53 protein-coding genes and 1 riboswitch (1 of these 54 running past the window's edge) are annotated in these 57197 nt (G+C 55.7%); of the genes, 27 read left to right on the top strand and 26 right to left on the bottom strand.

Annotated features, from left to right (window positions below):
* Positions 1-107: 107 nt before the first annotated feature.
* Together murI and btuB are read right to left on the bottom strand one after the other, a co-directional pair.
* Positions 108-989, bottom strand: coding sequence for a glutamate racemase (murI, locus tag AAE045_RS20180; RefSeq protein WP_455549234.1), 882 nt, complete (start codon positions 987-989; stop codon positions 108-110).
* Positions 934-2805 (bottom strand): TonB-dependent vitamin B12 receptor BtuB, encoded by a 1872-nt coding sequence (btuB, locus tag AAE045_RS20185; protein WP_455549319.1) that lies wholly within the window; start codon positions 2803-2805, stop codon positions 934-936. The genes murI and btuB overlap by 56 nt, the downstream gene beginning before the upstream one ends.
* A gap of 68 nt (positions 2806-2873) precedes the next feature.
* A riboswitch (cobalamin riboswitch) is annotated at positions 2874-3058 on the bottom strand.
* Positions 3059-3176: 118 nt separating this feature from the next.
* Here btuB and trmA point away from each other — a divergent pair.
* Positions 3177-4277, top strand: a complete 1101-nt coding sequence (gene trmA / locus AAE045_RS20190) for a tRNA (uridine(54)-C5)-methyltransferase TrmA (RefSeq protein WP_455549235.1) — start codon at positions 3177-3179, stop codon at positions 4275-4277.
* Positions 4278-4319: 42 nt separating this feature from the next.
* On the opposite strand, the gene AAE045_RS20195 is transcribed toward trmA, so the two are convergent.
* Complete coding sequence (locus tag AAE045_RS20195; RefSeq protein ID WP_455549236.1) at positions 4320-4676, bottom strand: YijD family membrane protein; 357 nt, start codon at positions 4674-4676, stop codon at positions 4320-4322.
* Positions 4677-4686: 10 nt separating this feature from the next.
* Positions 4687-5328: an HTH-type transcriptional repressor FabR gene (gene fabR / locus AAE045_RS20200; protein ID WP_455549320.1), complete on the bottom strand. Its 642-nt coding sequence runs from the start codon at positions 5326-5328 to the stop codon at positions 4687-4689.
* Positions 5329-5524: 196 nt separating this feature from the next.
* Between fabR and sthA the strand changes: the two genes are divergently transcribed.
* A complete protein-coding gene (gene sthA / locus AAE045_RS20205; RefSeq protein ID WP_455549237.1) occupies positions 5525-6925 on the top strand; it encodes a Si-specific NAD(P)(+) transhydrogenase in 1401 nt (466 codons plus the stop codon).
* Here sthA and oxyR read toward each other — a convergent pair.
* The 5 genes from oxyR to argC all read right to left on the bottom strand — a co-directional run bounded on the left by oxyR (position 6908) and on the right by argC (position 12623).
* A complete protein-coding gene (gene oxyR / locus AAE045_RS20210) occupies positions 6908-7825 on the bottom strand; it encodes a DNA-binding transcriptional regulator OxyR (RefSeq protein ID WP_202307913.1) in 918 nt (305 codons plus the stop codon). The genes sthA and oxyR overlap by 18 nt on opposite strands.
* Positions 7826-8105: 280 nt before the next feature.
* Positions 8106-9479, bottom strand: coding sequence for an argininosuccinate lyase (gene argH, locus AAE045_RS20215; protein ID WP_455549238.1), 1374 nt, complete (start codon positions 9477-9479; stop codon positions 8106-8108).
* 94 nt (positions 9480-9573) lie between these two features.
* Positions 9574-10791, bottom strand: a complete 1218-nt coding sequence (locus AAE045_RS20220) for an argininosuccinate synthase (RefSeq protein WP_271129746.1) — start codon at positions 10789-10791, stop codon at positions 9574-9576.
* Positions 10792-10825: 34 nt separating this feature from the next.
* On the bottom strand, positions 10826-11599 hold the full coding sequence (gene argB / locus AAE045_RS20225) for an acetylglutamate kinase (RefSeq protein WP_455549239.1): 774 nt from the start codon (positions 11597-11599) through the stop codon (positions 10826-10828).
* Between the two features lie 19 nt (positions 11600-11618).
* Positions 11619-12623 carry an N-acetyl-gamma-glutamyl-phosphate reductase gene (gene argC, locus AAE045_RS20230; protein ID WP_202307928.1) on the bottom strand — a complete coding sequence of 335 codons (1005 nt, stop codon included), beginning with the start codon at positions 12621-12623 and terminating at the stop codon, positions 11619-11621.
* 137 nt (positions 12624-12760) lie between these two features.
* On the opposite strand from argC, the gene argE reads away from it, so the two are divergent.
* Both argE and ppc read left to right on the top strand, forming a co-directional pair.
* Positions 12761-13912 (top strand): acetylornithine deacetylase, encoded by a 1152-nt coding sequence (gene argE, locus AAE045_RS20235; protein ID WP_455549240.1) that lies wholly within the window; start codon positions 12761-12763, stop codon positions 13910-13912.
* Positions 13913-14148: 236 nt separating this feature from the next.
* Positions 14149-16800 (top strand): phosphoenolpyruvate carboxylase, encoded by a 2652-nt coding sequence (ppc, locus tag AAE045_RS20240; RefSeq protein WP_455549241.1) that lies wholly within the window; start codon positions 14149-14151, stop codon positions 16798-16800.
* Between the two features lie 112 nt (positions 16801-16912).
* On the opposite strand, the gene metF is transcribed toward ppc, so the two are convergent.
* From metF to metB, 3 genes are all read right to left on the bottom strand, one after another.
* Entirely contained in the window at positions 16913-17803 is an 891-nt protein-coding gene (gene metF / locus AAE045_RS20245; RefSeq protein WP_455426233.1) for a methylenetetrahydrofolate reductase, read from the bottom strand.
* A gap of 270 nt (positions 17804-18073) precedes the next feature.
* A complete protein-coding gene (locus AAE045_RS20250; RefSeq protein WP_455549242.1) occupies positions 18074-20506 on the bottom strand; it encodes a bifunctional aspartate kinase/homoserine dehydrogenase II in 2433 nt (810 codons plus the stop codon).
* Between the two features lie 2 nt (positions 20507-20508).
* Positions 20509-21669, bottom strand: coding sequence for a cystathionine gamma-synthase (gene metB / locus AAE045_RS20255; RefSeq protein ID WP_202305699.1), 1161 nt, complete (start codon positions 21667-21669; stop codon positions 20509-20511).
* Between the two features lie 262 nt (positions 21670-21931).
* On the opposite strand from metB, the gene metJ reads away from it, so the two are divergent.
* The gene (metJ, locus tag AAE045_RS20260) at positions 21932-22249 is read left to right on the top strand and encodes a met regulon transcriptional regulator MetJ (protein WP_015960995.1); all 318 of its coding nucleotides are present in this window, start codon (positions 21932-21934) and stop codon (positions 22247-22249) included.
* A 70-nt stretch (positions 22250-22319) separates the two neighbouring features.
* Here metJ and rpmE read toward each other — a convergent pair whose 3' ends face one another.
* The gene (rpmE, locus tag AAE045_RS20265) at positions 22320-22532 is read right to left on the bottom strand and encodes a 50S ribosomal protein L31 (protein WP_121266173.1); all 213 of its coding nucleotides are present in this window, start codon (positions 22530-22532) and stop codon (positions 22320-22322) included.
* A 209-nt stretch (positions 22533-22741) separates the two neighbouring features.
* Between rpmE and priA the strand changes: the two genes are divergently transcribed.
* From priA to rraA, 7 genes are all read left to right on the top strand, one after another.
* Positions 22742-24937 (top strand): primosomal protein N', encoded by a 2196-nt coding sequence (priA, locus tag AAE045_RS20270; protein WP_455549243.1) that lies wholly within the window; start codon positions 22742-22744, stop codon positions 24935-24937.
* A 164-nt stretch (positions 24938-25101) separates the two neighbouring features.
* Positions 25102-26136 carry a DNA-binding transcriptional regulator CytR gene (cytR, locus tag AAE045_RS20275; protein WP_455549244.1) on the top strand — a complete coding sequence of 345 codons (1035 nt, stop codon included), beginning with the start codon at positions 25102-25104 and terminating at the stop codon, positions 26134-26136.
* An 88-nt stretch (positions 26137-26224) separates the two neighbouring features.
* Positions 26225-27244 (top strand): cell division protein FtsN, encoded by a 1020-nt coding sequence (gene ftsN / locus AAE045_RS20280; protein WP_455549245.1) that lies wholly within the window; start codon positions 26225-26227, stop codon positions 27242-27244.
* A 90-nt stretch (positions 27245-27334) separates the two neighbouring features.
* On the top strand, positions 27335-27865 hold the full coding sequence (hslV, locus tag AAE045_RS20285) for an ATP-dependent protease subunit HslV (protein ID WP_455426239.1): 531 nt from the start codon (positions 27335-27337) through the stop codon (positions 27863-27865).
* 9 nt (positions 27866-27874) lie between these two features.
* Complete coding sequence (gene hslU / locus AAE045_RS20290; protein ID WP_455426240.1) at positions 27875-29209, top strand: ATP-dependent protease ATPase subunit HslU; 1335 nt, start codon at positions 27875-27877, stop codon at positions 29207-29209.
* Between the two features lie 75 nt (positions 29210-29284).
* Entirely contained in the window at positions 29285-30214 is a 930-nt protein-coding gene (gene menA, locus AAE045_RS20295) for a 1,4-dihydroxy-2-naphthoate polyprenyltransferase (protein WP_455549246.1), read from the top strand.
* A gap of 92 nt (positions 30215-30306) precedes the next feature.
* Positions 30307-30792, top strand: coding sequence for a ribonuclease E activity regulator RraA (rraA, locus tag AAE045_RS20300; RefSeq protein ID WP_455549247.1), 486 nt, complete (start codon positions 30307-30309; stop codon positions 30790-30792).
* 59 nt (positions 30793-30851) lie between these two features.
* On the opposite strand, the gene zapB is transcribed toward rraA, so the two are convergent.
* On the bottom strand, positions 30852-31091 hold the full coding sequence (gene zapB, locus AAE045_RS20305; RefSeq protein WP_455426243.1) for a septal ring assembly protein ZapB: 240 nt from the start codon (positions 31089-31091) through the stop codon (positions 30852-30854).
* Positions 31092-31530: 439 nt separating this feature from the next.
* Between zapB and AAE045_RS20310 the strand changes: the two genes are divergently transcribed.
* From AAE045_RS20310 to fpr, 4 genes are all read left to right on the top strand, one after another.
* Complete coding sequence (locus AAE045_RS20310) at positions 31531-32382, top strand: MIP/aquaporin family protein (RefSeq protein ID WP_455549248.1); 852 nt, start codon at positions 31531-31533, stop codon at positions 32380-32382.
* A gap of 25 nt (positions 32383-32407) precedes the next feature.
* Complete coding sequence (gene glpK / locus AAE045_RS20315) at positions 32408-33922, top strand: glycerol kinase GlpK (RefSeq protein ID WP_455549249.1); 1515 nt, start codon at positions 32408-32410, stop codon at positions 33920-33922.
* Between the two features lie 99 nt (positions 33923-34021).
* A complete protein-coding gene (gene glpX / locus AAE045_RS20320; protein WP_455549250.1) occupies positions 34022-35032 on the top strand; it encodes a class II fructose-bisphosphatase in 1011 nt (336 codons plus the stop codon).
* Between the two features lie 98 nt (positions 35033-35130).
* On the top strand, positions 35131-35877 hold the full coding sequence (gene fpr, locus AAE045_RS20325; RefSeq protein ID WP_455549251.1) for a ferredoxin--NADP(+) reductase: 747 nt from the start codon (positions 35131-35133) through the stop codon (positions 35875-35877).
* Here the strand turns inward: fpr and AAE045_RS20330 are convergent, their stop codons facing one another.
* Positions 35878-36297, bottom strand: a complete 420-nt coding sequence (locus AAE045_RS20330; protein ID WP_455549252.1) for a DUF805 domain-containing protein — start codon at positions 36295-36297, stop codon at positions 35878-35880.
* Positions 36298-36409: 112 nt separating this feature from the next.
* Between AAE045_RS20330 and AAE045_RS20335 the strand changes: the two genes are divergently transcribed.
* Positions 36410-37009 carry a YiiQ family protein gene (locus tag AAE045_RS20335; protein WP_455549253.1) on the top strand — a complete coding sequence of 200 codons (600 nt, stop codon included), beginning with the start codon at positions 36410-36412 and terminating at the stop codon, positions 37007-37009.
* A gap of 109 nt (positions 37010-37118) precedes the next feature.
* Positions 37119-37886, top strand: coding sequence for a triose-phosphate isomerase (tpiA, locus tag AAE045_RS20340; protein ID WP_455549254.1), 768 nt, complete (start codon positions 37119-37121; stop codon positions 37884-37886).
* A 60-nt stretch (positions 37887-37946) separates the two neighbouring features.
* Here the strand turns inward: tpiA and sbp are convergent, their stop codons facing one another.
* The 4 genes from sbp to cpxP form a co-directional block, all read right to left on the bottom strand.
* On the bottom strand, positions 37947-38936 hold the full coding sequence (gene sbp / locus AAE045_RS20345; RefSeq protein ID WP_202305768.1) for a sulfate/thiosulfate ABC transporter substrate-binding protein Sbp: 990 nt from the start codon (positions 38934-38936) through the stop codon (positions 37947-37949).
* Between the two features lie 147 nt (positions 38937-39083).
* Positions 39084-40046 (bottom strand): 6-phosphofructokinase, encoded by a 963-nt coding sequence (pfkA, locus tag AAE045_RS20350; RefSeq protein ID WP_202305770.1) that lies wholly within the window; start codon positions 40044-40046, stop codon positions 39084-39086.
* A gap of 186 nt (positions 40047-40232) precedes the next feature.
* A complete protein-coding gene (gene fieF / locus AAE045_RS20355) occupies positions 40233-41135 on the bottom strand; it encodes a CDF family cation-efflux transporter FieF (RefSeq protein WP_455549255.1) in 903 nt (300 codons plus the stop codon).
* 123 nt (positions 41136-41258) lie between these two features.
* Positions 41259-41771 (bottom strand): cell-envelope stress modulator CpxP, encoded by a 513-nt coding sequence (gene cpxP / locus AAE045_RS20360; RefSeq protein WP_455549256.1) that lies wholly within the window; start codon positions 41769-41771, stop codon positions 41259-41261.
* Positions 41772-41921: 150 nt separating this feature from the next.
* On the opposite strand from cpxP, the gene cpxR reads away from it, so the two are divergent.
* From cpxR to trmL, 3 genes are all read left to right on the top strand, one after another.
* Positions 41922-42620, top strand: coding sequence for a response regulator transcription factor CpxR (cpxR, locus tag AAE045_RS20365; protein WP_455426254.1), 699 nt, complete (start codon positions 41922-41924; stop codon positions 42618-42620).
* Positions 42617-43993 carry a two-component system sensor histidine kinase CpxA gene (cpxA, locus tag AAE045_RS20370; protein WP_455426255.1) on the top strand — a complete coding sequence of 459 codons (1377 nt, stop codon included), beginning with the start codon at positions 42617-42619 and terminating at the stop codon, positions 43991-43993. The genes cpxR and cpxA overlap by 4 nt, the downstream gene beginning before the upstream one ends.
* A 79-nt stretch (positions 43994-44072) precedes the next feature.
* Positions 44073-44546 carry a tRNA (uridine(34)/cytosine(34)/5-carboxymethylaminomethyluridine(34)-2'-O)-methyltransferase TrmL gene (gene trmL / locus AAE045_RS20375; RefSeq protein ID WP_455549257.1) on the top strand — a complete coding sequence of 158 codons (474 nt, stop codon included), beginning with the start codon at positions 44073-44075 and terminating at the stop codon, positions 44544-44546.
* On the opposite strand, the gene cysE is transcribed toward trmL, so the two are convergent.
* The 5 genes from cysE to AAE045_RS20400 all read right to left on the bottom strand — a co-directional run bounded on the left by cysE (position 44543) and on the right by AAE045_RS20400 (position 47719).
* Entirely contained in the window at positions 44543-45364 is an 822-nt protein-coding gene (gene cysE / locus AAE045_RS20380; protein ID WP_202305787.1) for a serine O-acetyltransferase, read from the bottom strand. The genes trmL and cysE overlap by 4 nt on opposite strands.
* 90 nt (positions 45365-45454) lie before the next feature.
* Positions 45455-46474: an NAD(P)H-dependent glycerol-3-phosphate dehydrogenase gene (gene gpsA, locus AAE045_RS20385; RefSeq protein WP_455426258.1), complete on the bottom strand. Its 1020-nt coding sequence runs from the start codon at positions 46472-46474 to the stop codon at positions 45455-45457.
* A complete protein-coding gene (secB, locus tag AAE045_RS20390; RefSeq protein ID WP_455549258.1) occupies positions 46474-46950 on the bottom strand; it encodes a protein-export chaperone SecB in 477 nt (158 codons plus the stop codon). Before secB ends, gpsA begins: the two co-directional genes overlap by 1 nt.
* A 61-nt stretch (positions 46951-47011) precedes the next feature.
* Entirely contained in the window at positions 47012-47263 is a 252-nt protein-coding gene (grxC, locus tag AAE045_RS20395) for a glutaredoxin 3 (protein WP_202305791.1), read from the bottom strand.
* 24 nt (positions 47264-47287) lie between these two features.
* Complete coding sequence (locus AAE045_RS20400) at positions 47288-47719, bottom strand: rhodanese-like domain-containing protein (RefSeq protein ID WP_455426259.1); 432 nt, start codon at positions 47717-47719, stop codon at positions 47288-47290.
* A gap of 250 nt (positions 47720-47969) precedes the next feature.
* Here AAE045_RS20400 and gpmM point away from each other — a divergent pair, with 250 nt between their 5' ends.
* The 5 genes from gpmM to AAE045_RS20425 all read left to right on the top strand — a co-directional run bounded on the left by gpmM (position 47970) and on the right by AAE045_RS20425 (position 53979).
* On the top strand, positions 47970-49517 hold the full coding sequence (gene gpmM / locus AAE045_RS20405) for a 2,3-bisphosphoglycerate-independent phosphoglycerate mutase (RefSeq protein ID WP_455549259.1): 1548 nt from the start codon (positions 47970-47972) through the stop codon (positions 49515-49517).
* A 33-nt stretch (positions 49518-49550) separates the two neighbouring features.
* Positions 49551-50810, top strand: a complete 1260-nt coding sequence (envC, locus tag AAE045_RS20410; RefSeq protein ID WP_455549260.1) for a murein hydrolase activator EnvC — start codon at positions 49551-49553, stop codon at positions 50808-50810.
* 3 nt (positions 50811-50813) lie between these two features.
* Positions 50814-51761, top strand: coding sequence for a divergent polysaccharide deacetylase family protein (locus AAE045_RS20415; protein ID WP_455549261.1), 948 nt, complete (start codon positions 50814-50816; stop codon positions 51759-51761).
* Between the two features lie 72 nt (positions 51762-51833).
* Positions 51834-53066, top strand: coding sequence for a glycosyltransferase (locus AAE045_RS20420; RefSeq protein ID WP_455549262.1), 1233 nt, complete (start codon positions 51834-51836; stop codon positions 53064-53066).
* Positions 53059-53979, top strand: coding sequence for a hypothetical protein (locus tag AAE045_RS20425; RefSeq protein ID WP_455426264.1), 921 nt, complete (start codon positions 53059-53061; stop codon positions 53977-53979). The genes AAE045_RS20420 and AAE045_RS20425 overlap by 8 nt, the downstream gene beginning before the upstream one ends.
* A 59-nt stretch (positions 53980-54038) precedes the next feature.
* Here the strand turns inward: AAE045_RS20425 and tdh are convergent, their stop codons facing one another.
* Together tdh and kbl are read right to left on the bottom strand one after the other, a co-directional pair.
* Entirely contained in the window at positions 54039-55064 is a 1026-nt protein-coding gene (tdh, locus tag AAE045_RS20430) for an L-threonine 3-dehydrogenase (RefSeq protein WP_455549263.1), read from the bottom strand.
* A gap of 10 nt (positions 55065-55074) precedes the next feature.
* Positions 55075-56271: a glycine C-acetyltransferase gene (kbl, locus tag AAE045_RS20435; protein WP_455549264.1), complete on the bottom strand. Its 1197-nt coding sequence runs from the start codon at positions 56269-56271 to the stop codon at positions 55075-55077.
* Positions 56272-56488: 217 nt separating this feature from the next.
* Between kbl and rfaD the strand changes: the two genes are divergently transcribed.
* Positions 56489-57197 carry the 5' portion of an ADP-glyceromanno-heptose 6-epimerase gene (gene rfaD / locus AAE045_RS20440; protein ID WP_455426267.1) on the top strand. Its footprint extends 224 nt past the window's final position, so only the first 709 of its 933 coding nucleotides appear in the window; the start codon lies at positions 56489-56491; its stop codon lies off the right edge, out of view.

A 57197-nucleotide genomic window follows, 5' to 3' on the forward strand; every position in this document is an offset into this window, starting at 1 on the left:
GCTTTCGTCTGACTGACGGGCCGGTTTGTAAGCCGTTGTGCCGTGTCAGTGGAGGCGCAGTATAGGGATTTTTCGGAAGCTGACAACCCCTATTTTGCAATTTTTTATCAAGCGTCGTTTTTTTGTGCTAAACCGCTGCAAACCGCCAGTTTTTCGAGCGTTGTGAAGCCATAGCGCTGCAGTACAGGCATTAACTGTGCGGTTTCTGGCGTAAACGCCATGCAAAAGGCAATGTTCTCATCCTTTGATAAAGCTTCCGGAGCTTCGTGCTCTAACAGCCATGCTGTACGGCGTGCGATAGCTGCGCCGGAATCAATCAGGCGCGTGCCTTCCGGAAGCACTTCAAGCAGTTCTTCCTGTAATAGAGGGAAGTGAGTGCAGCCCAGCACAACCGTATCCGGCGGCTCCTTCATGCGTAACCACGGACGGAGGATTTTGCGTAGTTCCTCAAGGGATACCGGTTCACCGTGCAGTTTCGCTTCGGCCAGCTCTACAAGCTCAGCCGAACCCAGCATTTCAATTTTGCACTCAGTAGCGAAGCGAGCCACCAGCTCATGGGTATAAGGACGGCGAACCGTGCCTCGCGTAGCAAGCAGACCAACAATGCCATTAGCCGTCATGCGGGCGGCTGGTTTGATGGCTGGAACAACGCCTACAACGGGGAAGGCAAATTTTTCACGGAGAGCAGGAAGGGAAACCGTACTTGCGGTGTTGCACGCAATAATAGCAAGCGCGAGCGGATAGCGTTCCTGAACGGCGGTGACAATGTCGACCACTCGCTCAACGATGAACTCTTCGCTTTTTTCGCCGTAGGGAAACGCTACGTTATCGAAGGCGTAGATGTAATGCAGGTCCGGCAGGAGCTGCCGAACCTCGTTATACACTGAAAGCCCCCCGACACCGGAATCAAAGACCAGTACCGTGGGGCGTGCATCAGAAGGTATAGCTGCCAGTGAGGTAGTATTCCCGTCCTGGGGTTTGATAGCCATAAACCGTCTCGTAATCTTTATCGAACAGGTTGGCGATTCTACCACGAACGGTTAGCTGAGAGGTGACTGGATATGAAGCAGAGACGTCAACTGTGCGGTAGCTCGGCAAAATAGTCTGCGTAGAGCTGTAAGCAGAAGTGTTGTTGTCATAGCGCTTGCCGTAGTACTGCCAGGCCACGTCCATATCGACGTTAAACATCGTCCAGTCGAGCTGGTATTTCGCCTGACGCTTCGCACGTCGCGCTAGCACTTCGTCATTCTGGTCATTACGCGGATCCATATATTGCAGCGTAACTTTATGGGTAAAGATGCCGGTATCAATGCTGCCCGTCCACTCCACACCTTTAATTGTTGCTGAGTCGATGTTGTCGTAAGAGCCGGCATAGGTCACAGGATCGGAATAATAGGTGATCAGATTCTGGATTTCGTAACGGTACGCCGACAGACGCCAGTCCAGAGGGCCGGTCAGACCTTCAAGGCCAGCCTCCCACTGTTTAGACTCTTCAGGTTTAAGGTTCGGGTTGGAGTCAATGCCAAATCGGGTTGAGCCAAACTGCTGACCAAGGGATGGTGCAAGGAATCCGGTTCCGTAAGAAACGGTCGCACGATACCCCTCAACAAACTCCCAGCCCGCTGCGGTTTGCCAGGTGCCGTGCCAGCCAAACTGCTCGTCATGATCTTCACGGCCGGATGCTTCCAGTGTCACATCGCCATACTGCTGCTGGCCGCTCAGGTAAACCCCGGTGTTGTCACGCTTGTAGGTGTCGGAAAGCACGGTGTCAGAAGAGGTAAGGCGCTGCTGCTGCCAGTCCACCCCAGCACTGATCGAGCCGTTGCCAACGACAAAGTTATTGCCCCACTGAAGATTACGCTGAGACATGTTGTCGAGCGTAGTACCGTCGTTATAGCGGCCGTACTCGCTGCTGTAGTTGTAATCCTTCACTTTCTGGTAGCTGGCAATCAGCTGTGAAGAGTAGATCCCGGAGTTAAAGCGCAGGCCAGCGTCGTAGCCCTGGTTATAGAGCTGTTCTTCATTCGCGCTATAAGAGGGAGAGAACGGTGGGCTACCTAAATCGTAGTCGTTGTTATTGGTATAGCTGTGGCCACGGAAGAAACCGTCGAACTCTTCGTTGAATTTATGCTCTACGCTGCCCCAGAACGTTTTATTCCGGGAGCCGTCGCGGTCGTTGTCGCCGCTGTAAGTAGAATTCGGCTGAGCGTTAAAACCTTTCGTGGAGTCGTACGAACCGGCGATGGTCGCCATGGTATTGCCAAAGCGATGACGCAGGGTTCCGTCGTACTGCTGGTAGCCCTTCGACCCCATGCCCGCGGTGATTTGCGATTTCTCTTCGTCGGAGTGGGTGATCACGTTGATGACGCCGCCAATCGCACCGGAGCCATAAACAGCAGAGCGAGGCCCGCGAATATACTCAACGCGCTGGACCAGCGAAATTGGAATTTGGTTGAAGTCGGCAGTATTAGAGATACCGGTGCGCGCAACGGGAACACCGTCAATCAGCACCAGAACGTGGCTTGGATTAGTACCGCGAATGAACATGGAGGACGCCTGCCCCATGCCACCGTACTGCGCGATATCCACGCCCGGCAAACGACGCATTACGTCGTTAAGAGATTTTGCCTGCCACTTGTCGATATCCTGACGGGTAATAATATCCGTCGGCGCAAGCACGGTATTCACCGGCTGCTGGAATCGACTGGCGGTAACCATCAGAGTATCGTCAGAATTGCTGTCTTGCGCCCAGCCAGAAAACGCCGTTACGGATAACGCCGTAAGCAGCGAAACTTTTTTTATCATCATTTATTTAAGCATCCACTTCTAATAAGGATGCCGCAGGCATAACAGATAGCACGCGATAGTTATGCAGATTGCGACGTTAACCGGCAGGTCTTCGGGCTTGGAGGTGTTTTATAGATGAGGACTTCCCACTTATTAATAAGCAGTGTCTGCATTTGCGTTCATCCCACTCTTCCTTACCGCTGCGCGTCAGCCCCAGAATTGCACTGGGTTCCCTTTTAACTCTCAGGAGGCCGGAGAGCGCATGCTACCTGCACCACCGTATAGATGTCCAGACTTCCAGTTATCCCAATGCTGACAAAGAGACTGGACATCCCGGGGCTATTCCCTAAAATCGCCGCGTAGTTTGACTTCATTAACAGGTAGCCGCCATGACACCCGAACATCTCCCGACAGACCAATACGACGCGCAGCTGGCAGAAAAAGTTGCCCGCCTGCAAAGCTTGATGGTGCCTTTTGCCGCACCCGCGCCGGAGGTGTTCCGCTCGCCCGTCAGCCACTACCGTATGCGCGCTGAGTTCCGCATCTGGCATGATGAAGACGATCTCTACCATATTATGTTCGACCAGCAGACCAAACAGCGCATCCGGGTCAACAGCTTCCCGGCGGCAAGCTCGCTGATTAATGAATTGATGCCAGCCATGTTAGACGGCGTGCGGGATATTCCCTCTCTGCGCCACAAGCTTTTCCAGATCGATTACCTGACCACGCTCAGCAACCAGGCCGTGGTATCAATGCTTTATCACCGCAAGCTGGACGATGAATGGCGTACTCATGCCGAAGCGCTGCGTGATTCCCTGCGCGCACGCGGTTTCAACGTTCACCTGATTGGCCGGGCGACAAAGACCAAAATCGAGCTGGATCAGGATTACATCGACGAACGTCTGCCGGTAGCGGGCAAAGAGATGATCTACCGCCAGGTGGAAAACAGCTTCACCCAGCCGAACGCGGCGATGAATATTCAGATGCTGGAGTGGGCGCTGGACGCGACGAAAAACGCCAGCGGCGATCTGCTGGAGCTGTACTGCGGTAACGGTAACTTTTCTCTGGCGCTGGCGCGCAACTTCAACCGCGTGCTGGCTACTGAAATCGCGAAGCCTTCTGTTGCTGCCGCGCAATACAATATCGCAGCCAACGAAATTGAAAACGTGCAGATTATCCGCATGGCCGCGGAAGAGTTTACTCAGGCGATGAACGGCGTGCGTGAGTTCAATCGTTTGAAGGGTATAGATCTGAAGAGCTATCAGTGCGAAACAATTTTTGTCGATCCACCGCGCAGCGGGCTGGATGCCGACACGGTGAAGATGGTGCAGGCTTACCCACAAATTCTTTATATATCCTGCAACCCGCAAACCCTGTGTGAAAACCTGGAAACGCTGAGTGAAACGCATGTTGTTTCACGCCTCGCCCTCTTTGACCAGTTCCCCTATACCCACCATATGGAGTGTGGCGTGTGGCTGACGCGCAAATAGCAAAACGGACGCCTCGGCGTCCGTTTTTATTTGTAGCTGAGCTTACTCAGTCATCTGCGCTTTCCGGGCGCGGATCTTCAGGCCAATCCAGAACAGGAGTGCTACGGAGAGCACGGCTGGCACGAAGTTAGAGCCAATCGCCGGATATTCTGCCCGCACTACTGCGCTATACAGCAGGACGCCGAGGATAAAACAGGCCGCGGCTAAGCCCGGCAGGCCCACGGGCATGGTGCGGTTCTGGTAGCGTTGATGCAGACAGTAAACCGTCAGCACCAGAGCAATAAGCGGGAATATAGTAAACGGCACTACCGAACTAAACAGCGCGGCACAGGTTCCGTTAATCGACAAGCCAGCAACAAATGCCAGCACCAGGGTACCTTTCTCTTGTAACTGTTTCATTACTCGTCCTTCACTCTTCGGCTATTTGCATCAGCGACATTTTCTCTTGTTCCCGGCGATACCAGTAATACGCGCCTTTGGAGATCATGCGCAGCTGTAACACCAGGCGCTCTTCGAGCTGACGCCGCTGGTCGATATCAACGTCCAGCGCCTCGGCACCGGCACTAAATACAATCGTCACCATCGCTTCCGCCTGCGCTTCAGTAAAGCTGCGCGGCATGCGATTTTCGAGTTCTAAATAGTCGGCAAGTTCCGCAATAAAGTGCTGTATTTCCCGCGCCACGGCGGCACGAAAAGCTGCGGAGGTCCCGGAACGCTCACGCAGCAGCAGGCGGAATGCGTTAGGGTTATTGCCGATAAACTCCATGAACGTGGAAACGGAAGTGCGGATCACACTGCCGCCTTTGGCAATTCGTTGTCGGGCCTGGCGCATCAGCTGGCGCAGCATCAGGCCGCTTTCATCTACCATGGTCAGGCCAAGTTCATCCACGTCGCGAAAATGGCGATAAAACGACGTGGGTGCGATCCCTGCCTCGCGGGCAACTTCACGCAGGCTGAGGCTTGCGAAGCTGCGTTCCGCGCTTAACTGACTAAATGCGGCTTCAATCAGAGAACGTCTGGTTCGTTCTTTTTGTTGTGCTCTTACACCCATCACGTTGCCTGATTCCTTCAAACCGAAATGGCACTATACCAGATACTAACGCTACCGCTTTTAAACAGGATTGTGAATGATTGTTTACGCGAGCGACTTCGCGTTACAAATGAAAAAGCACAGGGATAATTGGGTTATACCGCTGATGATGTTACCATCATGTTGCTTTTATGTATAAGAACAGGTAAGCCTTACCATGCCACACACCTACGATTATGATGCAGTAGTAATTGGTTCCGGCCCGGGCGGCGAAGGCGCTGCTATGGGGCTGGTGAAGCTTGGCGCCAGGGTAGCCGTTATCGAGCGCTACCATAACGTCGGCGGCGGTTGCACCCACTGGGGCACCATCCCGTCAAAAGCCCTTCGCCACGCCGTCAGCCGTATTATCGAATTCAACCAAAACCCGTTATACAGCGACCACACCCACCTCCTCCGCTCCTCTTTCGCCGACATTCTTAACCATGCAGACAGCGTGATTAACCAGCAAACCCGCATGCGCCAGAGCTTCTATGAGCGCAACCGCTGCGAGATGCTGCAGGGTGACGCAAGATTTGTGGATGAGCACACCATTGCGCTGGAATGCCACGACGGCTCGGTAGAGATGATTACCGCAGAGAAGTTCGTGATTGCCTGCGGCTCCAGGCCTTATCGCCCGCCGGAGGTGGATTTCACCCATCCACGCGTTTACGACAGCGACTCTATTCTTAATCTGCACCACGAGCCGCGCCACGTCATTATTTATGGCGCAGGGGTCATCGGCTGCGAATACGCGTCGATCTTCCGCGGCATGAATGTGAAAGTAGATTTAATTAACACGCGCGATCGCCTGTTGGCCTTCCTGGATCAGGAAATGTCAGACTCACTTTCTTACCACTTCTGGAACAGCGGCGTTGTTATCCGCCATAACGAAGAGTTTGAAAGTATCGAAGGCGTGGAAGACGGCGTGATTGTTTCGCTGAAATCCGGCAAGAAGGTCAAAGCCGATTGCCTGCTGTATGCCAATGGCCGTACGGGCAACACGGATTCGCTCTCGCTTGAAAATGTTGGTCTGGAAGCAGACAGCCGTGGCCTGCTGAAGGTCAACAGCATGTACCAGACTGCCCTGCCGCATATCTACGCGGTAGGCGATGTGATTGGTTATCCGAGCCTGGCTTCGGCAGCCTACGATCAGGGCCGTATTGCAGCGCAGGCGCTCGTTAAAGGCGAAGCGACGGCGCATCTGATTGAGGATATCCCGACCGGGATTTACACCATTCCTGAAATCAGCTCAGTCGGTAAAACCGAGCAGCAGCTGACCGCCATGAAAGTGCCTTATGAAGTGGGTCGCGCCCAATTTAAACACCTGGCGCGCGCGCAAATCGTGGGTATGAACGTGGGAACGCTGAAAATTCTCTTCCATCGCGAGACGAAAGAGATTCTGGGGATCCACTGTTTCGGGGAGCGCGCGGCGGAAATTATCCACATCGGCCAGGCGATAATGGAGCAGAAAGGTGGCGGTAACACCATCGAGTACTTCGTTAACACCACCTTTAACTACCCGACGATGGCGGAAGCCTATCGGGTAGCGGCGCTTAACGGCTTAAACCGCCTCTTTTAACGCCGAGTCGAAATGGCCGTCCATCTGCGTACGGACGGCCTCTGCCAGCTGCTCATAGCGGCTGCGCAGCGGCGACCCCGGACGATAAACCAGGCCTACCGTACGGCGCGGCTCTGGTTTATAACATGGCAGATAAACCACCCCGTCGCGCTCCCGCTCGTTCGGTACGGCCAGAGCCGGAAGCAGAGTAATCCCGCTGCCCGCAGCGACCATGTTACGTAACGTCTCCAGGCTGGTTGCCCGGAAATGCGTGTCTTCTTCAGCGCCCGCCTCAAAGCAGAAGCCCAGCGCCTGATCGCGCAGGCAGTGCCCGTCTTCCAGCATCAGCAGCTTTTCGCCCGCCAGGTCTGACAGCGGCACGCGGTCGCGGTTCGCCCACGGGTGGTCCTGATAAATCGCCAGCACCATCGGCTCGTCAAACAGCGGCACCTCAATAAAAGCTTCGCTCTCTTTAACCAGCGCCAGAATGGCACAGTCGAGTTTCCCGCTGTCCAGCTGCGCTAACAGCTGATGGGTCTGCGCTTCGTGCAGATACATTTCCAGTTTCGGGAAGGTTTTGTGCAGCATCGGGATGATCTGCGGCAGCAGATAGGGCCCGACGGTTGGGATCAGACCGATATGCAACGGCCCGGACATCGCCTCGCCCTGCTGGCTGGCCATCTCTTTCAGTACTTTGACTTCGCGCAGCACGGTACGTGCCTGATCGACCAGCAGCAGGCCCGCCTGCGTGAATAAAACTTTGCGGCTGGTACGCTCCAGCAGCATGACGCCCAGCTCATCTTCCAGCTTACGGATTTGGCCGCTAAGGGTTGGCTGGCTGACATGGCAGGCATCCGCTGCCCGACGAAAATGGCGATGTTCTGCTAACGCCACCAGGTATTCAAGATCTCGAATATTCATTGTCCATCCTCCGGCGCCATGATAGCCCATGGCGATAGATAGCATAGCAACGAACGATTATCCCTATCAAGCGTGAATATGAATAATACAAACCAACAGCACGAACGGCTTCACTTACCCATGAAGCGAACGTTCGGCTGAGGAGAAACTCTCTGTTCTCTGACCTTGAAAGCCAACGTGAATTTTTAGCGGACGTGATGTCCGCTTTTTTTTGACTGAAGCTGGCAGGAAGGGAGAGATAGAGGGTGGAGAAGCGCAAGCGCCTTCCACCATAACAAGCTTAAACCAGACGCTGTTTCGCATCCGCAATAGCTTGTGCAACCTGAGCTGGCGACACGCCGCCTTTGGCAGCACGTTTATCCAGGCAGGACTGCAGCGAGAGGATTGGGTAGACGTCATCGCCGATGGTCGCGCTGAACTTTTGCAGATCCGTAAGGGAGAGCGCCTCCAGGGCCTTACCCTGACGAATTGCCTCAACCACGGCTTCACCGACAATGTGGTGCGCTTCGCGGAACGGCACGCCTTTGGCGACCAGATAGTCCGCCAGTTCGGTAGCGTTCGCATAACCTTGTTCAGCGGCTTCTTTACAGCGCGGACGCTTCACCTGAATCCCATCCAGTACCAGCACGGACATGTGCAGACAGTCGAGCCAGGTATCCAGCGCGTCGAACAGCCCTTCTTTATCTTCCTGCATGTCTTTGTTGTAGGCCAGCGGTAAACCTTTCAGCGTCATCATCATGCCGGTCAGCGCGCCCTGTACACGACCACACTTGCCGCGAATCAGCTCCAGCGCGTCCGGGTTTTTCTTCTGCGGCATCAGGGAAGAGCCGGAAGTCACGCGGTCGGACAGCTCAACAAAACCAGCTTCACCGGTATTAAAGAAGATCAGGTCTTCTGCAAAGCGGGAGAGGTGAACCATGCCGATAGAGGCATCGGAAAGCAGCTCGAGAACATGGTCACGGTCGGAGACGCTGTCCAGGCTGTTGCGGGTCGCCGAGGCAAAGCCCAACCAGTCGGCCAGCTGTTCACGGTCGATTTCATAAGCGGTACCGGCCAACGCCCCGCAGCCCAGCGGGCTGACGTCCAGACGCTCCAGCGTGCTTTGCAGGCGGCTTTCATCACGCGCCAGCATCTCAACGTACGCCAGACACCAGTGAGCAAAAGTGACCGGCTGTGCGCGCTGCAGATGGGTATAACCCGGCATGACGGCATCCTGGTTATTTTCTGCGGTTTCCACCAGCGCCTGCTGCAGCTGGCGGGTTGCCATCAGCAGTTCGCCGATCTGCATTTTGCACCACAGCTTCAGGTCAGTCGCGACCTGGTCGTTACGGCTACGGCCAGTGTGGAGCTTTTTACCCAGCGCGCCCACCTTGTCGATGAGCTTGCCTTCCACCCAGCTGTGAATATCTTCCGCATCGCTGGCCAGAATGGCCTGCGGATCAGCCTGCACTTCTTCGAGCAGCACGTTCAGCGCCTGCTCAAGCTCAACCTGCTCGGCCTGAGTCAGCACGCCAACGGTGACCAGCGCTTTGGACCAGGCGACAGAGCCAACAATGTCCTGTTCAGCCAGGCGGTAATCAAAGCGCAATGAGTCATTGAACTGTTTGAACCGCTGGTCTGCTGCCTGTGTAAAACGTCCACCCCAAAGTGCCATAGTGATGCTCCATTAAATATTGATGTTCATTTGCCCCTCACCCCAACCCTCTCCCCGGAGGGGCGAGGGAGAAATCCAGGAATGAGGGTAAAAATTACTTCTTCAGCTCGTTCAGCGCACGGATACGTGATGACAGTGAGAACAGACGGATAAAGCCGCCCGCGTGGCTGTGGTCATACACTTCGTCTTCGCCAAACGTTGCAAACTCTTCGCTGTACAGGCTGTTCGGGGATTTCTTCTGCTGCGCGGTAACCTGGCCTTTGTACAGCTCAAGCACCACTTCGCCGTTCACTTCTTCCGCCAGGGACTCCGCGGACGCCTGCAGAGATTTACGCAGCGGCGCGAACCAGCGACCGTCGTAAACAACGTAGGACATTTCCAGGCCCAGCTGCTCACGCCATTTGAAGCTATCGCGATCCAGCACCAGCTGCTCAACGCCACGCAGGGCCGCCATCATGATGGTGCCTCCTGGGGTTTCGTAGCAGCCACGGGACTTGATACCCACCAGACGGTTTTCAACGATATCAATACGACCGATGCCGTGCTTAGAACCAATGGCGTTCAGGGTTTCCAGACATTTGAACGGGCTCATCGTTTCGCCGTTCACCGCAACCACTTTGCCCTGCTTAACGGTAACAGTTACCTGCTCCGCCTGGTCCGGCGCTTCTTTAGGATCGACGGTCCACACCCAGCAATCTTTATTCGGTGCGTTCCACGGGCTTTCCAGCACGCCGCCTTCGGTAGAAATGTGCCAGGCGTTCTCGTCACGGCTGTAAATTTTTTCCAGCGATGCGGTAGTCGGAATATCACGCTCTTTCAGGTAATCCAGCAGCGCTTCACGGGAACGCAGGTTCCACTCACGCCATGGCGCAACGACTTTCAGGTGCGGAGCCAGGGCAGCCCAGGTCGATTCGAAACGCACCTGGTCGTTACCTTTACCGGTCGCGCCGTGGCACAGCGCATCCGCGCCCACTTTATTCGCCACATCCACCAGCGCCTTAGCAATCAGCGGACGGGCCATAGAGGTGCCCAGCAGATAGCTGCCTTCATACAGCGCGCCAGTTTGCAGCACCGGGTAAACATAGTCGCTGATGAACTCTTCACGTGCATCCACTACGTAGCATTCCGTTGCGCCTGAGCGCAGTGCTTTTTGCTCAACGCCTTTCAGATCGTCACGATCCTGGCCGATATCCACCACGCAGGCGACCACTTCGCAGCCGCCGTAGTTTTCTTTCAGCCATGGAATGATCGCTGAGGTGTCGAGGCCGCCGGAGTAGGCGAGAACAATTTTTTTGATGCCGTGATTTTGCATTGTCTTATCCTTCAAATTCAAAATGATGCGCTAACTAGGCCAGAATCCGGGTGCCAATGGCGACGCCGTTAAACAAAGAGGGGAGCTGATCCGCATGGCGCCATGAGGCGATATCCACGGGGCGACCCAGCGTGCGTGCTGCATCCAGCGCCGCGTTAACTTTTACTATCATGCCGTCGGTAATGATGCCCTGAGCGATCAGCTGCTCCGCCTTCGCCGCCGTCATTTCGGCGATGCGCTGTCCTTTGCCGTCCAGAATGCCGCTGACGTCAGAGAGCAGTATCAGGTCCGCTCCCAGCGTTGCCGCCAGCGCGGTCGCCGCCTGATCGGCGTTTACGTTCATCAGTTCACCTTCGGCGGTCACGCCAATTGAACTGACAATCGGCAGGAAGCCGCCGTCCAGCAGGGCGTTAATCAGCTTAGCTGAGCCAGGCTTCGCCAGACCGACGTGGCCCAATTCATCATCCAGCTTAGTGACGGTCACGCTGTCGCCGTCACCCAGGCAAAGGCCTACGCCGTTAATAGCGTGTTTCTTCGCCCACGCCAGCAAGGTTTTATTAGCTGTTCCCGCCAGCGCACCGGTAATGATGTCGATCTGATCGGCAGGCGTCACACGCAGGCCGTTTTTCTTGGTCACCGGCAGGGCGAGCTTTTTCATTAGCTCATCCACCAGGCAGCCGCCGCCGTGAACAATAACCAGCGGGCGCTCGTGGGACTGACGATAGTTGACCAGCGCGGTAAACAGACGCTCCAGCGCCTCTTCGCTATCCAGCAGTACGCCACCTAATTTGATAATTAACGGATTCATCGTGTCACCCGGCTGTCGATTAAATAAGAGACTGCGTTTCGGCGAAGCCAAAACGAATATTCAGGCACTGTACGGCCTGGGCCGACGCACCTTTAAGAAGATTATCTTCCGTCGCCACGACGATCAGATGCTCATCCTGCACCGCAAAACCAATATCGCAGAACGGCAGGCCCACTACGTTTTTCAGCGCGGGGACACCTTTGTCATACAGGCGCACCATCGGCTTGTCTTTATAAGCCTGCTGGAAGACCTCGCCCACCTGCTGTGCGGTCACACCTTTATTGAGACGACAGGTTATCGTCGCCAGAATACCGCGTGGGAAATTGCCCAGATGAGGGGTGAAAATGACCTGCGTGCCGAGATGCGTTGCTATTTCCGGCTGATGGCGATGGTTGAAGATGCCGTAGGGTTGCAGGCTGACTTCGCAGAAGCTGTTGGAAATCGCCGCTTTGCGCCCTGCTCCACTGACGCCGCTGGTGGCGTTGATCACCGGCCATTGGTTCAGATCCAGCAGGCCCGCGTCAATCAGCGGCTTGAGCGCCAGCTGGGAGGCGGTCGGATAGCATCCCGGCACGGAAATTAAATTACTCTCTTTAAGCTTATCGCTCTGCCATTCGGCAAGGCCATAAACCGCCTGTTCAAGGAGATCGGGATGCTGATGGGTGAAGCCGTAATAACGCTGATAAAACTCCGCATCATTCACGCGAAACGCGCCAGATAAATCGATGACCACGCAGCCCGCAGCTAAACACTGAGGAACCAAATCGTGGCTGACCTCATGGGCCGTTGCCAGGAACACCACATCGACGCCGTCGGTAAATTCGCTGATATCCGACATAGCCTGTAACGGCATGTCGACTATGCCTTTGAGCTGCGGATGCAGATCGGAGAGCAACTTTCCTGCGTCATTACTTTGCGCTGAAACCGTCAAAGCGGTTATGTTCATATGAGGATGACGATTCAAATAGGTTACAAGCTCTGCGCCTGCATAACCGCTAGCACCAACAATCAGCGTATTCAACATCTGGGCTATTCACCTTCTTGGTCGTGATTACTATAAATGACGAGAATTCGTGGTTTCATTACGGCGTGCATTATTGTATTTTTATTCAATATTAATGCATGATTATGTATACTATTCCAAGCTAAGGCCTGTCAACAGTGAAGATGAAATTACCTCCTTTTATCGAGATTTACCGCGCGTTGATCGCGACCCCGTCCATCAGCGCCACCGACAGCGCGCTGGATCAGAGCAATGAGTCTTTAATCAATTTGCTGGCGGGCTGGTTCCGCGATTTAGGCTTTAACGTCGAAGTGCAGCCGGTCCCAGGAACGCGCAATAAATTCAATATGTTGGCCAGCACGGGTGCCGGAGCTGGCGGTTTGCTGCTGGCAGGCCATACGGATACCGTGCCGTTCGACGATGGCCGCTGGACCCGCGATCCCTTCACGCTAACCGAGCACGAAAATAAACTCTACGGCCTCGGGACCGCCGACATGAAAGGCTTCTTCGCTTTCATTCTTGACGCGCTGCGCGATGTCGATGTGTCAGTGCTTAAAAAACCACTTTATATTCTGGCGACCGCCGACGAAGAAACCACAATGGCGGGTGCGCGGTACTTCTCCGAAACCACCAGCCTGCGTCCGGATTGCGCGATCATCGGCGAACCGACGTCTTTGCAGCCCGTTCGTGCGCACAAAGGGCACATCTCTAACGCCATCCGCATTCTTGGTCAGTCCGGCCATTCAAGCGATCCGGCCCGCGGCGTGAACGCAATCGAGCTGATGCACGATGCCATCGGCCATATCATGTCGCTAAAAAACACCCTGAAAGATCGCTATCACCACGATGCCTTCACCGTGCCGTACCCTACCCTGAACCTCGGCCATATCAGCGGCGGTGATGCGGCTAACCGTATCTGCGCCTGCTGCGAGCTGCATATGGATATCCGCCCGCTGCCTGGGCTGACGTTAAGCGATCTCAACGGCCTGCTAAATGAAGCGCTGGAGCCGGTGAGCCAACGCTGGCCCGGTCGTCTGACCGTCTCTGAGCTTCACCCGCCGATTCCGGGCTACGAATGCGCCAAAGACCACCAGCTGGTCAAGGTTGTAGAAGACCTTCTTGGCGCACAAACCGAGGTCGTGAACTACTGCACCGAAGCGCCGTTTATCCAGACGGTTTGCCCGACGCTGGTGCTTGGTCCTGGCTCAATAAACCAGGCTCACCAGCCGGATGAGTACCTCGAAACGAAATTTATCGAGCCAACGCGCAAACTCATTACGCAGGTCGTGCATCATTTTTGCTGGCATTAAAAAATAGCGGAGAAAGAGCGTTTCGCCTCTTTTTCCGCTGGTTTTTTTGCGATTCCTATAAGAATTGCTTATGAGCAAACCTGGTAATTAAATTTCATGAATTTGCGGCATTTACTCGTTTGCTGAAACGATTTCGTAGCAATTGACGAACAGTTTCAGACGTGGCTTTATAAAGACGGTGTTGAACCTTCACGGGTGAAATTTAATTACATAAAGATTGGGTGTCTGGGGTCATAATGAACGAACAGTATTCCGCTTTGCGAAGTAATGTCAGTATGCTCGGCAAGTTGCTCGGCGATACCATCAAAGATGCGTTAGGTGAAAACATCCTTGATCGCGTTGAAACCATCCGTAAGTTGTCAAAATCCTCACGGGCGGGCAACGAAGCCAACCGTCAGGAGTTGCTCACCACGTTACAGAATCTGTCTAACGACGAGCTGCTCCCCGTAGCCCGTGCGTTCAGCCAGTTCCTGAACCTGGCCAACACCGCCGAGCAGTTCCACAGCATTTCCGCCAACGGCGAAGCCGCCAGCAATCCTGAAGTCATCGCCAAAACTATCCAAAAATTAAAAGAACAGCCGGATATCAGCGAGGCGGCCATTCGTGAAGCAGTGGAGTCCCTCTCCCTGGAATTAGTGCTGACCGCACACCCAACCGAAATTACCCGTCGCACCCTGATCCACAAGCTGGTGGAAGTGAATGGCTGCCTGAAACAGCTGGACCACTCCGACATCGCCGATTACGAGCGTAACCAGATTATGCGCCGTCTGCGCCAGCTGGTTGCTCAGGCATGGCATACCGATGAAATCCGTAAGCATCGCCCTTCCCCGGTAGACGAAGCCAAATGGGGCTTTGCAGTCGTTGAAAACAGCCTCTGGGAAGGCGTACCAAATTACCTGCGCGAGCTGAATGAACAGCTCGAAGAGCATCTGGACTATAAGCTGCCGGTTGATTTCGTTCCGGTGCGCTTTACCTCATGGATGGGCGGCGACCGTGACGGCAACCCGAACGTCACCGCCGATATTACCCGCCACGTGCTGTTGCTCAGCCGCTGGAAAGCGACCGACCTGTTCCTGCGCGACATCCAGGTTCTGATTTCCGAACTGTCGATGGTGGAATGCACCCCGGAGCTGAGCGAGCTGGCCGGCCCGGATGCTGCTCAGGAACCGTACCGCTGCATCATGAAAGGCGTTCGTCAGCAGCTGCTGGCAACTCAGGCCTGGCTTGAAGCCCGCCTGAAGGGCCAGCGTCTGCCGAAGCCAGAAGGCCTGCTGACCCAGAACGAACAGCTGTGGGATCCGCTATACGCTTGTTACCAGTCTCTGCAAGCCTGTGGCATGGGCATCATCGCCAACGGCCAGCTGCTGGATACCCTGCGCCGCGTGAAGAGCTTTGGCGTACCGCTGGTGCGTATCGACGTTCGCCAGGAAAGCACTCGCCACACCGAAGCACTGGGCGAAATGACCCGCTATCTGGGCATTGGCGACTATGAAAGCTGGTCGGAGGCAGACAAACAGGCCTTCCTGATCCGTGAGCTGAACTCCAAGCGCCCTCTTCTTCCACGCCAGTGGGAGCCGAGCGAAGATACGCGTGAGGTGCTGGAAACCTGCAAAGTGGTTGCCGAAGCGCCGCGCGGCTCGATCGCCGCTTATGTTATCTCCATGGCCAAAACGCCTTCCGACGTGCTGGCCGTGCACCTGCTCCTGAAAGAAGCAGGCTGCACCTTCGCGCTGCCGGTTGCGCCGCTGTTTGAAACGCTGGATGACCTGAATAACGCCGACGACGTCATGACCCAGCTGCTGAACATCGACTGGTACCGCGGCTTTATTCAGGGCAAGCAGATGGTCATGATTGGCTACTCTGACTCCGCAAAAGACGCAGGCGTGATGGCGGCCTCCTGGGCGCAGTATCAGGCGCAGGATGCGCTGATCAAAACCTGCGAAAAGGCAGGCATCATCCTGACCCTGTTCCACGGACGCGGCGGCTCCATTGGTCGCGGCGGCGCGCCTGCCCACGCGGCGCTGCTTTCTCAGCCTCCAGGCAGCCTGAAGGGCGGCCTGCGCGTGACCGAACAGGGCGAAATGATCCGCTTCAAGTACGGCCTGCCGGAAATCACCATCAGCAGCCTGTCGCTCTATACCAGCGCGATTCTGGAAGCGAACCTGCTGCCGCCGCCGGAGCCGAAGAAAGAGTGGAAAAATATCATGGAGGAGCTGTCCGTCACCTCCTGTGATATGTACCGTGGCTACATCCGCGAAAACAAAGACTTCGTGCCGTATTTCCGCTCCGCAACGCCTGAGCTGGAGCTGGGTAAATTACCGCTCGGCTCACGTCCGGCAAAACGCAAACCAAATGGCGGCGTTGAGTCCCTGCGCGCCATTCCGTGGATTTTCGCCTGGACGCAGAACCGCCTGATGCTGCCTGCCTGGCTGGGTGCCGGTGCCGCGCTGCAAAAAGTTGTCGAGGACGGCAAGCAGGACGAACTGGAAACCATGTGCCGCGACTGGCCGTTCTTCTCTACGCGCCTGGGCATGCTGGAGATGGTGTTCGCCAAAGCCGACCTTTGGCTGGCGGAATACTACGATCAGCGCCTGGTGAAGCCGGAGCTGTGGAAGCTGGGCAAACAGCTGCGCGATCAGCTGGAAGCGGATATCAAAGTGGTGCTGGATATCGCCAACGACTCACACCTGATGGAAGACCTGCCGTGGATCGCCGAGTCCATCATGCTGCGTAACATCTACACTGACCCGCTCAACGTTCTGCAGGCAGAGCTGCTGCACCGTTCACGCCAGCTGGAAGAGAAAGGCGAAGAGCCAAACCCGCAGGTCGAGCAGGCGCTAATGGTCACCATCGCAGGGGTTGCCGCCGGGATGCGTAACACTGGCTAACCTGAAAACGTTCGTTCTCAAACCCCGCATACGCGGGGTTTTTTGTTTTTGCTGAGACGTAAAATGCAAAACCCCGCTGCGTGGCGGGGTTTATTCTGACAGGCAAATAATATTACAGACCGGGGCGTACACCCAGCGTATGGCAAATCGCGTAGCTCATCTCGGCGCGGTTCAGCGTATAGAAGTGGAAGTCCTTCACGCCTTCGCGGCTTAAAATCTTCACCATGTCCATGGCGATATTTGCGCCGACCATTTTGCGGGTTTCCGCGTCGTCATCCAGCCCTTCGAACATTTTCGCCATCCAGTGCGGCACGCGCACGTTGGTCATGGTGGCGAACTTGTGGGCCTGCTTATAGTTACTGACCGGCAGGATGCCCGGTACGATTTCAACGTCGATGCCCGTCGCCACGCAGCGGTCGCGGAAGCGAAGGTAGCTTTCCACGTCGAAGAAGAACTGGGTGATAGCGCGGTTTGCACCCGCATCAATTTTACGCTTCAGGTTGATAAGGTCGGCCTGCGCGCTCTTCGCTTCAGGATGAACTTCCGGGTAAGCGGCGACGGAGATGTCAAAATCGCCCACGTCCTTCAGCAGGGTGACCAGATCTGAAGCATACATATCCGGCTTGCCGCCGCCCGGGGGTAAATCACCACGCAGGGCAACGATGTGGCGGATACCGTTGTTCCAGTAATCCTGGGCGATGGTGCGCAATTCGTCGCGTGATGCATCGATACAGGTCAGGTGCGGCGCGGCTTCCAGACCGGTGCGATCTTTAATGCCTTTGATAATGCTGTGCGTACGGTCGCGCTCGCCGGAGTTGGCGCCGTAGGTCACGGAGACAAATTTCGGCTTCAGGCTGCTGAGCCTGTCGATGGAGCTCCACAGGGTCTGTTCCATTTCACTGGTGCGCGGCGGGAAAAACTCGAAGGAAACGTTAATTTGCCCGGCAACTTCGGCCAGACTCTGATTCAGTGCTTCCCGCTGGTTGGCGTGAAAAAAGCTCATACCCTTACCTCATCAATCGCATTTTATTATGTGGTGTTGTGTTTTACTGCTGTCCAGACGTTTAGACGTCCAGATAGCAAGATGAAGGAAAAGGCGAAGGCCGTCAACTGAAAAATCACTACAGGATCTGAGGAATTCTCACGGAAGGTGAATTTTGTTCATGATGCGGGAAAGCGGGGATGTTGAGCGGTGGATGACGCTGGCGTTTATCCACCCTACGACTTGAGAAGCCTTTGTAGGGCGAATAAGCCTGCGTCATCCGCCGAGGGGCTACAGCAGCTGCGCCAGGCGGTTAAGATCGGACTGGATAGCACCAGCGGTGACATCGCGTCCTGCGCCCGGCCCACGGATCACCAGCGGGTTATCGCGGTACCAGCGGCTTTCGATGGCAAAGACGTTGTCGCACGGCAGCAGAGCGGCCAGAGGATGTTCAGGGCGAACGGCCTCCACGCCAACGCGTGCTTTACCGTTCGCATCAAAGCGCGCCACATAGCGCAGCACCAGCCCCATCTCCTGGGCGGCTTCCAGGCGTTGGACCATCTGGTCATTCAGCGCCTCGCCGTTCTCAAAGAAGTGATCGACCGACCCTTCTTCACAGCCGTTTGGCACGAGAGACTCTACCCGCACCTGGTCAGGCTCGATGTCGTAGCCCGCTTCACGGGCAAGAATCACCAGCTTGCGCATTACGTCTTTACCGGACAGATCAACACGCGGATCCGGCTCCGTCAGCCCCTGCTGCCAGGCCTGATCCACCAGCTCGGTAAACGGCACGGTGCCGTCAAATTGCAGGAAGAGCCAGGAGAGCGTGCCGGAGAAGATACCGCTGATGGCCAGAATCGCATCGCCGCTGTCACGCAGGTCGCGCACCGTGTGGTTTACCGGCAAGCCAGCGCCGACGGTGGCATTGTACAGCCAGTGGCGACCTGTCTTTTCAAACGCGTCGCGGATCTGGCGGTACTTCTGTCCGTTACCGGCACCGGCCAGCTTATTGGCGCTGATAACGTGGAAACCGTGGCTTGCGAAGTCGAGATACTGATCGGCCAGCTGTTCGCTGGCGGTGACGTCCAGCACCACTAAATCGTCGTACGGGTGGGCGCGCATCCACAGGAAGAGGGACTCTTCATCCTGCTCTACCGCTTCGTCATTGAAAAACGCCAGCGCGCGGCTCGCATCCAGCCCTTCGTAGTTCAGCAGGCTGCGGCGGCTGTCCACCACGCCCGCCAGCACAAATTCAAAGCCGGTGCGGGCAGAGAGCGTTTCCTGCTCGCGGGCAAACAGTTCCAGCCAGCGGGAGCCAATATTCCCCTTGCCGAACAGCACCAGCCCGATGCGTTTTTCTGCGCGGAACAGCGACTTGTGCAGGCCCTGAATCAGGTTCTCCGTCGGGCCACCGCGCAGCACGGCCACAATGCTGATGCCATCTTCGGACTGCCAGATATATTCCACCGGCTGGTCTTTCAGCTGCTGCCAGAAGCGATGGCTGTGCAACGGGTTACGACAAACGCCCGCGCCAACCATCGCCACCAGCGCCAGCCCTTCACGCAGGCGTAACTCGCCCGGCAGACCAGCGGCCTGAAGCTGCTCCAGCGCGCTGTTAACCACTTCGGAGGTGTAGCAAAGCTGCAGCAGATTACGGTCGGGATGCACGCCAACGGACAGCGGGCGGATCTGAATACGCTTGAGAAGGGTATCCAACTCTTTTTGTGCCAGCTTAAAATCCTGGCCCGCAGAGATCTGGAACTCGATCAGGCAGACGTCGTCATGGCTGGTGACGATGCGCGCGCCCGTACCGGATGCCAGCACGCGTTCAATGCGTGTCGAACCTTGTTCCGGGGAGTAGCTGCAGCGCAGCTGTAGATCGATATCGCTGCCGGACACGGGCTGTAATGTACGAGCGTGCAGTACCGGAGCCGCAAGACGGGCCAGCTCGCTGGCTTCGTCCAGACGCAGCAGCGGCAGCAGGCAGGCATCTTTCACTTTACGTGGGTCGGCGCTGTATACCCCGGCCACGTCGCTCCAGATGGTCACACGGGAAACGCCCGCCAGCGCGCCGATTTGGGTTGCCGAGTAGTCTGAGCCGTTACGGCCTAACAGCACGGTTTCGCCCGCGTCGTTGCGGCAGATAAAGCCGGTAACGACCAAGCGCTTATGGGGATGCTGCGCCATCAATTCTTGCAGCAGCGGCCAGGAGAGCCCTTCGTTAACCTGAGGCTGGGCCGAACGCTCGGCGCGCATGAATTCGCGCGCATCAAGCCAGGCGGCCTCTATACCCTGTAGATTCAGCACCGCAGACATCAGGCGTGCAGACCAGATTTCGCCGTGGCCAACCACTTCGGCATACACCGCATCGGTGATTTTGCCGTCCAGCAGACCGGCCAGCCGTTCCAGATCGTGAATAAACTCGCCGATCAGACCGTCTGCCACCTCGGGCGGCAGCAGGCCGCTGATTAGCTCGCTCTGATAGCGGCGCAGCGCCTGCTGAACCTGGTGTGCAGATAGCCGGTCGCTCTGGCTCAGCTTTAGCCAGCTGATTAGCTGGTTGGTGGTGCTGCCAGCGGCAGAGACCACCATCAGGTCGCCAGGCCTGGAATATTCGGTCATGATACCCGCCACACGCAGGTAACACTTCACATCTGCAAGACTACTGCCGCCAAACTTGTGCAGTTGACGAACCGGCGTCCCTGCTGGTGCTGAAACACTCATGCTTACCCCTCTCTTGCCACCCGGAAGGCATTTTCCAGGTCGGCAATTAAATCATCGCCATCTTCAATACCGGTAGAGATACGCAGCAGCGTTTCGGAAATGCCAGCCGCGGCTCGCGCTTCCGGCGCCATGCCCGCATGGGTCATGGTTGCCGCGTGGGAAATCAGGCTTTCAACGCCACCCAGCGATTCCGCAAGGGTGAAGAGCGACAGCCCGCTCAGGAAACGGCGCAGGGTCTGCTCGTCTCCGTCAAATTCAAAACTCAGCATCGCGCCAAACCCTTTCTGCTGGCGGGCCGCGATCTCGTGCCCCTGGTTTTCCGGCAGCGATGGATGATACAGCTTTTTCACCAGCGGCTGCGTCTTCAGGTACTCAACGATGGCCTGGGCGTTGCGCTGGGCAACTTCCATACGCGGTGACAGCGTGCGCAGACCACGCAGCAGCAGATAGCTGTCAAACGCGCTGCCGGTCACGCCGATGTTATTCGCCCACCAGGCAAGCTCGGTGACCAGCTCAGGATCTTTCGCTATCACTACGCCAGCCACCACATCAGAGTGGCCGTTCAGGTATTTGGTGCAGGAGTGCAGAACCAGATCCGCCCCCAGCGCCAGCGGATTTTGCAGGGCCGGGCTCAGGAAGGTGTTATCCACTACGCTTATCGCCCCGGCTTCACGCGCCGCGGCACATATTTTCGCAATATCTACCACGCGTAACAATGGGTTGCTCGGGCTTTCTACCAGTACCAGCTTCGGTTTTTCGGCAAGCGCCGCGTTCAGGGCTGCTTCGTCCCCCTGATCGACAAATAAAACGCGGTATGCGCCGCGTTTTGCCAGGCTGTCAAACAGGCGATAGCTGCCGCCGTAGCAGTCATGCGGCGCCACCAGCAGATCGCCAGGCTTCAGGAAGACCGTTGTCACCAGGTGAATGGCAGACATGCCGGTGTTGGTCATCACGGCACCTGCCCCGCCTTCAAGTTCAGCCAGCGCGCGCTGGACTACGTCACGCGTCGGGTTACCGCGTCGCGAATAGTCATGGGCACGAGGTTCATTAAAGCCGGTGAAGTTATAGGTGCTGGAGAGGTGGATGGGTGGAACAACACAGCCGTATTGCTCGTCATCATTTAAACCGCTGCGTACTGCGATGGTTGCCTGTTTGCGCGTCATTGTCTGCCCGATCCTTGCTGGTGGAATAAAGGTCAGGCATCAGAGTAAACATTGAAAAGATAGACGTCAATACATCTGGACATCTAAACTTCTTTGCGTATAGATTGAGCAAACGCGAAATAGCCGTTAAAATTATATGCTTTAGCGCGACAGCGTCGCAGACTGCGCCCTGTTCAACGCGGTACACTAGACAGATAATCGCCCAAATCGTGCCACGCCCGTTTTGAGCATGTTTAATTGATAAGAGGATTAAAGGTATCTCATGGCTGAATGGAGCGGCGAATATATCAGCCCTTACGCTGAGCACGGTAAGAAGAGTGAACAAGTAAAGAAAATTACGGTGTCCATTCCTCTGAAGGTGTTAAAAATCCTCACCGATGAGCGCACCCGTCGCCAGGTGAACAACCTGCGACACGCAACGAACAGTGAACTGCTGTGTGAAGCATTCCTTCACGCCTTCACGGGCCAGCCTCTGCCGAACGATGAAGACCTGCGTAAAGAACGCAGCGATGAAATCCCGGAAGCAGCGAAGGTGATTATGCGCGAGCTGGGGATAGATCCGGATACCTGGGAATACTAAATTCCATCCCGGATTTCAGATACAAAAAAGGCGCCGTAAGGCGCCTTTCTCATTTCCGGACGGCGAAAACTTATTTCGCGCCTGGGATGCTGAAACGCTTGTTGAAGCGGTCAACACGGCCACCGGTAGCAACGTCACGCTGTTTACCAGTGTAGAACGGGTGGCATTCACCACAAACGTCCAGGTTCAGATCGTGACCCGCAGTAGAGCGGATTTTGATAGAATTACCGCAAGAACAGTTGGCAGTAATTACGTCATATTTAGGGTGGATATCTTTTTTCATGGAAAACCTCAGGTCTAAGGCCGCGTCGCTCTTCCAGCCCTAACGCCAGACACCACGCGATGTTAATAAAGTAGGTTTATTCGAAGCCAAAACTGCGCATCAAAGGCGGCGAATCATACAGAATCCCGCAGGTGCTTGCAAACTGATCCGCAATTTCGCGAACACACAGTGTACACTATCTCGTCTTTTTTATCACCCCGGATGCTTTCATGCCTGTTGCTCACGTTGCCCTGCCGGTTCCACTTGCCCGAACTTTTGATTATCTGATCCCCGTGGGAATGCAGGTGGCGGCTGGCTGTCGCGTTATGGTGCCGTTCGGTAAACGCGAGGCGGTAGGCATTGTCGTTTCCGTGAGTGAAAAGAGCGAACTGCCTTTAAGCGACCTGAAACCTGTTGCGGATGTGCTGGACGGCGAGTCGCTATTTCCGGCCTCGCTGTGGCGCGTTTTGCTGTGGGCAAAAGATTATTACCATCACCCGATTGGCGACGTCCTGTTTCACGCGCTGCCCATCCTGCTGCGCCAGGGCAAGCCCGCTCACCATGCGCCGCTGTGGTACTGGTTCGCCACCGAAGAGGGCAAGGCGGTTGATATCAATAGCCTCAAGCGTGCGCCTAAACAGCAGCAGGCGCTGGCGGCGGTGCGGCAGAAAAATATCTGGCGTCATCAGGTCGGCGAAATGGACATCAGCGAGCAGGGTTTACAGGCGCTGCGCACCAAAGGCCTGTGCGATCTTAAAAGCTCAGCCCCGGCCACAATGGACTGGCGCGAGAACTATTCCGTGGCGGGTGAGCGCTTACGCCTGAATACCGAACAGGCCACGGCGGTAGGGGCAATCCACAGCGCGGATAAAGAATTTTCTGCCTGGCTGCTGGCGGGGATCACCGGGTCAGGCAAAACCGAAGTCTATCTCAGCGTGCTGGAAAACGTGCTCGCGCAGGGCAAACAGGCGCTGGTGCTGGTGCCGGAAATCGGCCTGACGCCGCAGACCATCGCCCGCTTCCGCGAACGTTTTAACGCCCCGGTTGAAGTGCTGCACTCCGGTCTGAACGACAGCGAACGTCTTGCCGTGTGGCTGAAAGCCCGCAGCGGCGAGGCGGCAATCGTCATCGGTACACGCTCATCTCTCTTCACGCCTTTCTGTCGTCTTGGCGTCATCGTTATAGATGAAGAGCACGACAGCTCTTACAAGCAGCAGGAGGGCTGGCGCTACCACGCCCGAGACCTGGCGGTGTACCGGGCGCACGCAGAAAACATCCCGATTATTCTGGGCTCGGCGACTCCCGCGCTGGAGACGCTGCATAACGTGCAGCTTGGCAAGTATCGCCAGCTGCGCCTGACAAAACGCGCCGGGAATGCGCGTCCGGCCACCCAGCAGGTTGTCGACCTGAAGGGGCAGCCGCTGAAGTCGGGCCTTGCCCCGGCGCTCATCAAGAAAATTGGCCAGCATTTACAGGCCGACAACCAGGTGATTCTGTTTCTGAACCGCCGGGGGTTCGCCCCGGCCCTGCTGTGCCACGAATGCGGATGGATAGCTGAATGCCCGCGCTGCGATCGCTATTTTACGCTGCATCAGGGCAGCCGCCAGCTGCGCTGCCACCACTGCGACAGCCAGCGCCCCATTCCCCACCAGTGTCCGGGCTGCGGATCTACCAACCTGGTGCCAGTGGGGATGGGCACTGAACAGCTTGAGCAAAGCCTGGCGCCGATGTTCCCCAACGTGCCGCTTTCGCGAATCGATCGTGATACTACCAGCCGGAAAGGCGCTCTGGAGCAACAGCTGGCGGAAGTGCATCGCGGCGGCGCGCGGATTCTCATCGGCACGCAGATGCTGGCGAAAGGTCACCATTTCCCGGACGTCACGCTCGTCGCCCTGCTGGATGTAGACGGCGCGCTGTTCTCAGCGGACTTCCGGGCCGCCGAACGCTTTGCGCAGCTCTACGTCCAGGTTTCAGGCCGCGCCGGACGCGCTGGCAAGCCGGGCGAAGTGGTGCTGCAAACTCACCATCCTGAGCATCCGTTGCTGCAAACCCTGCTGACTCAGGGCTACGATGCCTTCGCCGCTCAGGCGCAGGTCGAACGCCAGACGGTATTCCTTCCGCCGTTCACCAGCCACGTGATCTTCCGTGCGGAAGACCATAATAATCAGCAGGCGCCGCTTTTCCTTCAGCAGCTGCGCAATCTTCTCGAGTCCAGCCCCCTGCGTGATGAACAGCTGTGGATCATGGGGCCGGTACCGTCTTTACAGCCAAAACGCGGCGGTCGCTTCCGCTGGCAAATCCTCCTCCAGCACCCTTCGCGCGCCCGTTTGCAGCGCCTGATTAGCCATTCGCTGGCCCTGGTCAACACGCTGCCGGAATCCCGCAAAGTGAAGTGGATGCTGGATGTCGATCCGATTGAGGGCTAGCACAAGGCGGGCCCGTTATGCGAAGCGGATCGAAAAATTTATTACCCGTCACACTTTTAATGAAATTTCTGTAACCGGCGACATCAATATTCTGCTAAGAATGTGAACACGATCAGACATCAGGGAAGAGTCGAAGTCTGCGGAAGGCATGCGAGGAGAAGAAGTTGAAGCCGAAGAAGCAGGTTGCCAATGCAACCATGAAAGATGTTGCCGTCCAGGCGAAAGTCTCTACCGCAACGGTATCCCGTGCATTAATGAATCCCGATAAGGTGTCGCAAAGCACACGCAACCGGGTTGAACAGGCAGCAATAGAAGTTGGTTACCTACCGCATTCGTTAGGCCGTAACGCTAAACGCAACGAGTCGCGCACGATTCTGGTGATTGTGCCGGACATCTGCGATCCCTTTTTCAGCGAAATTATCCGCGGCATTGAAGTCACCGCGGCGGACCAGGGCTACCTGGTGCTGATTGGCGACTGCGCCCATCAGAATCAGCAGGAAAAGACGTTTATTGACCTGATCATCACCAAGCAAATCGATGGCATGCTGCTGCTCGGCTCACGGCTGCCTTTTGATGCCAGCCTGGAAGAGCAGCGCAACCTGCCGCCGATGGTTATGGCAAACGAGTTCGCCCCCGAGCTTGAGCTGCCGACGGTGCATATCGATAACCTTACCGCAGCCTTTAACGCCGTTTACTATTTACAGCAGCTGGGCCACGAGCGAATCGCGTGTATTGCCGGGCCGGAGGAGATGCCGCTTTGCCACTATCGCTTGCAAGGCTATGTTCAGGCGCTACGCCGGACGGGCATGACGGTCGATCCCCATTACATCGCGCGCGGTGACTTTACTTTTGAGGCCGGTGCCCAGGCGCTTGCGCAACTCCTGTCGCTCCCCGTGCCGCCTACGGCAGTCTTTTGCCACAGCGATGTGATGGCGCTGGGTGCGTTATCGCAGGCGAAACGCAGCGGCCTGCGTATTCCCGAAGATTTATCGATCATGGGCTTCGATGATATTGCCCTGTCGCAATTCTGTGACCCACCGCTAACCACCGTACAACAGCCGCGCTTCGATATCGGGCGGGAGGCTATGCTGCTGTTACTGGATCAGCTACACGGTGAAATAGTGAGCAGCGGATCGCGACTGCTGGACTGTGACCTTATCGAACGAGGCACCACCAGCGCACCAGGCATGAGAAAATGAACCGCTTTAGGACGCCCTCGTCTGGTCAAAGGGGCATCCCTTCAGTAACATGGCGGGCTGATAAACGAATAAATACAGCGAATCAATAGTGGCACAAAAAGATTATGTACGCCGCGGGCAATCGACAGGGACACGGCGCAAAAAGAGTACTTCCCGCAAAAAGCAACGTAACCTGCCATCCGTCTCACCGACTATGGTAGCCATTGCCGCCGCCGTGCTGGTGGCCTTTATTGGTGCTCTGTACTTCATTACCCATCATAAAAAAGATGAAAGTGAGGTCCTTCCGGGCCATAAGGTCACCGGCAACGGCCTGCCGCCCAAGCCTGAAGAGCGCTGGCGCTATATTAAAGAGCTGGAAAACCGCCAGCCGGGCGTGCTCAGCCCAACCGAACCTACCGCCGGTGGGGAAGTCCGCAACACGGACCAGCTCACCAGCGAGCAGCGTCAGCTGTTAGAGCAGATGCAGGCGGACATGCGCCAGCAGCCTACCCAGCTGAACGAGGTACCCTGGAACGAACAGACTCCGGCGCAGCGCCAGCAAACCTTGCAGCGCCAGAAGCAGATCCAGCAGGTACAGCAGCAAACTCAGCAGCAGCAGTGGAATACGCAGCAGCAGCGTGCGCAGCCTCGCGTAACGGAACAGCCTTACCAGCAGCCGCGTACCGTGCAGCAAACTCAGCAGCCTCGTCCCGTTCAGCAGCAGCCGCGCACAGCGTCCACGGCTCAGCAGCCGTATCAGGATTTACTGCAGACGCCGCCGCATAACACCCAGCAGCGTACAACCCAGTCCGCGACGCAGCCACAGCCTAAACCGGCCCCGGTAACGCGCGAGCCGGAGCCAGCAAAACAGACTGCGGCAGCGCCACAGGAAAAACCGAAGGATGAGAAACGCTGGATGGTGCAGTGCGGCTCATTCAAAGGCAGCGAGCAGGCCGAAACGGTCCGTGCGCAGCTGGCGTTTGAAGGGTTTGATTCACGCATTACCACCAATAACGGCTGGAACCGCGTGGTGATTGGCCCAATCAAAGGCAAAGAAAATGCGGACGGTACTCTTAACCGTCTGAAGATTGCTGGTCACGGAAACTGCATTCGCCTGGGCGGGGGTTGAAACCCCCAAATTCCCCCCCATCTATAATTGCATTCAGCCCTGAATTCGCTTCAGGGCACATATTCAGCTGATGCAATAAGGGGTCTGCTCGTGACAACAATAGTTAGTGTGCGCCGTAACGGCCATGTCGTAATCGGTGGTGATGGCCAGGCCACGCTCGGCAACACCGTAATGAAAGGCAACGTGAAGAAAGTTCGCCGCCTGTATAACGACAAAGTCATCGCAGGCTTTGCGGGCGGCACGGCCGATGCCTTTACCCTCTTCGAACTCTTCGAACGCAAACTCGAAATGCATCAGGGCCACCTGGTGAAAGCCGCCGTTGAGCTGGCAAAAGACTGGCGTACCGACCGCATGCTGCGCAAGCTCGAAGCGCTGCTGGCGGTAGCCGATGAAAATGCCTCGCTGATTATCACCGGTAACGGTGACGTGATTCAGCCAGAGGACGACCTGATCGCCATCGGCTCTGGTGGCCCGTATGCCCAGGCTGCGGCGCGCGCCCTGCTGGAAAACAGCGAACTGGGTGCACGCGACATCGTTGAGAAATCGCTGGGGATCGCCGGTGATATCTGCATCTACACCAACCATTTCCATACTATCGAAGAATTAGCGTCTAAGGCGTAAGGATCCCCCATGTCTGAAATGACTCCACGCGAAATTGTCAGCGAACTGAACAAACACATCATCGGCCAGGACAACGCCAAGCGCTCCGTGGCCATTGCGTTGCGTAACCGCTGGCGCCGCATGCAGCTGGACGAAGAGCTGCGCCATGAAGTGACGCCGAAAAACATTCTGATGATCGGCCCGACCGGCGTCGGTAAAACCGAAATTGCGCGCCGTCTGGCGAAGCTTGCCAACGCGCCGTTCATCAAGGTTGAAGCTACCAAGTTCACCGAAGTGGGCTATGTTGGTAAAGAAGTGGATTCTATCATCCGCGATTTGACCGATTCGGCGATGAAAATGGTGCGCCTGCAGTCCATCGAGAAAAACCGCTATCGCGCAGAAGAGATGGCGGAAGAACGTATTCTTGATGCGCTGCTGCCACCGGCCAAAAACAACTGGGGCCAGAACGAAACGGCACCAGAGCCCTCTGCGGCGCGCCAGGCATTCCGCAAGAAGCTCCGTGAAGGCGAGCTGGACGATAAAGAGATCGAAATCGATCTGGCCGCAGCCCCAATGGGCGTTGAAATCATGGCGCCTCCCGGCATGGAAGAGATGACCAGCCAGCTGCAGTCCATGTTCCAGAACCTGGGCGGCCAGAAGCAGAAGCCCCGCAAGCTGAAAATCAAAGACGCGATGAAGCTGCTGATTGAAGAAGAAGCGGCGAAGCTGGTGAACCCGGAAGAGCTTAAGCAGGACGCCATCGACGCGGTTGAGCAGCATGGCATCGTGTTTATCGACGAGATCGACAAAATCTGTAAGCGCGGCGGCAACAGCTCCGGCCCGGACGTGTCCCGCGAAGGCGTACAGCGCGACCTGCTGCCGCTGGTGGAAGGCTGCACCGTTTCCACAAAACACGGCATGGTCAAAACTGACCACATCCTATTTATCGCATCCGGTGCGTTCCAGGTGGCAAGCCCGTCCGATCTTATCCCCGAATTGCAGGGCCGTCTGCCGATTCGCGTGGAGCTTCAGGCGCTGACCGTTGAAGATTTCGAACGCATCCTGACCGAGCCAAACGCCTCCATCACCGTGCAGTACAAGGCGCTGATGGGTACCGAAGGCGTGAACATCGACTTTACCGATGACGGTATTCGTCGTATCGCCCAGGCGGCATGGCAGGTGAACGAATCCACTGAAAATATCGGTGCCCGTCGTCTGCATACCGTGCTGGAGCGTCTGGTGGAAGATATCTCTTACGAAGCCAGCGACCTCAGCGGCCAGTCCATCATTATTGACGCCGAATACGTCAGTAAACATCTGGATGAGCTGGTAGCGGATGAAGATTTGAGCCGTTTTATTCTATAATTGCGCACAACATCTCGAATCCATGCGAAAATGGAGGGCTTATGCCCTCCTTTTTTATTACTGGCATCCATAACAATGAACGATTCACACTCAGTAAGCACCACCCAGGCGTGGCTGGAAAGCTTACGCCCTAAAACGCTTCCTCTGGCCTTCGCCTCGATTGTCTGCGGCTCCGCGCTGGCCTACTGGCAGGGAGCCTTTGATTCCGCCGTGGCTCTGCTTGCCCTGCTGACCGCGGGTCTGCTGCAGATTCTTTCTAACCTCGCTAACGACTACGGTGATGCGGTAAAAGGCAGCGATAAAGAAGATCGTATTGGGCCGCTGCGGGGCATGCAAAAAGGTGTGATTACCCAGGCGCAGATGAAGCGCGCGTTAATCATTACCGTCGTGCTGATTTGCATCTCGGGCCTGGCGCTGGTGGCGGTGGCCTGCCGGACATGGGCTGATTTTGTCGGCTTCATGGTGCTGGGTCTGCTGGCCATTATCGCGGCCATCACCTATACCGTGGGCACCCGCCCATACGGCTACATGGGGCTGGGTGATATCTCCGTGCTGGTCTTCTTTGGCTGGCTGAGCGTGGCGGGAAGCTGGTATTTGCAGGCGCATACGCTGGCACCTCTGGTGTTCCTGCCCGCAACAGCCTGTGGCCTGCTGGCTACGGCCGTGCTGAATATTAATAACTTACGCGATATCGACAGCGATCGTGAAAACGGCAAAAACACCCTTGCGGTGCGCCTCGGGCCAGTACTGGCACGCCGTTATCACGTCTGCCTGCTGATGGGGGCGCTGCTGTGCCTCGCAGTCTTTAATCTTGTCTGGCTAAAAAGCATCTGGGGCTGGCTGTTCGTGCTGGCGGCACCGCTGCTTATCAGCCAGGCGCGCTATGTCGCACGTGAAACAACCCCTGCGGCCATGCGCCCAATGCTTGAGCGGACGGTAAAAGCGGCGCTGTTGATTAACCTGCTGTTTGCGCTGGGCGTGGTGCTCAGCACGGTCCATTTTTAGCTGATAAATATCAATTAACAATTGATGGTTTTGCCAACAGTTAACATTAAGCGATATACTGACAACTCCGGCAGCAGATGGACCTTAATCCTATGAAATATGATACTTCCGAGCTTTGCGACATCTATCAGGAAGATGTCAACGTCGTTGAACCGCTGTTTTCCAACTTTGGTGGGCGGTCGTCCTTTGGCGGGCAAATCATTACGGTGAAATGTTTCGAGGACAACGGGTTGCTTTACGATCTGCTCGAACAGAATGGCCGTGGCCGCATTCTACTGGTCGACGGCGGTGGCTCAGTGCGCCGCGCCCTGGTCGATGCAGAGCTGGCTCGCCTTGCGGCGCAGAACGAGTGGGAAGGCATTGTGGTTTACGGTGCCGTGCGTCAGGTAGACGACCTGGAAGAGCTGGATATCGGCATTCAGGCCATTGCGGCCATTCCGGTAGGTTCTACGGGTGAAGGCATCGGCGAGAGCGATGTGCGCGTTAACTTTGGCGGCGTCACCTTCTTCTCAGGCGATCATCTGTACGCCGACAATACCGGCATTATCCTTTCAGAAGATCCGCTCGATATCGAATAAGCCGATTCCGCATAGCAAAACGGGCGCCCCAGAGCGCCCGTTTTATTTTAAGCCTGAGCTTAAACTTCTTCCATCTTGCCCAGCAGCGCGTGTAAGCGCTCCTGCCAGACATGCTGTTGTTCTTTCAGAGAACTGTTCTCACGGATCAGCTCTTCGTGATTACCCTGCGCCTGCTGCACTTCCTGAGCCAGGCTGTTATTTTTTTCTTTCAGCTCTTCGATTTCCATCTGTAACAACGTGATAGTGTCAATCGCCTGCTGTACTTTCGATTCTAGTTTTTCAAACACTTCAAATGACATTCCAATCTCTCCTGAATTGCAAGGCGTTGATGGATGACTATCCTCGTCCCGGCCTGACCGGCGACGCCTTAATGAACATATGCGCACCACGCAGCGTTACCCGATTGTAAGTAGCGCAGCACGGCGTGTCCAGCGGCTTCCCGTGCTCATTGCGTTACAGGACGTTTTTAAGCATATGCTGAAAGTCAGCCGCCTTGTTAGCCTCTGGTTGTTAACAGCATGATTAACATTTCGCCGACGCTCCCCTGCCGATCCTGTGTGATAGTGCGCCTCTTTTAGCGCGTAAACGCGCATTTTCTTGACGTGACACGCAAAATTTAAGTTCGATATTTCTCGTTTATGTTCGTTAACGATAAATTAACACTATGCCTACACGGCATAAGGGTGGCATGGACGCTCAACTTACAATAATCACTAATTTTGCCTTCAGGACCCTACTATGAGTCAGACAGCTACTCCAACCTTAAAAGGCCAGTGCATCGCAGAGTTTATGGGCACCGCGTTGTTGATTTTCTTCGGTGTCGGATGCGTGGCCGCGTTAAAAGTGGCAGGCGCAAGCTTCGGGCAGTGGGAAATCAGCATCATCTGGGGGTTAGGGGTGGCGATGGCTATCTACTTGACCGCCGGAGTTTCCGGTGCGCACCTCAACCCTGCCGTCACCGTTGCACTGTGGCTTTTCGCCTGCTTCGAGCGCCGCAAAGTTTTGCCGTTTATTGTGTCCCAGATCGCAGGGGCGTTCTGCTCAGCGGCGCTGGTCTACGGCCTGTATTACAATCTTTTCCTCGATTATGAACAAACCCACCACATGGTACGCGGCAGCGTAGAGAGCCTTGAATTAGCCGGGATCTTCTCAACCTATCCAAACCCGCATATCAACCTGGTGCAGGCATTTGCCGTTGAGATGGTGATTACCGCAATTCTGATGGGCTTGATTCTGGCGCTAACCGACGACGGCAACGGCGTTCCCCGTGGGCCGCTGGCGCCGCTGCTGATTGGCCTGCTGATTGCGGTCATTGGCGCATCTATGGGGCCATTAACCGGCTTCGCCATGAACCCGGCCCGTGACTTTGGACCAAAACTGTTTGCCTGGCTTGCGGGCTGGGGCGAAGTCGCCTTTACCGGCGGCAAAGATATTCCTTACTTCCTGGTACCCGTTTTTGGCCCGCTGACGGGCGCGATATTAGGCGCGTTCGGGTATCGTAAATTCATTGGTCGTCACTTGCCGTGCGACGTTTGCGAGGATGCCGAAGAGAAAACGCAGGCCTCCTCGACGCAGCAAAATGTTTCTTAAGCTCCACTGACTTCAGGACAAAATTATGACCACAGAAAAAAAGTATATTGTCGCGCTCGACCAGGGCACCACCAGCTCCCGCGCCGTCGTCCTGGATCATGACGCCAATATTATCAGCGTCTCGCAGCGTGAATTTGAGCAGATCTATCCTAAGCCCGGCTGGGTTGAGCACGACCCGATGGAAATCTGGGCCACGCAAAGCTCAACGCTGGTAGAAGTGCTGGCTAAGGCAGACATTAATTCCGACCAGATTGCCGCCATCGGCATCACCAACCAGCGTGAAACCACCGTGGTGTGGGAGCGCGAAACCGGCAAGCCGATTTATAACGCCATTGTCTGGCAGTGCCGTCGTACCGCTGAAATCTGCGAGAAGCTCAAGCGTGACGGCATGGAAGAGTATATCCGCCACAATACCGGCCTGGTCATCGACCCGTACTTCTCCGGCACCAAAGTGAAGTGGATCCTCGACCACGTTGAAGGCTCCCGTGAGCGCGCTCGTCGCGGTGAACTGCTGTTCGGGACCATCGACACCTGGCTTATCTGGAAAATGACTCAGGGACGCGTACACGTCACGGACTACACCAACGCGTCACGTACCATGCTGTTCAACATTCACGAGCTGGACTGGGATGACCGAATGCTGGAAGCGCTGGATATCCCGCGCGCCATGCTGCCGGAAGCTCGCAAATCTTCTGAAGTTTACGGCCAGACTAACATCGGCGGTAAAGGCGGCACGCGTATCCCTATCGCGGGTATCGCAGGTGACCAGCAGGCGGCGCTGTTCGGCCAGCTGTGCGTGAAAGAGGGCATGGCGAAAAACACCTACGGCACCGGCTGCTTTATGCTGATGAACACCGGCGAGAAGGCGGTCACGTCCAGCCACGGGCTGCTGACTACGATAGCCTGCGGGCCACGCGGCGAAGTGAACTACGCTCTGGAAGGCGCGGTGTTCATGGCTGGCGCTTCCATCCAGTGGCTGCGCGACGAGATGAAGCTCATCAGCGATGCGTTCGACTCGGAATATTTCGCCACCAAGGTGAAGGACACCAACGGGGTCTACGTCGTTCCGGCGTTTACCGGCCTCGGCGCGCCATATTGGGACCCGTATGCCCGTGGCGCGATCTTCGGCCTGACCCGTGGGGTGAACTCTAACCACATTATTCGTGCCACGCTGGAATCTATCGCCTACCAGACGCGCGACGTGCTGGAAGCAATGCAGGCTGATTCGGGTATTCGTCTGCACGCTCTTCGCGTGGACGGCGGTGCGGTTGCTAATAACTTCCTGATGCAGTTCCAGGCCGATATTTTAGGCACCCGTGTAGAACGCCCGGAAGTGCGCGAAGTGACCGCGTTAGGCGCAGCCTATCTGGCCGGCCTCGCCGTTGGTTTCTGGGAGGATCTGAACGAGGTCAATGAAAAAGCAGTTATCGAGAAAGAGTTCCGTCCGGGCATCGAAACCACCGAGCGTAACTTCCGCTATGCCGGCTGGAAAAAAGCCGTTAAACGCGCGCTGGCCTGGGAAGAGCACGACGAGTCTTAAGCACTACTTTTCCGCTTCACCCTACCCCTCTCCCTCAAAGGAGAGGGGTCTTTCTATGCTACACTTCGCCGCAATTCTGTTTTGTTAAAAGAGCCCTCTATGAAACGTGAACTTGCGATTGAATTCTCCCGCGTGACCGAAGCTGCCGCCCTTGCTGGCTATAAATGGCTGGGCCGTGGCGACAAAAATACCGCCGACGGCGCTGCCGTACACGCCATGCGTATCGTCCTTAATCAGGTGAATATCGACGGCCAGATTGTGATTGGCGAAGGGGAAATCGACGAAGCACCCATGCTCTATATCGGCGAAAAAGTCGGGACCGGGAAAGGCGACGCGGTAGATATCGCCGTCGATCCCATCGAGGGCACCCGCATGACCGCAATGGGCCAGGCCAACGCGCTGGCCGTGCTGGCCGTGGGTGATAAAGGCACGTTCCTGAACGCGCCGGATATGTACATGGAAAAGCTGATTGTCGGTCCCGGAGCGAAGGGCATCATCGACCTGAACCTGCCGCTGGCGCAGAACCTGCACAATATCGCCGTCGCGCTGAACAAGCCGCTGAGCGAGCTCACCGTGACGATTCTTGCCAAACCACGCCACGACGCCACCATCGCCGAAATGCAAAAGCTCGGCGTGCGCGTGTTTGCCATTCCTGACGGCGACGTAGCCGCCTCTATTCTGACCTGTATGCCAGACAGCGAAGTGGACGTCATGTACGGTATCGGCGGCGCGCCGGAGGGTGTTATTTCAGCAGCGGTGATTCGTGCGCTGGACGGCGATATGCAGGGGCGCCTGCTGGCCCGCCATCACGTTAAAGGCGACAGCGAAGAGAACCGCGTTCTTGGCGAACAGGAGCTGGAGCGCTGCAAGGCGATGGGCATTGAGGCGGGCAAGGTGTTAAAGCTGGATGACATGGCGCACAACGACAACGTCATTTTCTCTGCCACCGGCATCACCAAGGGCGATCTGCTTGAGGGGATCACCCGCAAAGGCAATATGGCGACGACGGAAACGCTGCTGATTCGCGGTAAGTCACGCACCATCCGCCGTATCAAATCCATCCACTTCCTCGACCGTAAAGACCCGGACGTGCAGAGCCATATTCTGTAAATCTGCCGTTTGTCTGATTGAGCTTTCCGGCCCGCCAGGGCTGGATATTGCTCACTTTTCTGGTGAAGATAAGGCAACAGCAAGCACAGGAGCGCAGCATGGCGGATTGGGTTAAAGGTAAAGTCACTCAGGTTCAGCACTGGACCGATTCTCTTTTCAGCCTGACGGTACAGGCTCCCGTTGCGCCGTTTACCGCCGGGCAGTTTACCAAGCTGGGAATGGAAATTGACGGCGAGCGCGTGCAGCGTGCCTATTCGTACGTCAACGCACCGGGTAATCCTGATTTAGAGTTCTATCTGGTTAACGTGCCGGAGGGAAAGCTCAGCCCTCGCCTGCACGTGATGCAGCCGGGTGACGAGATTATGCTGGTCAGCGAGGCCGCCGGGTTCTTCGTGCTGGATGAGGTCCCCAACTGCAAAACGCTGTGGATGCTGGCGACCGGCACCGCGCTCGGCCCTTATCTTTCCATCCTTCAGGAAGGCAAAGATCTTGAGCGCTTCGAAAATATCGTCCTGCTCCACGCCGTGCGCTACGCCAACGACCTGAGCTATCTGCCATTGATGCAGGCATTGCAGCAGCGCTATGAAGGGAAATTACGCATTCAGACCGTGGTCAGCCGCGAAACGATTGCGGGCTCACTCACCGGGCGCGTACCTGCGCTGATTGAGAGCGGCGAGCTGGAAGCAGCGGTAGGCCTGCCGATGGACACGGAAACCAGCCATGTGATGCTGTGCGGTAACCCGCAGATGGTGCGTGATACCCAGCAGTTGCTGAAAGAGACCCGGCAGATGGCCAAACACCTGCGCCGCCGTCCGGGCCATATGACCGCCGAGCACTACTGGTAATTAGCGGTATTTCACGTCGCTGGTATCTTTACCGAAGCGGTTCTCGCCCTGGGTGCCGACAAACGCGCCCAGGTCGATAAGCATCATGACAAAAATCAGCGTGGGGATGAAACGCCCTAACCCCCACTGCGCCAGCGAACCGAATACTTCCCAGTTACCCGCCAGCAGTAGCCAGGCCGGGATAAACATCAGCGCCCACCAGCCTTTCTTGTTGCGATCGTGCAGCCGCTTAACAATAACCGCCGCCGTTGGGATCAGCGAGCCGGACAGCGCCAGCCCGGCAATGGAGTAGGAGATAAGCTCCGCACCGGCGAGGGTAAAAATGATCGCCAGCGCGACAATCCACACGCCTATCCAGATCCAGAAGTCGCGGCGTCCGATGCGGCCATTAAAGTTGAACAGCCACTGCTGTATGGTCATGGTGAGGTCCTTAATAAATTTATGCCGCGTAGTGTACCCTGGTGGCGCTGGTTTTTGACAAGCCGACGGAATGCCGATTTAATCGCATAACCACTAACAGGAGAAGCTGTCGATGAAATATCTGCTCTGTGCCCTCGCGCTCTTTACGCTGCCCGTTGCGGTGAGCCGTGCAGATCCCCCATCCGACACGCCACCCGAGCTGCCTGCGGCCCCTTATTTACTGCCCGGCTCCCCCACGTTCGACCTGACTATCGCCCAGTTTCGGGAGAAGTTTAATATCGATAACCCGACGCTGCAGATTAGCGAATTTCGCTCCATCGACTCCAGCCGCGACAAAGCCAACCTGACCCGCGCGGCGAGCAAGATTAATGAAAATCTCTATGCCTCAACGGCGCTGGAGCGCGGCACGCTTAAAATCAAATCCATGCAGATGACCTGGCTGCCGATTCAGGGACCGGAGCAAAAAGCCGCGCGCGCGAAAGCAATGGAGTATATGGCCGCCCTGCTCAGGAGCTTTGCGCCGACCTACTCAAAGCAGCAAAGCCAGGAAAGATTGAGCAAGCTGCTGAGCGCGGGGAAAAACAAACGCTATCTGGCCCAGAACGAAGGGGCTTTGCGCTATGTGGTGTCAGATAACGGTGAAAAAGGGCTAACCGTGGCTGTTGAACCGATTAAGCTGGCGCTTTCGGATAGCCTGAACAACGGCGAATAAATGACAAAAAGCAAAGCCTTTCGCCCTTTGAGTCTCTATACTGTTTCACAGACCATGCTGCCCTCAGGGCAGCCATTTTTTAATTTGCATGACCTTGTGGAGAATTAAAATGCGACATCCTTTAGTGATGGGTAACTGGAAACTAAACGGCAGCAAGCACATGGTTCACGAGCTGATCGCGGGCCTGCGCAAAGAGCTGGCTGGCGTTGATGGTTGTGGCGTAGCAATCGCTCCTCCTACCGTCTATCTGGACCTGGCAAAACACGCCGCTTCCGGTAGCCACATCATTCTTGGTGCTCAGAACGTTGACGTGAACCTGTCTGGCGCATTCACCGGTGAAATCTCCGCTGACATGCTGAAAGATATCGGTGCTAAATACATCATCATCGGTCACTCCGAGCGCCGCACCTATCACGCTGAATCTGACGAGCAGATTGCGAAGCAGTTCGCAGTCCTGAAACAGGTCGGCCTGACCCCTGTTCTGTGCATCGGCGAAACCGACGCGGAAAACGAAGCGGGTAAAACTGAAGAAGTTTGCGCGCGCCAGATTGACGCGGTTCTGAAAACTCAGGGCGCAGCAGCATTCGAAGGCGCAGTTATCGCTTACGAACCAGTGTGGGCAATCGGTACTGGCAAATCAGCTACCCCAGCTCAGGCTCAGGCCGTGCACAAATTCATCCGCGATCACATCGCTAAAGCCGACGCAAAAGTGGCTGAACAGGTCATCATCCAGTACGGCGGTTCCGTTAACGATAAGAACGCGGCAGAACTGTTTGCCCAGCCGGACATCGACGGCGCGCTGGTTGGCGGTGCATCCCTGAAGGCTGACGCTTTCGCGGTCATCGTTAAAGCAGCAGCAGAAGCGAAAAAAGCGTAAGTTTCGCTGGAATGAAAAAAGGCTCCCTTGCGGAGCCTTTTTTGTTTGTCATACAGTAGGTTAGCGCTTACTGATCTGGTCGAACGTTCCGCCGTTAGAGAAGTGCTCTTTCTGGGCTTTGGTCCAGCCGCCGAATTCCTGATCGATAGTAAACAGCTTCAGTTTCGGGAAAGCGCTTTCGTATTTCTTCGCGACTTCTGCGTCGCGCGGACGATAGTAGTTCTTCGCGGCGATCTCCTGGCCCTGCGGCGAATACAGATACTTCAGATACTCTTCGGCAACTTTCTGGGTCCCTTTCTTATCAACGACTTTGTCGACGACAGAGACGGTTGGCTCCGCCAGAATCGACTCGCTCGGCGTGACGATTTCAAATTTGTCTTTACCCAGCTCGTTGGTTGCCAGCAGCGCTTCGTTTTCCCACGCAATCAGCACGTCGCCAATCCCGCGTTCCACAAAGGTGTTCGTTGAGCCACGGGCGCCGGAATCGAGCACTTCTACGTTTTTATAGAGCGCCTTCACGAAGTCCTGAGCTTTCGCCTGGTCATTGTTGTTGTGGTGCAGGGCATAGCCCCACGCGGCAAGATAGTTCCAGCGTGCGCCACCGGAGCTTTTCGGGTTCGGGGTGATGACGGATACGCCCGGCTTAATCAGATCGTTCCAGTCATGAATTTGCTTCGGGTTACCTTTGCGCACCAGGAAAACAATGGTGGACGTGTACGGCGCGGAGTTATCCGGCAGACGCTTGATCCAGTTTTTATCAATGCGCCCGCGTTCGGCAATGGCGTCAACGTCATAGGCCAGCGCGAGGGTTACCACGTCCGCTTCAATGCCGTTAATAACTGACGTTGCCTGTTTACCGGAGCCACCATGAGACTGGCGAATCACCACGTCGTCGCCGGTTTGCTGTTTCCAGTGTGCGCTGAAGGCCTTGTTGTACTCTTCATACAACTCGCGCGTCGGGTCGTAGGAAACGTTAAGTAGCTGAATGTCTTTCGCTAATACGCTGCCAGACGCCAAAAGTAATGTAAGTCCCACTCCCCACTTGTTCATCGCACGCTCTCTTATTTACTTTGATGAACTCAGCCTGCCAGAAAGTTATCCATTGATTAAAGAATAAAAAAAGATTGGCTATAACCATGGGGAATATAGAGGCGCATAAAAAAGGCCGGGTTTCCCCGGCCTCATCAGAAAGCTGAATTAGTACAGCTTCTTGGCGCAGTCCAGCCAGTCACCTTTGAACGGACGCTTCATGCTTTCGATAGCGTCGATGATGTCGTGGTGAACCAGCTTCTCGTTCTGGATGCCGACACAGCGACCGCCGTGGCCTTCCAGCAGAAGCTCAATGGAGTAAGCGCCCATGCGGGAAGCCAGGATGCGGTCGTAAGCAACCGGGGAACCACCGCGCTGGATATGGCCCAGGACGGTTGCGCGGGTTTCGCGCTTGGTTTCTGTCTCGATGTACTGAGCCAGTTCGTCGATGTCGCAGATGTGCTCGGTAATCGCCACGATAGCGTGTTTTTTACCCTTCGCGATGCCCGCTTTGATTTCAGCAACCAGGTCTTCACGGTTAAACTCGACTTCCGGCAGGACAACAAACTCACAGCCACCGGCAATGGATGCAGCCAGAGTCAGATCGCCGCAGTAGCGACCCATAACTTCTACGATAGAGATACGCTGGTGGGATGAAGAGGTATCACGCAGGCGGTCGATGGCTTCGACCACTGTTTCCAGCGCGGTGAAGAAACCAATGGTGTAGTCGGTGCCTTTGATGTCGTTATCAATGGTGCCCGGCAGGCCGATGCACGGGAAGCCCATCTCGGTCAGGCGCTTGGCACCCATGTAGGAGCCGTCGCCGCCGATAACAACCAGCGCATCAATCCCGCGTTTTTTGAGGTTTTCGATAGCAACCGCGCGGATTTTCTCATCGCGGAACTCTGGGAAACGAGCAGAGCCCAGGAACGTACCGCCACGGTTAATCATGTCGGAGACGCTGTAGCGGTCCAGATTGACCATACGGTCTTCGTACAGGCCCAGGTAGCCATCATAAACACCCGCAACTTCCAGACCTTCTGACAAAGCTGCACGAACCACACCGCGAATCGCCGCGTTCATGCCCGGCGCATCACCGCCACTCGTCAACACACCAATTTTTTTGATCATGACTACCTCTAAACTTTGAATGCAAAATTAATCCTGTTGCCGGAAACAGCCTACGGGCAAACCGAGGCATCGACTCTGCTGCAAATAGTATAACAACCGCTTCCAGCTGAATTGATTCAGGTCAGGCCAATTAGCGGTAAATGTATCCAAAAAATGCCGCCGATGTCTGCTTTTCTACAACGTTAATTACCGCTCAAACTGCCCTTGCTGCCCTGTCGGGACGACCGAGCAGGGATCCTGGTGAATAATCACATCCGAACCAGGGAAGCGATGCAGGATCGCCTGTTCCACCTGTTCGGCAATCACGTGTGCCTGAACAAGCGGTAAATTGTCTTCCATTTCGATATGAATCTGAATAAAGCGGGTCGGCCCTGACTGCCGCGTTCGTAAATCGTGCGCCCCACGCACCCCCGGCCACGACGTGACAATATCGATAATGGCCTGGTGCTCCGACTCGGGCAGAGCGCGATCTAACAGTGACTGAACGGCCTCGTGGCCCATGCGGATCGCGTTATACAAAATATAGACGCCGATCCCTAATGCAAACAATGAATCAGCCCGATGCCAGCCATACCAGGATAACGCCAGCGCCACCAGAATCGCACCGTTCATCATAACATCAGACTGATAATGAAGCATGTCGGCCCGTACCGCCTGGCTTTGTGTTTTTCTTACCACCCAGCGCTGGAAGGTGACCAGAATCAGCGTGCTTACCAGCGCAATAACCGTCACCACGATACCCACCACAGGTTGTTTCATCGGGGACGGTTCGGCCAGATGCTGAATCCCCGTCAGGAACAGAAACAGCGCAGATCCCGAAATAAACATGCTTTGCGCCAGCGCCGCCAGAGATTCTGCTTTACCGTGGCCGAACGTGTGCTCTTCGTCTGCGGGCTGCAGAGAATAACGGACGACCAGAAGGTTGGTCAGCGAGGCAGCAATATCCACCAGCGAGTCCACCAGAGCCGCCAGAATACTGACCGAGCCGGTATACCACCACGCGAAAATTTTGATCAAAAGTAACAGCGATGCCATTACCGTTGCAGCGATCGCCGCACGGCTGACCAGCTGCCCATACTGTTGATTCATAGGGGCTCCAACAAATTAATGCTGGCTAGTATAGCGGATTCATCTGAACGTTAAGGCAAAAAAAACCCCGCCTTGTGGGCGGGGAAGACAGGGATGGTGTCTATGGCAAGGAAAACAGGGTTGTTACTGGTTACTACGGGTACTGCTACTACTCAGTGCCTGCAACGAGGTACTCCGCTGCAGATCCGCAAGCTCACGAAACTGATTCATGCGCTGCTGGTGTTTGTCGTTCAAAACGGCCTGCTGTTCAGGCGTTAACAGGCGGTACATTTGATTGCGCACTTTCGCCATTTCAACCTGGCGAGTAACCTGTTCTTGTGCCATTTTTTCTGCCTGAGCACGTACGGCCGTTTCGTCAAAATTTTCAGCGGTGACCAGATTATGCATGGTCTCCATTTCGTTAACGTTCACAGGTGGGCTATCATGCCTTGCCCGTTGCATAAGGTCGCGCATTTGCTGACGCTGCTGCTCGGTCAGATTAATGCCGTCAAACATATTGCTGCTTTGAATACCATTACGCTTTACTAGCTCTTCGCCGTTATGCCAGTTATCGCTGGTCGTTAATCCTGTGGCCTGGCTGGACAGGGTAACGAATGCCAGTGTTGAGGCCATGACAGCAGCGGTAACATTACGCATCACTTGCTCCCGAAATCTTGTGTGCTGCGATTCAACGAGAGCCAGTCTACGATTCCCGCTGCAAACAAGCGTCAGGGGGTGTAAAACAACGTAAAGTCATGGATTAGCGCGCCTTGATGACGTAATTTCTGCCTCGGAGGTAATTTAACAATGAATAAAATTCTGCTAGTTGATGATGACCGAGAGCTTACTTCCCTGTTGAAGGAACTGCTCGACATGGAAGGTTTTAACGTAACGGTCGCCCACGACGGCGAACAAGCGTTGGAGCTTTTGGACGACAGCATCGACCTGTTATTGCTCGACGTGATGATGCCGAAAAAGAACGGCATCGATACTTTGAAAGAGCTTCGCCAGACACACCAGACACCTGTCATTATGCTGACCGCACGCGGAAGCGAGCTGGACCGCGTTCTGGGCCTTGAACTGGGCGCAGATGACTATCTCCCTAAACCTTTTAACGATCGTGAGCTGGTGGCCCGTATACGCGCTATTTTGCGCCGTTCCCACTGGAGCGAGCAGCAGCAAAACAGCGACAACGGATCGCCAACGGTTGAAGTCGACGGACTGAGCCTGAACCCTGGCCGCCAGGAAGCCAGCTTTGACGGCATGGCGCTGGATTTGACCGGTACCGAATTCACCCTGTTGTATCTGCTGGCCCAGCATTTAGGCCAGGTTGTTTCCCGCGAACATCTGAGTCAGGAAGTTTTAGGGAAGCGTCTGACGCCGTTTGACCGTGCCATCGATATGCATATTTCCAACCTGCGCCGCAAATTGCCTGACCGTAAAGACGGGCATCCGTGGTTCAAAACCCTGCGTGGCCGTGGCTATCTGATGGTCTCCGCTTCATGATAAGTAGCCTTACCGCGCGTATTTTTGCCATCTTCTGGTTGACGCTGGCGCTGGTGCTGATGCTGGTACTGATGCTGCCGAAGCTGGATTCGCGTCAGATGACCGAGCTGATGGAAAATGAGCAACGTCAAGGCACGATGATCGAACAGCACGTCGAGGCGGAGCTCGAAAACGACCCGCCGAATGACCTGATGTGGTGGCGCCGACTGTTCCGGGCCATCGACAAGTGGGCACCTCCTGGCCAGCGTCTGCTGCTGGTCACCAGCGAAGGGCGTGTCATTGGCGCCCAGCGCAACGAAATGCAGATTATCCGTAACTTTATCGGCCAGTCTGACAACTCCGATCATCCGCAAAAGAAAAAGTATGGTCGCGTTGAGCTGGTGGGGCCGTTTTCCGTGCGTGACGGGGAAGACAACTACCAGCTGTATCTGATTCGCCCGGCAAGCAGCTCCCAGTCTGACTTTATCAACCTGCTGTTTGACAGGCCGCTCCTGCTGCTGATTGTTACCATGCTGGTCAGCTCTCCGCTGCTGCTCTGGCTCGCCTGGAGCCTGGCAAAACCCGCTCGTAAGCTGAAAAACGCCGCGGACGAGGTTGCCCAGGGGAATTTACGCCAGCATCCGGAGCTGGAATCCGGGCCGCAGGAATTTCTTGCCGCAGGGGCCAGCTTTAACCAGATGGTGATGGCGCTTGAAAGAATGATGACCACCCAGCAGCGGCTGCTGTCGGATATATCTCACGAACTGCGCACGCCGCTGACCCGCCTGCAGCTGGGCACCGCCCTGCTGCGTCGTAAGGCCGGGGAAAGCAAAGAGCTGGAGCGTATTGAAACCGAAGCGCAGCGCCTGGACGGTATGATTAACGATCTGCTGGTCATGTCCCGCAACCAGCAGAAAAACGCGCTGGCAAGCGAGACGATGAAGGCGAATCAAATCTGGTCAGAAGTGCTGGATAACGCCGCCTTCGAAGCCGAGCAGATGGGTAAATCGCTGGAGGTCACCTATCCGCCGGGGCCGTGGCTGCTGTACGGCAACCCGAACTCGCTGGAAAGCGCGCTGGAAAACATTGTTCGTAACGCCCTGCGCTACTCGCATACGAAAATAGCCGTTAATTTCTCTGTCGATAACCAGGGAATTACCGCAACCGTAGACGATGATGGTCCAGGCGTGAGTCCGGAAGACCGCGAACAGATCTTCCGTCCGTTCTACCGTACGGATGAGGCAAGGGACCGTGAGTCTGGCGGTACCGGTTTAGGCCTCGCCATCGTGGAAACCGCCGTTCAGCAGCACCGTGGCTGGGTGAAAGCCGAAGACAGCCCGCTGGGCGGCCTGAGGCTGGTCATCTGGCTGCCGCTGTACCACCGCAGCAAGTAACGTATCGAACAGGCCCGTTCGGGCCTGTTTTCATCCGCCACAAATTGCTATTCTGCGCGCCTCATCCAGTGGGGGTTGTATGCTGAATATCGTCTTGTTTGAACCTGAAATCCCGCCGAACACCGGCAACATCATCCGTCTTTGTGCCAATACCGGCTTCCGGCTGCATATCATCGAACCAACGGGGTTTGGCTGGGACGATAAGCGGCTGCGTCGTGCGGGTCTGGATTACCACGAGTTTGCCGCCGTTAACCGGCATGTGAACTACAGCGCATTTCTGGAAGCGGAAAATCCCCAGCGCCTGTTTGCTCTAACCACCAAAGGCACACCGGCCCATAGCGCGGTGAGCTATCTGGACGGGGACTATCTGGTCTTTGGTCCGGAAACACGCGGGCTGCCCGCAGCCATTCTGGACGCGCTGCCGCCGGGACAAAAAATTCGAATTCCGATGATGCCGGACAGCCGCAGCATGAACCTGTCTAATGCGGTGTCGGTGGTGGTGTATGAAGCGTGGCGCCAGCTTGGTTATCCAGGCGCCGTGCTGAGAAGCTAAATTCCGTCGCCGTACTCAAAGCCGCCGTTGGCACCGTTGAAGTGCTGATCCATGTCGATGGCGGGCTTGTCGCTCTCCGGTTTACCGACGATGCGAGCAGGCACGCCAGCAGCGGTTGTATGCGGCGGGACCGGCTGTAGCACCACGGAACCTGCGCCAATCTTAGCCCCCCGCCCAACCTCGATATTGCCGAGGATTTTCGCCCCGGCGCCAATCATCACCCCTTCACGGATCTTAGGATGGCGGTCGCCGCTGGTTTTGCCGGTACCGCCCAGGGTGACCGACTGCAGAATCGACACGTCGTTTTCGACGATAGCCGTTTCACCAATCACGATGCCCGTGGCGTGGTCGAGCATAATCCCGCAGCCAATTTTTGCCGCCGGGTGGATATCGACCTGAAAGGAGACGGAAACCTGGTTTTGCAGGAAAATAGCCAGCGCCCGGCGCCCCTCGTTCCACAACCAGTGGCCGATACGATAGGCCTGAAGCGCATGAAAACCCTTCAGGTAAAGCAAGGGGGTGGAATATTTGTCCACCGCCGGGTCACGGGTGCGGACGGCCTGAATATCGCAGGCGGCAGAAGCAACTAACTGCGGCTCTGCCGCATAAGCTTCTTCCACCACTTCACGAATGGCAATGGCGGGCATGATTGAAGAGGCCAGCTTATTTGCGAGCATGTAGCTCAGGGCGCTGCCCAGATTTTCGTGCTTGAGGAGAGTCGCGTGGTAAAAACTGGCCAACATTGGTTCACAATCGGCAAGCGCTCGCGCTTCGGCTTTAATGTTGTTCCACACCAGATCCAGTTCTTCAGACGACATTGCTCTCTCCAGACAGAAAACAGCGCCCGGCACAGGCTGGCCGGGACGCTTCAGTTTTGCGGTTGCATTGTTCCCTCAGGCGCAACTAAGTCAGTTGCCGCTTCGTTCATCCTTGCGTGTTCTACCAAGCAGCGTTAATGCTGCCTCGCGAGCGTTTTTTCCGCAATATAATACCTGATAAATTTCCTCGGTTATTGGCATTTCGACACCCACCCGCGCAGCAAGCTCGCGGACTTCTTTGGTGTTGCGATAGCCTTCAACCACCTGGCCGATTTTTTCCTGCGCCGAGTCCACGTCCGCCCCCTGCCCCAGCATCATGCCGAAACGACGGTTACGTGACTGGTTATCGGTACAAGTCAGCACCAGATCGCCCAGGCCGGCCATACCCATGAAGGTTTCCGGTGAGGCACCCAGCGCACTGCCAAGACGGGTCATTTCCGCCAGACCACGCGTGATCAGCGCAGTACGGGCGTTAGCCCCGAAGCCAATACCGTCTGACATCCCCGCGCCAATCGCAATGACGTTTTTCACCGCGCCGCCGAGCTGCACGCCGATGAAATCCGGATTGCTGTAAACGCGGAAGCTTTTGCCGCAGTGCAGCAGGTGCTGGAGGTCGTCAGCAAAAGTGTCGTCTGTAGCCGCCAGGGAAATAGCCGTAGGCAGTCCGGCCGCCAGCTCTTTAGCAAAGGTCGGGCCGGAGATAACGGCCAGCGGCACGCTGTCGCCCAGCGCTTCACGAGCCACGTCCTGCAGTAATCGCCCGGTTTCTGCTTCCAGACCTTTGGTTGCCCAGACCACACGTGCATCCGCGCGCATCAGAGGTTTTATCTGGCGCAGCACCTGTCCGAAGACATGGCTTGGCACCACCACCAGAATATTACGGCTGGCAGAGAGCGCAGTGGCCAAATCGGTTTCAAGATGGAGCGTGTCCGGGAAGGGAACGTCGGGAAGGAACGCAGCATTACAGCGGTCGGCCTGCAAGGTCGCGATATGTTTTGGGTCATGACCCCACAGCACGACGTGGTGGCCATTTCTCGCCAGTGTGATGGCAAGAGCGGTGCCGTAAGAGCCGGCACCGATCACAGTCATTGAAGCATTAACGCTGTTCATCAGGCATCCTGATGGTTTTCAGCACCTTCGCCAGCTTCGCCAGATTGCTGCTGCAGATAGCTCATGAACAGCGCATCGAAGTTAACCGGTGCAAGGTTCAGCTGCGGGAAGGTACCACGAGAAACCAGGCTAGTGATTGCTTCGCGTGCATACGGGAACAGAATGTTCGGGCAGTACGCACCCAGGCAGTGTGCCATTTGCGTGCCTTCGATACCGCCGATAGAGAAGATACCAGCCTGCTGAACTTCGCACAGGAATGCAGTGTCTTCGCCCAGGGTTGCGGTCACGGTGACACGCAGTACTACTTCATACACGTCGTCTGCCAGCTGGCTGGAAGCGGTGTCCAGATCCAGTTTAACTTCTGGCTGCCAGTCTTTCTGGAAGACGTGCGGCGCATTTGGCGCTTCGAAAGAGATATCCTTGGTGTAAACGCGCTGAATCTGGAAAGCCATTTCTGTGTTGTTTTGTTCTGACATTTTTATAAACCCTTAAAAATTAATGCGTCCTTAATCCGTTTCTAACGGCAGACAAATCTCGCTATCGCAGCAGGGAATCGAGTCCACCACGTGCATCAAGCGCGTACAAGTCATCACAGCCGCCAATGTGCTGTGCGTCAATAAAAATCTGCGGCACCGTGGTGCGGCCACTGCGCTTGATCATCTCTTCACGCTTGATGGCATCACCATCAATCGGCAACTCCTGGAAAGCCACCCCTTTGCTGTTAAGCAGGTCTTTTGCACGGTGGCAAAACGGGCAGGTTGCTTTGGTATAGATCTCAATGTTCGCCATGGCTTACCTCAGAATGAAAGCAGATTATTTACCGCGAACCAGCGGCAGGTTTTCACCGCTCCAGCCTGCAATGCCTTCCTTGAGCAAGGTCACCTGCTCAAAACCGGCTTTTATCAGCAGCTGCGCGGATTCCTGGGAAGAAACGCCGTTGCCACAAACCACAATAACGGGTTTAGCCTTGTGCTTTTCCAGCTCGCCGAAGTTGCCGCTTTTGATATCGCTCTGCGGTACGTTCAGGGAGCTCGCGATATGGCCTTTACGGTAGTCGTCGCGCTGACGCACATCGACCACAACGGCATCTTCTTTATTGATTAAGCGCGTTGCTTCACCCCGGGTGATCACTTTCACCTTTGAGGTTAAGCCTTTGAAGGTCATGACAAGCACAGCGGCCAGCAAACCAACCCACGCCAGACTAAGTATGGGATGACGACCAACGAATTGCATAATTTCTTGCATGGGGGGTAATAACTCCCGACTGAGTAAAGATGAAAAAAACCAGGCAAGGAGTATACCTTCGCATTGTGGCAATTACAGCCAGTCAGCATGATGTATTGTGGATTCTGCGTGCTGTTACGAAAAAAATGCCCTCCCCGGTAAAAAACCTGTCACGATCCCGTCTGTTTCTTTGATCTTCTGCGGCTATTTTTCTGTGACGGCTGTAGTAAAATTACGCAAATTTTTTGTCTTTGACTTAGAGGTTCTCGCAATGTCGGCTACTAAAAAACCTATGGTTCTGGTGATTCTTGATGGCTATGGCCATCGTGAAGAGCAGCAGGATAACGCCATTCTGAATGCTAAAACCCCGGTTATGGATAACCTGTGGAACCAGCGCCCACACACCCTGATCAACGCATCCGGCCTGGAAGTAGGCCTGCCAGACGGGCAGATGGGTAACTCAGAAGTCGGTCACGTCAACCTCGGCGCAGGCCGTATTGTTTATCAGGATCTGACCCGTCTGGATGTTGAAATTAAAGAACGTACTTTCTTCGCTAACCCGGTTCTGACTGCGGCGGTAGACAAAGCCGTTGCGGCTGGCAAAGCGGTTCACATCATGGGCCTGGCTTCTGCCGGTGGCGTTCACAGCCACGAAGAACATATCCTCGCGATGATTGAACTGGCGGCTGAGCGCGGCGCAGAAGCTATCTATCTGCACGCCTTCCTGGACGGTCGTGATACCCCACCGCGCAGCGCAGAGTCCTCCCTGAAGAAATTCGCCGACAAGTTTGCGGCGCTGGGCAAAGGCCGCGTGGCATCCATTATTGGGCGTTACTTCGCTATGGACCGCGACAACCGCTGGGACCGCGTAGAGCTGGCATATGACCTGATGACGCAGGCTAAAGGCGAATATCAGGCGGCAACGGCGGTTGCGGGTCTGGAAGCGGCTTACGCTCGCGATGAAAACGACGAATTTGTGAAGCCTACCGTCATCCGTGCAGAAGGCGAAGCTGAAGCGGTCATGAACGACGGCGACGCGCTGATCTTCATGAACTTCCGTGCAGACCGTGCCCGTCAAATTACCCGCGCGTTTGTTAACGCAGATTTCGACGGCTTTGCGCGTAAGAAAGTGGTTAACTTCGGCGACTTCATCATGCTGACCGAATACGCAGCGGATATTAAAACTGCCTGCGCATACCCACCGGCTTCTCTGACTAACACCTTCGGTGAGTGGATGGCGAAGCATGACAAAACCCAGCTGCGTATTTCCGAAACTGAAAAATACGCCCACGTGACCTTCTTCTATAACGGCGGCGTTGAAGAGCCGTTTGCTGGCGAAGACCGCGTGCTGATCAATTCGCCAAAAGTAGCGACTTATGACCTGCAGCCGGAAATGAGTTCGGCAGAATTGACTGAAAAATTACTGTCTGCCATCAACGGCGGCAAGTACGACACCATCATTTGTAACTATCCGAACGGCGACATGGTGGGTCATACCGGCGTTTATGAAGCGGCAATTTCGGCGGTTGAAGCGCTGGATAACTGCATCGCACAGGTCGTTTCCGCAGTGGAAAATGTTGGCGGCCAGCTGCTGATCACCGCGGACCACGGCAATGCGGAGCAGATGCGTGACCCGGCAACAGGCCAGGCGCACACCGCGCACACCAGCCTGCCGGTTCCGCTGATTTATATCGGCGAGCGCAGCGTCAAAGCGGTGGAGGGCGGCAAGCTTTCTGATATCGCACCGACCATGCTGAGCCTGATGGGCATGGAAATCCCGCAAGAGATGACTGGCAAGCCGCTGTTCATCGTGGAATAATCCCACCCCATGAGGGGAAAGGCGATTTTTTCAATGACATGGGTCACGAAACCGAAGCGGTTGTCCGTCAGGCCCATTTTCTACGCCAGCGTGCTTAGCGCTGGCGTATTGTTATGCCCTTTATCCAGCCATGCTGACGATAGCGCACGGCTGAAATCCATTCAGCAAGATATCGCCGCAAAAGAGCGCGCGGTTCGCCAGCAGCAGCAGCAGCGTGCAACGCTTCTTGCCCTGTTAAAAACGCAGGAACAGGCGATTGCCGAAGCCAGCCGCAAGTTACGCGATACGCAAAATACCTTGGCCGACCTGAATCGACAGATTGATACCATGAACGCTTCGCTGATGAAGCTGCAAAAACAGCAGGCTGTTCAGGAGCGTAACCTGGCCGCCCAGCTTGATGCGGCATTTCGTCAGGGTCAGCACACAGGTATCCAGCTCATCCTTAGTGGGGAAGAGAGCCAGCGTGGCCAGCGTCTACAGGCCTACTTTGGTTATCTGAACGCCGCGCGTCAGGAAACCATCGCCCAGCTAAAGCAGACCAAAGCGGAAGTCGACGAGCAAAAAGCGACGCTTGAAGCGAAGCAAACCGAACAGCAAACGCTGCTTTACGATCGGCAGGCCCAGCAGGCGAAGCTGGAAGACGCCCGCAATCAGCGTAAGAAAACCCTCGCCACGCTTGAGTCATCCATTCAACAGGATCAGCAGAAGCTGGGCGAGATGCGTCAGAACGAATCCCGTCTGCAAAATCAGATTGCCCGTGCCGCCGCCGCTGCCAAAGCGCGTGCGGAAAAAGAAGCGCGCGAAGCAGAAGCGGTTAAATCACGTCAAAAAGCCGCCACCAGCAAAGGCAGCACCTATAAACCAACTGAATCAGAACGCTCGCTAATTTCCCGTACCGGCGGTCTTGGCGCACCGCGCGGCCAGGCATACTGGCCGGTTCGTGGCTCTCTGCTGCATCGCTATGGCGAACAGCTGCAAGGTGAACTACGTTGGAAAGGTATCGTTATCGCAGCGAGTGAAGGCACGGAAGTGAAGGCCATCGCTGACGGACGTGTGATTCTTGCCGACTGGCTGCAGGGCTACGGGCTGGTTGTGGTGGTTGAACACGGTAAGGGCGATATGAGTTTGTACGGCTACAACCAGAGCGCGCTTGTCAGCGTGGGGACTCAGGTTCGCGCCGGTCAGCCCATCGCGCTGGTGGGCAACAGTGGTGGTCAGGGCCGCCCGTCACTCTATTTCGAAATTCGTCGCCAGGGCCAGGCAGTCAATCCACAACCGTGGTTGGGAAGATAAGTTTTGCCTCAGTTTCGTCACGTTGTTTCCTCTCTAGCCTGCGCGCTTGCGCTGGCGGCACCCGCTTATGCCGGCAAGCTGGCAATTGTAATAGATGACTTCGGTTACCGCCCCCATCAGGAAAATCAGGTCATCGCCCTGCCTCCCGAAATCTCCGTCGCCGTGTTGCCCAACGCCCCGCACTCCCATGAAATGGCAACCAAAGCGCACAATGCCGGGCATGAGGTGCTGATCCACCTGCCGATGGCGCCGTTGAGCAAGCAGCCGCTGGAAAAAGATACCCTGCGCCCGGATATGAGCAGCGCTGAAATAGAGCGGATTATTCGGGACGCGGTGAACAGGGTGCCGTATGCCGTGGGCCTGAACAACCACATGGGCAGCGCCATGACCTCCAGCCTGTTTGGCATGCAGAAGGTGATGCAGTCGCTCGATCAGTACAATCTCTATTTCCTCGACAGCATGACCATCGGCAATAGCCAGGCGATGCGCGCCGCTGCGGGAACCAAAGTCAAAGTGATTAAGCGCAAAGTGTTCCTCGACGACACGCAGAACGAAGCGGATATTCGCGTTCAGTTTAATCGCGCTGTCGCGCTGGCCCGCCGTAACGGCTCGGCTATTGCTATCGGCCACCCGCATCCCACCACGGTGCGCGTTCTGCAGCAGATGGTTTATAACCTGCCTGCGGACATTGCTCTGGTTCGCCCAAGCAGCCTGCTGAACGAACCGCAGGTGGATACGTCCCGACCGAATAATGCCGCCCCGGCTAAACCAGCAGAGCAGTTGCATAATCCTTTCAAAGGCGTGAAACTTTGCAAGCCGAAGAAACCGCTGGAACCTGTGTATGCCACGACCTACTTCGCGGTGCTTAGCGATAGCATTGGTGAAAGTACGCTGATGAAATACATGAAAAATCAGTGGCAGGGATGGGGATCGGGCTCGCCGCAATCCTGATAATTCATATGGATCGGCCCGGCAATCATATTATACTGCCGGGCAAATTTGGCCTCAGGGACTCACGCATCGATGACGCAACAACGGCGTAAAATTCTGCTGTTAGATAACGGTAAAGAGTGGGGAGGCGGCACCAACAGTATGCTGGAGCTGCTTAAACGCATCGACCGCCAGCGGTTTGATATCACCTGCTGCTTCTACTACAACTATGCGCGCGGCGAAGGCGAAACTATCGGGCAGGTGCTCAACGGCATCGGCATCCCGGTCATTTTTCTGCCGCAGTCGGCTCAGCCGCTGTGGGCCAAAATCGCTAAAGAGCTGGGGCGCTCGCTGGTTTTCTTTAGCCGTCCCGGGCGCAAGAAAGTAGCGGAAATTATTGATAAGCAATGGCGTATCCAGCCCAACGCTAAGCGTGTCCGCGAACTGCTCCAGCGTGAACGCTATGAAATCCTTTATATGAACAACCAGCCTGGTTCAAATCAGGAAGGGTATCTGGCAGCCGAACCCCTGAACGTTGCCGTCGTGCAGCATTGCCGCATTGAGCCGGTCATGACGCCGCAGATTACCGGGATGGTTAACCGCATCGCCAGCAAAGTCATCGCCGTTTCCCACGCCGTTGAAAGTGTTCTGCTCCGTAACGGCGTAGAAAAATCACTTTGTACGACCGTTTCTAACGCGATTGATATCCACCAGCCTTTACCCGACGGCAAAACCATAAAACAAGCGATGGGTATTGCTGATGATACATTTGTTTTTGGCAGCATTGGTTCGCTTATCCCCCGGAAATCCAGTCACCATACGCTTGAAGCTTTACAGCGATTTTCCCGGCAACATCCTGATGCTAAATGGAAACTCATCCTCGTCGGCGAGGGGCCGGAGCACCAGAAGCTGCAGCAGCAGGCAAACGGCTACGGGTTTGCGGATCGGGTAGTTTTCACCGGCTTTCGTAACAATCCGCTGGATTATCTGGCCGCTTTTGACGTGTTTATACTCGCTTCTAAAAGCGAAGGGCTGCCGCGCGTGGTGCTGGAGTCCATGCTCCTAAAAACAGTGGTGATCGGTTCAGATGTGACCGGCACGGGTGAGCTGATTGATTCAGGCCATACCGGCCTGCTCTACCCCTACGGCGATACGGTTACTCTGGCTGCCCACCTGCAAACCGTCTGGCAGGGCAGCACGCTGCGCGAGGCCATGACCCAGCGGGCCTGGCAGCAAGTCGTCGATCGTTACGCTATCGAACATTATGTCGCCGGCGTCGAAGCCGTTCTTTATGCCGTAAAAACTACACGGACCCATCATGTTTAAATTTCTTAATGCAAAGTATCGCCATATTACGGCGCGACATAATATTCCATTGGCGCAGGCTGCAACTGGCGCAAAATCGGTTCCTGTGACCTCCGCTGTCATTCCTTGCGTGGGAAAAGACTTTGTTGAAGAAGGAACGTTATCAGCTATTTTTGCCAACCGTTTCGCTCCGCAGTTAGAAGAGATTGTTATTGTCTCCGATCAGCCTGCTGAAGCCTTTATCGGCATACCGGCCAAAACCCGAGTCGTGACGCTTAACGTACCTGAAAGAGACGACAGCTACCGCTTTAAGCAAATTTATCGCAGCCGGCTGATTAAAATTCAGGCACCGCTGCACGCCAGAACCGAGGCTGCCCTGATCATTGATTCCGATCTCAACCTGCTGCAAATGCCGCGCCTTGAAGTGGAGGAAAATACGCTCTATTCAAGCTTCCGCCAGGGAAAAATGATCGCCAAACTGGCAAACGCCCCGCAGGGAAAAGCGCCAGCCTGGTATCAGGATACGATTCGCCCCACCCTTGAAGATCATGTCAATAGCGCCTTTCTTGCGGCTACACGCAGCACCTGGCACCGTCTGTGCCCGCTTTGGCTGGCCCTTTTCCAGGACACATGGGAACTGATGCCCGATGACCAGCCGCCAACGGATCAGCTTCCTTTAGCCGCGCTGCTTGATATGCTGGACTTCAGAACGGTCAATTTAGGTGACTGGGTAAACTGGCCCGTATCCAAACGCATCGGCGGCACCCCGTCCGTCATCCCTAAAGAAGTGATCGGTGCCCACGGCGGCTTCCCGCTGTCGGAATGGCAGAAATATCTGGCGTCGCCGGACAGCGAGCTGCTGTTCAAGGGGCAGGATTACACGCGCAAAGTGCGTTATCTGACTGACGCCGAGAAGAAAGAAGCCAGCGAGTAATTTACCTTCCGCAGACAGCAAAAAGGCCGGTTTCCCGGCCTTTGTTCATTCAGACGCCGTTAATCCCAGCTCAGAATAACCTTGCCGGACTGCCCGGAGCGCATGGCATCAAAGCCTTTCTGGAAATCATCGATGCCGAAACGGTGGGTGATAATCGGTGAGAGATCCAGGCCTGACTGGATCAGCGCGGCCATTTTGTACCAGGTTTCAAACATTTCACGCCCGTAAATCCCCTTGATGAACAAGCCCTTGAAGATGACTTTTGTCCAGTCGATGGACATATCTGAAGGAGGGATCCCAAGCATTGCGATGCGACCACCGTGGTTCATGGTGTCGAGCATAGTGCGAAACGCTGGCGGCGCGCCGGACATCTCCAGGCCTACGTCGAAACCTTCGGTCATACCCAGCTCATGCATGACGTCGTTCAGGCTTTCTTTGCTGACGTTTACCGCGCGGGTCACGCCCATTTCACGGGCCAGCTCAAGACGATAATCGTTCACGTCCGTAATGACGACATTGCGGGCACCCACGTGTTTTGCGACAGCCGCCGCCATAATGCCAATTGGGCCTGCGCCAGATACCAGCACATCTTCGCCGACCAGATCGAAAGAGAGCGCCGTGTGCACCGCGTTACCAAACGGGTCGAAGATGGACGCCAGATCGTCGGAAATGTTATCCGGAATTTTGAAGGCGTTAAACGCTGGCAGCACCAGGTATTCCGCAAAGCAGCCGGGACGGTTTACGCCCACACCTGTGGTATTGCGGCACAGGTGAGTACGGCCTGCACGGCAGTTGCGGCAGTGGCCGCAGGTGATATGGCCTTCGCCAGAGACGCGGTCGCCGATTTTAAAGCCTTTCACTTCCTGGCCAATGCCTACCACTTCGCCGACGTATTCGTGTCCCACCACCATCGGCACAGGAATTGTCTTCTGCGACCATTCATCCCAGTTATAGATATGGACATCGGTGCCGCAGATAGCGGTCTTTCGGATTTTGATCAGCAGATCGTTATGGCCCATTTCCGGTTTCGGGGCATCCGTCATCCAGATGCCTTCTTCCGCCTTCAGTTTTGCTAATGCTTTCATGACCGCTCCCTCAGGCGATAACGCCCAACTGTTTACCGATACGCGTAAACGCATCAACCGCACGCTCGATTTGCTCAGGGGTATGCGCCGCTGACATTTGCGTACGAATGCGCGCCTGACCTTTTGGTACGACCGGGTAGAAGAACCCGGTAACGTAAATTCCTTCTTTTTGCAGCTCGCGGGCAAAGTTCTGCGCCACGGTCGCTTCGCCAAGCATCACGGGGATGATGGCGTGATCGGCACCGGCAAGCGTAAAGCCAGCCGCCGACATTTTTTCACGGAACAGGCTGGCATTGGCCCACAGGCGCTCGCGCAGCTCGGCGCCGGTTTCCAGCATCTCCAGCACTTTAATTGATGCAGAGACGATAGCCGGGGCCAGGGAGTTAGAGAAAAGATAAGGGCGCGAGCGCTGGCGCAGCCACTCAATCACCTCTTTACGCCCGGCGGTATAGCCACCGGAAGCCCCACCAAGCGCTTTACCCAGCGTGCCGGTGATGATGTCCACGCGATCCATTACCTCGCAGTATTCGTGCGTGCCACGGCCGTTTTCGCCGACAAAACCGACAGCGTGGGAATCATCCACCATCACCAGAGCATCGTACTTATCCGCCAGATCGCAAACGCCCTGCAGGTTGGCAATAACGCCATCCATAGAAAATACGCCGTCGGTAGCGATCATCACATGGCGAGCGCCCGCCGCACGCGCCTCTTTCAGACGAGCTTCCAGCTCCTGCATATCGTTGTTGGCATAACGGTAGCGTTGCGCTTTGCACAGACGAACGCCGTCGATGATAGAAGCGTGGTTCAGCGCGTCGGAGATAATCGCGTCTTCAGGGCCAAGCAGGGTTTCAAACAGCCCGCCGTTGGCGTCAAAGCAGGAGGAGTAGAGGATAGCGTCGTCCATCCCCAGGAAACCGGCAAGCTTGCCTTCAAGCTCTTTATGGCTGTCCTGCGTGCCGCAGATAAAACGTACGGAGGCCATGCCGAAGCCATGTTTATCCATCCCCTGCTTCGCCGCCTCGATCAGCTGCGGGTGGTTCGCCAGCCCCAGATAGTTATTGGCGCAGAAGTTAATCACATGGCTGCCGTCAGCGACGGTGATGTCCGCCTGCTGGGCTGAGGTGATAATCCGTTCTTCTTTGAAGAGTCCTTCAGAGCGAGCGGTTTCAAGCTGAGAAGTTAACTGTTGGTAAAAATCTTCGCGCATCGCGATTCTCCAGGCAGGGCAAATTTCGGCACATATTACCCAAACCTATACGTTGAGACGAGATTACGCTTCAGGGATTATGATTTTTGCAGGATAAATCACGAAGGGCAGAAACTTCGTCTGATTAGGCGGGTCTTTGATTGTAATGGTATGATAAGAGCCATTAGCGCGCGGGGTACCCTGCCCCGCAGCCCCCTAAATTATGAAGGTTACGCTTATGATCATTGTCACCGGTGGTGCCGGTTTTATCGGCAGCAATATTATCAAGTCACTGAATGATAACGGCTATACCGATATCTTAGTGGTAGACAATCTGAAAGACGGTACCAAGTTCGTAAACCTGGTTGACCTGAACATTGCCGATTATATGGATAAAGAAGATTTCTTAATCCAGCTGATGGCGGGCGAAGAGTTCGGCGAAGTCGAAGCCATCTTCCACGAGGGTGCGTGTTCTTCCACCACCGAGTGGGACGGCAAGTACATGATGGATAACAACTATCAGTACTCCAAAGAGGTGCTGCACTACTGTCTGGAGCGTGAAATTCCGTTCCTGTATGCCTCTTCCGCCGCCACCTACGGCGGCCGTAATAATAACTTCATCGAATCCCGCGAATACGAGCAGCCGCTGAACGTTTACGGCTACTCCAAATTCCTGTTTGACGAATACGTCCGTCAGATCCTGCCTGAAGCAAACTCGCAGATTACCGGCTTCCGCTATTTCAACGTTTATGGGCCTCGTGAAGGCCACAAGGGCAGCATGGCGAGCGTGGCTTTCCATCTGAATACCCAGTTGAACAACGGCGAGAGCCCAAAACTGTTTGAAGGCAGCGACGGCTTTAAGCGCGACTTTATCTACGTCGGCGACGTAGCGGCGGTAAACCTGTGGTTCTGGCAAAACGGCGTTTCCGGCATCTATAACTGCGGTA

The organism is Dryocola clanedunensis, from assembly GCF_038405435.1.
In the GTDB taxonomy this organism is placed as follows: domain Bacteria; phylum Pseudomonadota; class Gammaproteobacteria; order Enterobacterales; family Enterobacteriaceae; genus Dryocola; species Dryocola clanedunensis_A.

What these genes read in the sequence shown, in the direction of transcription:
- argH (WP_455549238.1), bottom strand. Translation starts at nt 9,479, where the DNA reads ATGGCACTTTGGGGTGGACGTTTTACACAGGCAGCAGACCAGCGGTTC.
- trmL (WP_455549257.1), top strand. Translation starts at nt 44,073, where the DNA reads ATGCTGAATATCGTCTTGTTTGAACCTGAAATCCCGCCGAACACCGGC.
- AAE045_RS20425 (WP_455426264.1), top strand. Translation starts at nt 53,059, where the DNA reads ATGTTTAAATTTCTTAATGCAAAGTATCGCCATATTACGGCGCGACAT.
- rraA (WP_455549247.1), top strand. Translation starts at nt 30,307, where the DNA reads ATGAAATATGATACTTCCGAGCTTTGCGACATCTATCAGGAAGATGTC.
- tpiA (WP_455549254.1), top strand. Translation starts at nt 37,119, where the DNA reads ATGCGACATCCTTTAGTGATGGGTAACTGGAAACTAAACGGCAGCAAG.
- grxC (WP_202305791.1), bottom strand. Translation starts at nt 47,263, where the DNA reads ATGGCGAACATTGAGATCTATACCAAAGCAACCTGCCCGTTTTGCCAC.
- AAE045_RS20335 (WP_455549253.1), top strand. Translation starts at nt 36,410, where the DNA reads ATGAAATATCTGCTCTGTGCCCTCGCGCTCTTTACGCTGCCCGTTGCG.
- argC (WP_202307928.1), bottom strand. Translation starts at nt 12,623, where the DNA reads ATGTTGAATACGCTGATTGTTGGTGCTAGCGGTTATGCAGGCGCAGAG.
- argB (WP_455549239.1), bottom strand. Translation starts at nt 11,599, where the DNA reads ATGAATCCGTTAATTATCAAATTAGGTGGCGTACTGCTGGATAGCGAA.
- glpK (WP_455549249.1), top strand. Translation starts at nt 32,408, where the DNA reads ATGACCACAGAAAAAAAGTATATTGTCGCGCTCGACCAGGGCACCACC.
- glpX (WP_455549250.1), top strand. Translation starts at nt 34,022, where the DNA reads ATGAAACGTGAACTTGCGATTGAATTCTCCCGCGTGACCGAAGCTGCC.
- cpxA (WP_455426255.1), top strand. Translation starts at nt 42,617, where the DNA reads ATGATAAGTAGCCTTACCGCGCGTATTTTTGCCATCTTCTGGTTGACG.
- AAE045_RS20400 (WP_455426259.1), bottom strand. Translation starts at nt 47,719, where the DNA reads ATGCAAGAAATTATGCAATTCGTTGGTCGTCATCCCATACTTAGTCTG.
- trmA (WP_455549235.1), top strand. Translation starts at nt 3,177, where the DNA reads ATGACACCCGAACATCTCCCGACAGACCAATACGACGCGCAGCTGGCA.
- sbp (WP_202305768.1), bottom strand. Translation starts at nt 38,936, where the DNA reads ATGAACAAGTGGGGAGTGGGACTTACATTACTTTTGGCGTCTGGCAGC.
- metJ (WP_015960995.1), top strand. Translation starts at nt 21,932, where the DNA reads ATGGCTGAATGGAGCGGCGAATATATCAGCCCTTACGCTGAGCACGGT.
- fieF (WP_455549255.1), bottom strand. Translation starts at nt 41,135, where the DNA reads ATGAATCAACAGTATGGGCAGCTGGTCAGCCGTGCGGCGATCGCTGCA.
- AAE045_RS20195 (WP_455549236.1), bottom strand. Translation starts at nt 4,676, where the DNA reads ATGAAACAGTTACAAGAGAAAGGTACCCTGGTGCTGGCATTTGTTGCT.
- fpr (WP_455549251.1), top strand. Translation starts at nt 35,131, where the DNA reads ATGGCGGATTGGGTTAAAGGTAAAGTCACTCAGGTTCAGCACTGGACC.
- hslU (WP_455426240.1), top strand. Translation starts at nt 27,875, where the DNA reads ATGTCTGAAATGACTCCACGCGAAATTGTCAGCGAACTGAACAAACAC.
- AAE045_RS20420 (WP_455549262.1), top strand. Translation starts at nt 51,834, where the DNA reads ATGACGCAACAACGGCGTAAAATTCTGCTGTTAGATAACGGTAAAGAG.
- metB (WP_202305699.1), bottom strand. Translation starts at nt 21,669, where the DNA reads ATGACGCGCAAACAGGCAACCATCGCAGTACGCAGCGGTTTAAATGAT.
- envC (WP_455549260.1), top strand. Translation starts at nt 49,551, where the DNA reads ATGACATGGGTCACGAAACCGAAGCGGTTGTCCGTCAGGCCCATTTTC.
- secB (WP_455549258.1), bottom strand. Translation starts at nt 46,950, where the DNA reads ATGTCAGAACAAAACAACACAGAAATGGCTTTCCAGATTCAGCGCGTT.
- ppc (WP_455549241.1), top strand. Translation starts at nt 14,149, where the DNA reads ATGAACGAACAGTATTCCGCTTTGCGAAGTAATGTCAGTATGCTCGGC.
- fabR (WP_455549320.1), bottom strand. Translation starts at nt 5,328, where the DNA reads ATGGGTGTAAGAGCACAACAAAAAGAACGAACCAGACGTTCTCTGATT.
- kbl (WP_455549264.1), bottom strand. Translation starts at nt 56,271, where the DNA reads ATGCGCGAAGATTTTTACCAACAGTTAACTTCTCAGCTTGAAACCGCT.
- btuB (WP_455549319.1), bottom strand. Translation starts at nt 2,805, where the DNA reads ATGATAAAAAAAGTTTCGCTGCTTACGGCGTTATCCGTAACGGCGTTT.
- pfkA (WP_202305770.1), bottom strand. Translation starts at nt 40,046, where the DNA reads ATGATCAAAAAAATTGGTGTGTTGACGAGTGGCGGTGATGCGCCGGGC.
- oxyR (WP_202307913.1), bottom strand. Translation starts at nt 7,825, where the DNA reads ATGAATATTCGAGATCTTGAATACCTGGTGGCGTTAGCAGAACATCGC.
- tdh (WP_455549263.1), bottom strand. Translation starts at nt 55,064, where the DNA reads ATGAAAGCATTAGCAAAACTGAAGGCGGAAGAAGGCATCTGGATGACG.
- gpsA (WP_455426258.1), bottom strand. Translation starts at nt 46,474, where the DNA reads ATGAACAGCGTTAATGCTTCAATGACTGTGATCGGTGCCGGCTCTTAC.
- AAE045_RS20330 (WP_455549252.1), bottom strand. Translation starts at nt 36,297, where the DNA reads ATGACCATACAGCAGTGGCTGTTCAACTTTAATGGCCGCATCGGACGC.
- metF (WP_455426233.1), bottom strand. Translation starts at nt 17,803, where the DNA reads ATGAGCTTTTTTCACGCCAACCAGCGGGAAGCACTGAATCAGAGTCTG.
- gpmM (WP_455549259.1), top strand. Translation starts at nt 47,970, where the DNA reads ATGTCGGCTACTAAAAAACCTATGGTTCTGGTGATTCTTGATGGCTAT.
- AAE045_RS20250 (WP_455549242.1), bottom strand. Translation starts at nt 20,506, where the DNA reads ATGAGTGTTTCAGCACCAGCAGGGACGCCGGTTCGTCAACTGCACAAG.
- AAE045_RS20310 (WP_455549248.1), top strand. Translation starts at nt 31,531, where the DNA reads ATGAGTCAGACAGCTACTCCAACCTTAAAAGGCCAGTGCATCGCAGAG.
- sthA (WP_455549237.1), top strand. Translation starts at nt 5,525, where the DNA reads ATGCCACACACCTACGATTATGATGCAGTAGTAATTGGTTCCGGCCCG.
- priA (WP_455549243.1), top strand. Translation starts at nt 22,742, where the DNA reads ATGCCTGTTGCTCACGTTGCCCTGCCGGTTCCACTTGCCCGAACTTTT.
- cpxP (WP_455549256.1), bottom strand. Translation starts at nt 41,771, where the DNA reads ATGCGTAATGTTACCGCTGCTGTCATGGCCTCAACACTGGCATTCGTT.
- murI (WP_455549234.1), bottom strand. Translation starts at nt 989, where the DNA reads ATGGCTATCAAACCCCAGGACGGGAATACTACCTCACTGGCAGCTATA.
- cpxR (WP_455426254.1), top strand. Translation starts at nt 41,922, where the DNA reads ATGAATAAAATTCTGCTAGTTGATGATGACCGAGAGCTTACTTCCCTG.
- zapB (WP_455426243.1), bottom strand. Translation starts at nt 31,091, where the DNA reads ATGTCATTTGAAGTGTTTGAAAAACTAGAATCGAAAGTACAGCAGGCG.
- AAE045_RS20220 (WP_271129746.1), bottom strand. Translation starts at nt 10,791, where the DNA reads ATGCAAAATCACGGCATCAAAAAAATTGTTCTCGCCTACTCCGGCGGC.
- cysE (WP_202305787.1), bottom strand. Translation starts at nt 45,364, where the DNA reads ATGTCGTCTGAAGAACTGGATCTGGTGTGGAACAACATTAAAGCCGAA.
- menA (WP_455549246.1), top strand. Translation starts at nt 29,285, where the DNA reads ATGAACGATTCACACTCAGTAAGCACCACCCAGGCGTGGCTGGAAAGC.
- rpmE (WP_121266173.1), bottom strand. Translation starts at nt 22,532, where the DNA reads ATGAAAAAAGATATCCACCCTAAATATGACGTAATTACTGCCAACTGT.